General features: G+C 67.1%; 52 protein-coding genes (2 of these 52 only partly in view). 19 read left to right on the top strand and 33 right to left on the bottom strand.

Features of this window, described 5'->3' with window-relative positions; genetic code table 11:
- The 5 genes from ligA to AC3EO7_RS31155 form a co-directional block, all read right to left on the bottom strand.
- Nucleotides 1–2075, bottom strand: the 5' portion of a protein-coding gene (ligA, locus tag AC3EO7_RS31175; RefSeq protein ID WP_431972080.1) for an NAD-dependent DNA ligase LigA. 40 nt of this gene lie to the left of the window's left edge; the window shows 2075 of its 2115 coding nt (coding positions 1–2075); it begins with the start codon at nt 2073–2075; its stop codon lies off the left edge, out of view.
- 70 nt (nt 2076–2145) lie between these two features.
- Entirely contained in the window at nt 2146–3204 is a 1059-nt protein-coding gene (locus AC3EO7_RS31170; protein ID WP_431972107.1) for a methionine synthase, read from the bottom strand.
- A 254-nt stretch (nt 3205–3458) separates the two neighbouring features.
- Entirely contained in the window at nt 3459–4574 is a 1116-nt protein-coding gene (gene mnmA, locus AC3EO7_RS31165; RefSeq protein ID WP_431972081.1) for a tRNA 2-thiouridine(34) synthase MnmA, read from the bottom strand.
- Entirely contained in the window at nt 4574–5803 is a 1230-nt protein-coding gene (locus AC3EO7_RS31160; protein ID WP_435593167.1) for a cysteine desulfurase family protein, read from the bottom strand. Before AC3EO7_RS31160 ends, mnmA begins: the two co-directional genes overlap by 1 nt.
- Before the next feature lie 825 nt (nt 5804–6628).
- Nucleotides 6629–7624 (bottom strand): AraC family transcriptional regulator, encoded by a 996-nt coding sequence (locus AC3EO7_RS31155; RefSeq protein WP_435593166.1) that lies wholly within the window; start codon nt 7622–7624, stop codon nt 6629–6631.
- Nucleotides 7625–7768: 144 nt separating this feature from the next.
- On the opposite strand from AC3EO7_RS31155, the gene AC3EO7_RS31150 reads away from it, so the two are divergent.
- From AC3EO7_RS31150 to AC3EO7_RS31130, 5 genes are all read left to right on the top strand, one after another.
- A complete protein-coding gene (locus AC3EO7_RS31150) occupies nt 7769–8821 on the top strand; it encodes a saccharopine dehydrogenase family protein (protein WP_435593165.1) in 1053 nt (350 codons plus the stop codon).
- A gap of 459 nt (nt 8822–9280) precedes the next feature.
- Nucleotides 9281–9619: an ESX-1 secretion-associated protein gene (locus tag AC3EO7_RS31145; RefSeq protein WP_435593164.1), complete on the top strand. Its 339-nt coding sequence runs from the start codon at nt 9281–9283 to the stop codon at nt 9617–9619.
- Nucleotides 9616–9915, top strand: a complete 300-nt coding sequence (locus tag AC3EO7_RS31140) for a WXG100 family type VII secretion target (protein ID WP_435593163.1) — start codon at nt 9616–9618, stop codon at nt 9913–9915. The genes AC3EO7_RS31145 and AC3EO7_RS31140 overlap by 4 nt, the downstream gene beginning before the upstream one ends.
- Before the next feature lies 1 nt (nt 9916).
- Complete coding sequence (locus AC3EO7_RS31135; protein WP_435593162.1) at nt 9917–11203, top strand: hypothetical protein; 1287 nt, start codon at nt 9917–9919, stop codon at nt 11201–11203.
- 1 nt (nt 11204) lies between these two features.
- Entirely contained in the window at nt 11205–11660 is a 456-nt protein-coding gene (locus AC3EO7_RS31130) for a hypothetical protein (protein WP_431972086.1), read from the top strand.
- On the opposite strand, the gene AC3EO7_RS31125 is transcribed toward AC3EO7_RS31130, so the two are convergent.
- The 3 genes from AC3EO7_RS31125 to AC3EO7_RS31115 all read right to left on the bottom strand — a co-directional run bounded on the left by AC3EO7_RS31125 (nt 11652) and on the right by AC3EO7_RS31115 (nt 14408).
- A complete protein-coding gene (locus tag AC3EO7_RS31125; RefSeq protein ID WP_435593161.1) occupies nt 11652–11879 on the bottom strand; it encodes an HAD family hydrolase in 228 nt (75 codons plus the stop codon). The genes AC3EO7_RS31130 and AC3EO7_RS31125 overlap by 9 nt on opposite strands.
- Before the next feature lie 323 nt (nt 11880–12202).
- A complete protein-coding gene (locus tag AC3EO7_RS31120; RefSeq protein ID WP_435593160.1) occupies nt 12203–12685 on the bottom strand; it encodes an RHS repeat-associated core domain-containing protein in 483 nt (160 codons plus the stop codon).
- A 1183-nt stretch (nt 12686–13868) separates the two neighbouring features.
- A complete protein-coding gene (locus AC3EO7_RS31115; RefSeq protein WP_435593172.1) occupies nt 13869–14408 on the bottom strand; it encodes an ATP-grasp domain-containing protein in 540 nt (179 codons plus the stop codon).
- A 638-nt stretch (nt 14409–15046) separates the two neighbouring features.
- On the opposite strand from AC3EO7_RS31115, the gene AC3EO7_RS31110 reads away from it, so the two are divergent.
- Together AC3EO7_RS31110 and AC3EO7_RS31105 are read left to right on the top strand one after the other, a co-directional pair.
- Complete coding sequence (locus AC3EO7_RS31110) at nt 15047–16060, top strand: hypothetical protein (RefSeq protein ID WP_435593159.1); 1014 nt, start codon at nt 15047–15049, stop codon at nt 16058–16060.
- Nucleotides 16053–17513, top strand: coding sequence for a hypothetical protein (locus tag AC3EO7_RS31105; protein ID WP_435593158.1), 1461 nt, complete (start codon nt 16053–16055; stop codon nt 17511–17513). The genes AC3EO7_RS31110 and AC3EO7_RS31105 overlap by 8 nt, the downstream gene beginning before the upstream one ends.
- Before the next feature lie 1050 nt (nt 17514–18563).
- Here the strand turns inward: AC3EO7_RS31105 and AC3EO7_RS31100 are convergent.
- Both AC3EO7_RS31100 and AC3EO7_RS31095 read right to left on the bottom strand, forming a co-directional pair.
- Complete coding sequence (locus AC3EO7_RS31100; RefSeq protein ID WP_431972084.1) at nt 18564–18923, bottom strand: MmcQ/YjbR family DNA-binding protein; 360 nt, start codon at nt 18921–18923, stop codon at nt 18564–18566.
- A gap of 206 nt (nt 18924–19129) precedes the next feature.
- A complete protein-coding gene (locus AC3EO7_RS31095) occupies nt 19130–19969 on the bottom strand; it encodes an alpha/beta fold hydrolase (protein ID WP_435593171.1) in 840 nt (279 codons plus the stop codon).
- Nucleotides 19970–20634: 665 nt separating this feature from the next.
- Between AC3EO7_RS31095 and AC3EO7_RS31090 the strand changes: the two genes are divergently transcribed.
- Both AC3EO7_RS31090 and AC3EO7_RS31085 read left to right on the top strand, forming a co-directional pair.
- On the top strand, nt 20635–21651 hold the full coding sequence (locus AC3EO7_RS31090) for an alpha/beta fold hydrolase (protein ID WP_488186302.1): 1017 nt from the start codon (nt 20635–20637) through the stop codon (nt 21649–21651).
- A 150-nt stretch (nt 21652–21801) separates the two neighbouring features.
- Nucleotides 21802–23127 (top strand): family 1 glycosylhydrolase, encoded by a 1326-nt coding sequence (locus AC3EO7_RS31085; RefSeq protein WP_431972095.1) that lies wholly within the window; start codon nt 21802–21804, stop codon nt 23125–23127.
- 133 nt (nt 23128–23260) lie between these two features.
- On the opposite strand, the gene AC3EO7_RS31080 is transcribed toward AC3EO7_RS31085, so the two are convergent.
- A complete protein-coding gene (locus AC3EO7_RS31080) occupies nt 23261–24139 on the bottom strand; it encodes an NAD(P)-dependent oxidoreductase (RefSeq protein WP_435593156.1) in 879 nt (292 codons plus the stop codon).
- 85 nt (nt 24140–24224) lie between these two features.
- Here AC3EO7_RS31080 and AC3EO7_RS31075 point away from each other — a divergent pair, with 85 nt between their 5' ends.
- Nucleotides 24225–24542, top strand: a complete 318-nt coding sequence (locus tag AC3EO7_RS31075) for an ArsR/SmtB family transcription factor (protein WP_435593155.1) — start codon at nt 24225–24227, stop codon at nt 24540–24542.
- Nucleotides 24543–24904: 362 nt separating this feature from the next.
- On the opposite strand, the gene AC3EO7_RS31070 is transcribed toward AC3EO7_RS31075, so the two are convergent.
- The 4 genes from AC3EO7_RS31070 to AC3EO7_RS31055 form a co-directional block, all read right to left on the bottom strand.
- Nucleotides 24905–25387, bottom strand: a complete 483-nt coding sequence (locus tag AC3EO7_RS31070) for a hypothetical protein (RefSeq protein WP_435593154.1) — start codon at nt 25385–25387, stop codon at nt 24905–24907.
- Between the two features lie 9 nt (nt 25388–25396).
- Nucleotides 25397–26203 carry a hypothetical protein gene (locus AC3EO7_RS31065; protein WP_435593153.1) on the bottom strand — a complete coding sequence of 269 codons (807 nt, stop codon included), beginning with the start codon at nt 26201–26203 and terminating at the stop codon, nt 25397–25399.
- A 20-nt stretch (nt 26204–26223) separates the two neighbouring features.
- A complete protein-coding gene (locus AC3EO7_RS31060) occupies nt 26224–27345 on the bottom strand; it encodes a hypothetical protein (RefSeq protein ID WP_435593152.1) in 1122 nt (373 codons plus the stop codon).
- Nucleotides 27346–27814: 469 nt separating this feature from the next.
- Nucleotides 27815–28852 carry a helix-turn-helix domain-containing protein gene (locus tag AC3EO7_RS31055; protein ID WP_435593151.1) on the bottom strand — a complete coding sequence of 346 codons (1038 nt, stop codon included), beginning with the start codon at nt 28850–28852 and terminating at the stop codon, nt 27815–27817.
- A gap of 15 nt (nt 28853–28867) precedes the next feature.
- Between AC3EO7_RS31055 and AC3EO7_RS31050 the strand changes: the two genes are divergently transcribed.
- Nucleotides 28868–29614: an NADPH-dependent F420 reductase gene (locus tag AC3EO7_RS31050; RefSeq protein ID WP_435593150.1), complete on the top strand. Its 747-nt coding sequence runs from the start codon at nt 28868–28870 to the stop codon at nt 29612–29614.
- 153 nt (nt 29615–29767) lie between these two features.
- Here AC3EO7_RS31050 and AC3EO7_RS31045 read toward each other — a convergent pair whose 3' ends face one another.
- From AC3EO7_RS31045 to AC3EO7_RS31035, 3 genes are all read right to left on the bottom strand, one after another.
- Nucleotides 29768–30895 (bottom strand): lysophospholipid acyltransferase family protein, encoded by a 1128-nt coding sequence (locus AC3EO7_RS31045; RefSeq protein ID WP_435593149.1) that lies wholly within the window; start codon nt 30893–30895, stop codon nt 29768–29770.
- On the bottom strand, nt 30892–31719 hold the full coding sequence (locus tag AC3EO7_RS31040; RefSeq protein WP_431971827.1) for a GNAT family N-acetyltransferase: 828 nt from the start codon (nt 31717–31719) through the stop codon (nt 30892–30894). The genes AC3EO7_RS31045 and AC3EO7_RS31040 overlap by 4 nt, the downstream gene beginning before the upstream one ends.
- Before the next feature lie 229 nt (nt 31720–31948).
- Nucleotides 31949–33220 (bottom strand): NAD(P)/FAD-dependent oxidoreductase, encoded by a 1272-nt coding sequence (locus tag AC3EO7_RS31035; protein WP_435593148.1) that lies wholly within the window; start codon nt 33218–33220, stop codon nt 31949–31951.
- A gap of 113 nt (nt 33221–33333) precedes the next feature.
- Here AC3EO7_RS31035 and AC3EO7_RS31030 point away from each other — a divergent pair, with 113 nt between their 5' ends.
- Nucleotides 33334–34191 (top strand): LysR family transcriptional regulator, encoded by an 858-nt coding sequence (locus tag AC3EO7_RS31030; protein WP_431971829.1) that lies wholly within the window; start codon nt 33334–33336, stop codon nt 34189–34191.
- A 22-nt stretch (nt 34192–34213) separates the two neighbouring features.
- Here AC3EO7_RS31030 and AC3EO7_RS31025 read toward each other — a convergent pair whose 3' ends face one another.
- From AC3EO7_RS31025 to AC3EO7_RS31010, 4 genes are all read right to left on the bottom strand, one after another.
- Nucleotides 34214–35371, bottom strand: coding sequence for a hypothetical protein (locus AC3EO7_RS31025; protein ID WP_435593147.1), 1158 nt, complete (start codon nt 35369–35371; stop codon nt 34214–34216).
- A gap of 43 nt (nt 35372–35414) precedes the next feature.
- The gene (locus AC3EO7_RS31020) at nt 35415–35885 is read right to left on the bottom strand and encodes a DUF4365 domain-containing protein (protein ID WP_435593146.1); all 471 of its coding nucleotides are present in this window, start codon (nt 35883–35885) and stop codon (nt 35415–35417) included.
- A gap of 306 nt (nt 35886–36191) precedes the next feature.
- Entirely contained in the window at nt 36192–37148 is a 957-nt protein-coding gene (locus tag AC3EO7_RS31015) for an electron transfer flavoprotein subunit alpha/FixB family protein (protein WP_431971833.1), read from the bottom strand.
- A 39-nt stretch (nt 37149–37187) separates the two neighbouring features.
- Nucleotides 37188–37973, bottom strand: a complete 786-nt coding sequence (locus tag AC3EO7_RS31010) for an electron transfer flavoprotein subunit beta/FixA family protein (protein ID WP_431971834.1) — start codon at nt 37971–37973, stop codon at nt 37188–37190.
- 237 nt (nt 37974–38210) lie between these two features.
- Here AC3EO7_RS31010 and AC3EO7_RS31005 point away from each other — a divergent pair, with 237 nt between their 5' ends.
- The 3 genes from AC3EO7_RS31005 to AC3EO7_RS30995 are packed head-to-tail and all read left to right on the top strand — an operon-like array spanning nt 38211 to nt 41832.
- Nucleotides 38211–38975, top strand: a complete 765-nt coding sequence (locus tag AC3EO7_RS31005; protein WP_435593145.1) for a class I SAM-dependent methyltransferase — start codon at nt 38211–38213, stop codon at nt 38973–38975.
- A complete protein-coding gene (locus AC3EO7_RS31000; RefSeq protein WP_435593144.1) occupies nt 38972–40558 on the top strand; it encodes a 1,4-alpha-glucan branching protein domain-containing protein in 1587 nt (528 codons plus the stop codon). The genes AC3EO7_RS31005 and AC3EO7_RS31000 overlap by 4 nt, the downstream gene beginning before the upstream one ends.
- Nucleotides 40559–40569: 11 nt before the next feature.
- Nucleotides 40570–41832, top strand: a complete 1263-nt coding sequence (locus tag AC3EO7_RS30995; RefSeq protein ID WP_431971838.1) for a glycosyltransferase family 4 protein — start codon at nt 40570–40572, stop codon at nt 41830–41832.
- A gap of 63 nt (nt 41833–41895) precedes the next feature.
- Here the strand turns inward: AC3EO7_RS30995 and AC3EO7_RS30990 are convergent, their stop codons facing one another.
- The gene (locus AC3EO7_RS30990) at nt 41896–43227 is read right to left on the bottom strand and encodes an outer membrane protein assembly factor BamB family protein (protein ID WP_435593143.1); all 1332 of its coding nucleotides are present in this window, start codon (nt 43225–43227) and stop codon (nt 41896–41898) included.
- Nucleotides 43228–43591: 364 nt separating this feature from the next.
- On the opposite strand from AC3EO7_RS30990, the gene AC3EO7_RS30985 reads away from it, so the two are divergent.
- Nucleotides 43592–44341 carry an acyltransferase gene (locus tag AC3EO7_RS30985; RefSeq protein WP_431971840.1) on the top strand — a complete coding sequence of 250 codons (750 nt, stop codon included), beginning with the start codon at nt 43592–43594 and terminating at the stop codon, nt 44339–44341.
- A 52-nt stretch (nt 44342–44393) separates the two neighbouring features.
- Nucleotides 44394–44933: a DUF1697 domain-containing protein gene (locus AC3EO7_RS30980; protein WP_431971841.1), complete on the top strand. Its 540-nt coding sequence runs from the start codon at nt 44394–44396 to the stop codon at nt 44931–44933.
- Nucleotides 44934–45023: 90 nt separating this feature from the next.
- Here the strand turns inward: AC3EO7_RS30980 and AC3EO7_RS30975 are convergent, their stop codons facing one another.
- The 9 genes from AC3EO7_RS30975 to ctaD all read right to left on the bottom strand — a co-directional run bounded on the left by AC3EO7_RS30975 (nt 45024) and on the right by ctaD (nt 54958).
- On the bottom strand, nt 45024–46232 hold the full coding sequence (locus AC3EO7_RS30975) for a THUMP-like domain-containing protein (protein ID WP_435593142.1): 1209 nt from the start codon (nt 46230–46232) through the stop codon (nt 45024–45026).
- Nucleotides 46232–47209 carry a class I SAM-dependent methyltransferase gene (locus AC3EO7_RS30970; RefSeq protein WP_431971843.1) on the bottom strand — a complete coding sequence of 326 codons (978 nt, stop codon included), beginning with the start codon at nt 47207–47209 and terminating at the stop codon, nt 46232–46234. The genes AC3EO7_RS30975 and AC3EO7_RS30970 overlap by 1 nt, the downstream gene beginning before the upstream one ends.
- A 180-nt stretch (nt 47210–47389) precedes the next feature.
- On the bottom strand, nt 47390–48166 hold the full coding sequence (locus AC3EO7_RS30965) for an enoyl-CoA hydratase-related protein (RefSeq protein WP_431971844.1): 777 nt from the start codon (nt 48164–48166) through the stop codon (nt 47390–47392).
- A 130-nt stretch (nt 48167–48296) separates the two neighbouring features.
- Nucleotides 48297–49064, bottom strand: a complete 768-nt coding sequence (locus AC3EO7_RS30960) for an NUDIX hydrolase (protein ID WP_431971941.1) — start codon at nt 49062–49064, stop codon at nt 48297–48299.
- Between the two features lie 124 nt (nt 49065–49188).
- Nucleotides 49189–50022, bottom strand: a complete 834-nt coding sequence (locus AC3EO7_RS30955) for an ABC transporter ATP-binding protein (RefSeq protein WP_431971942.1) — start codon at nt 50020–50022, stop codon at nt 49189–49191.
- A gap of 350 nt (nt 50023–50372) precedes the next feature.
- Entirely contained in the window at nt 50373–51149 is a 777-nt protein-coding gene (locus AC3EO7_RS30950) for an aminoacyl-tRNA hydrolase (protein ID WP_435593141.1), read from the bottom strand.
- On the bottom strand, nt 51150–51620 hold the full coding sequence (locus AC3EO7_RS30945) for a protease inhibitor I42 family protein (RefSeq protein ID WP_431971846.1): 471 nt from the start codon (nt 51618–51620) through the stop codon (nt 51150–51152).
- 182 nt (nt 51621–51802) lie between these two features.
- Nucleotides 51803–53038 carry a phosphoserine phosphatase SerB gene (gene serB / locus AC3EO7_RS30940; RefSeq protein WP_435593140.1) on the bottom strand — a complete coding sequence of 412 codons (1236 nt, stop codon included), beginning with the start codon at nt 53036–53038 and terminating at the stop codon, nt 51803–51805.
- Between the two features lie 177 nt (nt 53039–53215).
- Nucleotides 53216–54958 carry an aa3-type cytochrome oxidase subunit I gene (ctaD, locus tag AC3EO7_RS30935; protein WP_431971848.1) on the bottom strand — a complete coding sequence of 581 codons (1743 nt, stop codon included), beginning with the start codon at nt 54956–54958 and terminating at the stop codon, nt 53216–53218.
- 273 nt (nt 54959–55231) lie between these two features.
- Between ctaD and AC3EO7_RS30930 the strand changes: the two genes are divergently transcribed.
- A complete protein-coding gene (locus AC3EO7_RS30930; RefSeq protein ID WP_431971849.1) occupies nt 55232–56029 on the top strand; it encodes a VOC family protein in 798 nt (265 codons plus the stop codon).
- A gap of 79 nt (nt 56030–56108) precedes the next feature.
- Nucleotides 56109–57176 carry an ABC transporter substrate-binding protein gene (locus tag AC3EO7_RS30925; protein ID WP_431971850.1) on the top strand — a complete coding sequence of 356 codons (1068 nt, stop codon included), beginning with the start codon at nt 56109–56111 and terminating at the stop codon, nt 57174–57176.
- Nucleotides 57177–57252: 76 nt separating this feature from the next.
- On the opposite strand, the gene AC3EO7_RS30920 is transcribed toward AC3EO7_RS30925, so the two are convergent.
- On the bottom strand, nt 57253–57513 hold the final stretch of the coding sequence (locus AC3EO7_RS30920; RefSeq protein WP_435593139.1) for a hypothetical protein. The gene runs 735 nt beyond the window's last position; the window shows 261 of its 996 coding nt (coding positions 736–996); its start codon lies beyond the right edge, outside the window — the gene reads right to left on this strand; its stop codon occupies nt 57253–57255.

Here is a 57513-nt window from a genome sequence, read left to right as displayed (position 1 = left end):
GCCACCGCCTCCGGCCCGCGCTCCAGCAGCAGCCGGAATCCGTCCTCGTCCAGGATCGGCACGCCGAGTTCCTCGGCCTTGGCCGCCTTCGACCCCGGCGCCTCGCCGATCACCACGAACGCCGTCTTCTTGGAGACCGAGCCCGCCGCCTTGCCGCCGCGGATCAGGATGGCCTCCTTCGCGCCGTCGCGGGAAAAACCTTGCAGCGAACCGGTGACGACGATCGACAGGCCCTCCAGCGTGCGTTCGATGGACTCGTCGCGCTCGTCCTCCATCCGCACGCCTGCCGCGCGCCACTTGTCCACGATCGCGCGGTGCCAGTCGACGGTGAACCACTCGGCCGCCGCGGCGGCGATGGTCGGGCCGACGCCGTCGGCGGCGCCCAGCTCCTCGGCGGTGGCCGACTCGATCCGCGCCATGCTGCCGAATTCGGCGGCCAGCGCCCTGGCTGCGGTGGGGCCGACATGCCGGATGGACAGGCCGACCAGCACCCGCCACAGCGGACGGTCCTTGGCGGAGTCGAGGTTGTCGAGCAGCCGTTTGCCGTTCGCGGAGAGGCTGCCGTTCTTGTTGGCGAACAGCGAGGTGGTGAGCAAGCGAGGCTCGTCGAGGTCGAACAGGTCGCCCTCGTCGGTGATCGCGCCGGACTTCAGCAGGTCGATGGCCGCTTCGTAGCCGAGCGCTTCGATGTCGAAGGCATTGCGGCTGGCCACGTGGTACACCCGCTCTCGCAGCTGCGCGGGGCAGGAACGCTGGTTCGGGCAGCGGATGTCGGCGTCGCCCTCCTTCTCCGGAGCCAGCTCGGTGCCGCACTCGGGACAGTGCGTCGGCATGACGAACTCGCGTTCCTCGCCGGTGCGCGCGTCCACCACCGGGCCGAGGACCTCGGGGATCACGTCGCCCGCCTTGCGGATGGTGACCGTGTCGCCGATCAGCACACCCTTGCGCTTGACCTCGGAGGCGTTGTGCAGCGTCGCCATGGCGACGGTCGACCCCGCGATGGACACCGGCTCCATCACCGCGAACGGGGTGACCCGCCCGGTGCGGCCCACGTTGACCTCGATGTTGCGCAGCTTGGTCGTGGCTTCCTCGGGCGGGTACTTGTAGGCGATCGCCCAGCGCGGCGCCCGCGAGGTCGAACCGAGGCGGCGTTGCAGCGACATCTCGTCGACCTTGATGACCTGACCGTCGATCTCGTGCTCGATGTCGTGGCGGTGTTCACCCCAGTAGGCCACCCGCTCGATCACCGCTTCCACGCCTTGCACCCGCCTGGTGTGCTCGGAGACCGGCAGCTTCCATGCCGCCAGCGCGCGGTACGCGTCGTGTTGCGAGGCCGGGGTGTAGCCCTCGATGCGGCCGAAGCCGTGACAGATCATCCGCAGCCGCCTGCGCGCGGTGACCGACGGGTCCTTCTGCCGCAGCGAGCCTGCCGCGGTGTTGCGCGGATTCGCGTACGGCGGCTTGCCCTCGGCGACGATGGACGCGTTGAGTGTCTCGAAATCCTCCAGCCGCATGTAGACCTCGCCGCGCACCTCGAGCAGGTCCGGTACGGGGAACTCGTCGGAGGCGGCGAGTTCGGTCGGGATATCGTCGATGGTGCGCGCGTTCAGGGTGACGTCCTCACCGGTGCGGCCGTCGCCGCGGGTCGCGGCGCGCACCAGCCTGCCCTTCTCGTAGACCAGGTTGAGCGCGACGCCGTCGATCTTCACCTCGCACAGGTAGTGCAGGTTCGGACCGGTCTCGGCCTCCACCCGCGCAGCCCAGGCGCGTAGCTCGTCGTAGCTGAAGACGTTGTCCAGCGAGAGCATCCGCTCCAGATGGTCGACCGCGGTGAAATCGGTCGCGAAGCCGCCGCCGACCAGCTGGGTCGGCGAATCGGGGGTCAGCAGATCAGGGTGTTCTTCTTCCATGGCCTGCAGCCGCCGCAGCAGCTCGTCGAACTCCCCGTCGGAGATGATCGGCGCGTCACGCACGTAGTAGCGGAACTGGTGCTCGCGCACCTCGTCCGCGAGCTGCTGCCACTGCACCCGCTGCTCTGCCGTCGCCGGAACCACCGCACTGTCGCTGTCACTCACGAGAGGCACAGTAGTCGAGCGCACCGACACATTCCCGCACGTCGACGCCCTGTCGCCCGGTCGGGACCGGTCAGGAGAAGGTCAGCGACTCCGGGTCCTCGGCGTAGGCGCGAGCCACCTCGTTCGCCAGGCTCAGCGCGCGCCGCGCCCAGGACAGCGGCGCGCCCGCCAGCCCGCACGCCGGAGCGACGAGCACGCTGTCCGCGAGCGCGGTGCGCGGAAAACCGAGGCGATCGATGAGCCGGACGCCGGGTTCCGCGATCTCCCGCCAGGTCACCGGTGTCGGTGCCGCTGTGCTCTTGGTCGCCTGCGCTGCGGTCCTGATCGCGGGGTCGGTGGTCGGCACAAGCCCGAGCACCAGCCGCTTCCCCGCATCGAGCGTCTCGCCGATGCTGTCGAGATCGCGGGTGCCGATCGTCGCGACGTCGAAGCCGACCGCGGCGGCCGCGCTGCGGCGCATGAAGCCCAGCGCGGGCGGTGCGGCGCAACTGTGCACCAGCACCGGGGCCGATTGCGCCTCGACGACGCCGTCGAACACCGCGAGCGCCTCGGGCTCCGGCATCGCGCGCACGGTGTCCAGCACGCTGACACCGCGCAGCGAACCGTTCAGCACGTCGGTCAGCGACGGCTCGTCGAGTTGCAGCACGACCCGCGCGCCGAGCCGTTTGCCCACCTCGGCTACGTGCTGGGCGAGACCCTCCGCGAGGGATTCCGAAAGATCCCGCAGCGCACCGGAATCGGTGAGCGCGCGGTGTCCGCCGGGCAGCTCGACCTCGGCGGCCAGCGTGAGCGGACCGGTGGCCTGAACCTTGACGACGCGTCCGGTGCCCGCCGAACCCGATGTCTCCCAAGCCTCTTCGAGCGCGTCCAGGTCGGCGCGCAGCAGATCGCGAGCGCGGCGGGAGACCGCGCCGGGGCGCGACGCCAGCCGATAGCCGCGGGTACTGGTGTCGAAGCGCATGTCCACCAGCAGGGCCGAAACGCGGCCGATCATGTCCGCGCCGAGACCACGGCCCGGGAGCTCGGGCAGGTGGGTCAGCTCGGCCAGCTCGCCGAGCACGGTGTTCGCGGCCTCGCGCGGATCGCCGCCCGGCCACGACCCCACGGCCGTCGCGATGCCGCCGGACAGCGGGTCGGCGTCGCTCCGATCGGCGGAAGCCGCAGCGTTAGTTCCGGTTTCGCTCACCACGTCCTACCCATGTCGATGTATGCTTGTCCGCCGCCGCGGTACACCGGTGGCTCGACGCCAGACGCCCGGATCCGTCGTGTCCCGCCCGGCCGCGGCATCGTGACACTAGCGCGTATCGAAGCCCGGGCGATCACGGCGTGCGGGTCGGGGTGGCGGCGTGTACGCCAGCACGGCAGCCCGTCGTCCGGTCGGCGTTACCGCGCCTCGACCGCCGCGTCGTCCACGGAGTGCTCCTCGCGCGAGGTGTCGCTGATGGTGCCGCTGCCGATGACCTCGTCGCCGAGCGCGTCCGGCCGGTACAGCACGACGGCCTGCCCACGGGCGACGCCGGTCAGTGGTTCGCGCAGCCGCACCTCGAGGCCGCCGTCCACCGCCTCGGCGATCGCGGGCGCGGTGCCGCCGTGCGCGCGCACCTGCGCGACGCACTCGATCGGGCCGTCCGGCGCCGAGCCCGAGGTCCAGATCGCGCGCTCGGCCCGCACCGTCCAGACCCGCAGGTCCTCGGCCGAGCCGACGCGCACGGTGCCGGACACGGGGTCGATGTCGGTGACGTAGCGCGGCTTGCCGTCGGCCCCCGGGCCCGCCAATCCGAGGCCTTTGCGCTGGCCGATGGTGAAGCCGTGCACACCCTCGTGCTCGGCGAGCACCGTGCCTTCGGCGTCCACTACGGCGCCGGGGCGGATGCCGATCTTGGCGCCGAGGAAGGCGCGCGTGTCACCGGAGGGGATGAAGCAGATGTCGTGGCTGTCCGGCTTGTTCGCCACCGCGAGTCCACGCTCGGCGGCCTCGGCCCTGATCTGCGGCTTCGGGGTGTCGCCGACCGGGAACATGGCGCGCGACAGCTGCTCGGCGGTGAGCACGGCAAGCACGTAGGACTGGTCCTTGTCCGCGTCCACCGCGCGGCGCAGCACGCCGTCCTCGAGCCGGGCGTAGTGACCGGTGACGACGGCGTCGAAGCCGAGCGCCACCGCGCGGTCGGCCAGCGCCGAGAACTTGATCTTCTCATTGCAGCGCAGGCACGGGTTGGGCGTCTCGCCCGCCGCGTAGGCCGCCACGAAGTCGTCGATCACGTCTTCCTTGAAGCGGTCCGCGAAATCCCAGACGTAGAAGGGGATTCCGAGCACGTCGGCGGCGCGGCGCGCGTCGCCCGCGTCCTCCTTCGAGCAGCAACCGCGCGAACCGGTGCGCAGCGTGCCCGGGGTAGCCGAGAGCGCCAGATGCACGCCGACCACCTCGTGCCCGGCGTCGACGGCGCGCGCCGCCGCGACGGCGGAGTCGACACCACCGCTCATCGCCGCGAGTACCCGCATCACACACCACCTTTCGCACCGGCAAGACCAGCGGCCCTGGCCCGCTCCACCACTTGGGGCAAGACATCGAGGAGGGCGTCCACGTCGGCGCGGGTCGACGTGTGTCCCAACGAGAATCGCAACGAACCCCGCGCCACCCATGGCTCGACGCCCATGGCGATCAGCACGTGACTCGGCGTGGCCACGCCCGCGTTGCAGGCGGAGCCGGTCGAGCATTCGATCCCAGCGGCGTCCAGCAGCATCAGCAGCGAATCACCCTCGCAGCCGGGGAACGTGAAGTGCGCGTTGCCGGGCAGACGCCGCGCGCCTGCCGGGCCGTTCAACACGGCCTCCGGCACGGCTCCGGTCACGCCCGCGATGAGCGCGTCCCGCAGCGCGGCCAATTCGGCAGTGCGCGTGGGCAGTTCGGTGACGGTGACGTCCAGCGCGGTGGCCAGGCCGACCGCGGCCGCGGTGTCCGAGGTGCCGGAGCGCAGGTCGCGCTCGTGGCCGCCGCCGTGCAGCAGCGGCACGCACGCCACCTGCCTGCCGAGCAGCAGCACGCCGACACCGTGCGGTCCACCGACCTTGTGCCCGGCGAAGCTGGCCGCGGACAGGCCGCTCGCGGCGAAGTCGATCGGCAGCTGGGCCGCGGCCTGGATCGCGTCGCTGTGCATGGGGACGCCGAATTCCTGTGCCACCGCGGCTAATTCGGCGATCGGCTGGATGGCGCCGACCTCGTTGTTGGCCCACATGACGGTGACGAGGGCGACCTCGTCGGGATGCTCGGCCAGCGCCGCTCGCAGCATGCGCGGCGACACCACGCCGTCGGCGTCCACCGGCAGCCACGTCGCGTGCGCGCCCTCGTGCTGCTCCAGCCACTCCACCGCGTCGATGACCGCGTGATGCTCGATCGAGCTTGCAATGATCCTGGTGCGGCGCGGCTCGGCGTCCCTGCGCGCCCAGTAGATGCCCTTGACCGCCAGATTGTCGCTCTCGGTGCCGCCGGAGGTGAAGATCACCTCGGACGGCCGGGCGCCCAGATTCGCGGCGATCGACTCACGCGCCTCCTCGAGCGACCGGCGCGCGGCGCGCCCCGATCCGTGCACCGACGAGGCGTTCCCCGGCCGTGCCATGGCAGCCGTCATCGCCTCGATCGCGGCAGGCAGCATCGGTGTGGTGGCCGCATGATCGAGGTAGACCGTCTGGGGCGCAGCACCGGTGACCGGACCCGAAAAAGCCGACTTCATGACCGATAAAGCCTATACCACCGTTGACCTGGGCATTTTCGGGGGTCTCCCCCTCCTTCTACGATTTTTCTACGATTTGCACGCGATTCACAACAGTGCAGGCACCACCGACATTCCCGGATCCACGCGCCCGGTAGGAGACTTGGCGCCAGGCATACTGTGGCCTGGACCGCCATCGTCCGGGGCTCGGGACAGATGGGCCTGCCTCGGGCCGGGAGCGGCCCGGCTGGAGCCAGCTGGCTGGGTTCGTCCTGTCCCTCCAGGGAGGAGGGGAACGGTGCCCGTCGCTCCTCTCGCCACGCAACGCGACATACCAGCGGGATCCACCCAAGGGGGCCGCGCATATGTGTCCAGTGCCCCACCGGGCACCCTGGGCCCCGTGCGATGCCGCCCTGGATTCGGGGCCGTCCGAATGGCCAGCATCACCATCAGAACGGTGAGAAGCGTTATCGCCTGTATCCGTCACCTCTCGAGGTGGTTCGAAGTCGCCAGCCCAGGACTCCGTGCCACCACCCCATCATTCGGGAGGCGCCAGCCGCTGCCCGCCGACCGGCGCTCAGCACGCGAGCTGGTGCTGTCATCCCCACGCTTGCTCGCTGACGTGTTGAACAAGGTCGCGGACAAACTCGACAGCGGCCACCTGCCCAACACCAGCGCCAACAGCCTCGTCCTCAACGCTGTGGTACGGATCAAGACTGGCCGCACCGCCACGCCTGACCGTCAGCGTGCCGGCTGTCCGGTCCGAGTGAACTTTCCGAACGGGCGGCTGCCGACGTGGTCTGCGAAAGGTTGGTGTGGCGTTTCCTGGGTGCCGGGTGTTCGGGTCTATTTTTCGGATTCGACGGCGCGTGTGACCGCGCGAGCCGCGAAGCCGGTCGATCGTCCTGCGTTCCGATCCGGTGGTTGAACTGGCGGGTTCTTCCTTCGGAATTGACCTGGTGGCTGGCCGAACTCGTTTTTGAACGCGTGGGCGAACGCGAATTCGGATGCATAACCGGAGTCTCGGGCGATGACCGTCAGCGGGGTATCGGTGTCGCGCAGTTGCCGAGCCGCGAGGGTCATGCGCCACCAAGTGAGGTAGGCGATGGGTGGCCGGCCGATGAGATCGGTGAATCGGCGGGCGAGGCCAGCTCGGGAAATCCCGGCGTGCGCGGCGAGTTCGGCGACGGTCCAGCCGTGCCCGGGCGAGCCGTGGATCGCCGAGAGCGCCGCGGCAATGGCTGGGTCGTGTAACGCGGCCGACCAACCGGTGTCGGTTTGTCGGTCGAGCCAGCCGCGCAGGATGTGTAGCAGTAGCGCGTCGAGCAGCGAACGGAGCATGGCATCGTGACCGGGCCGGTCGGCGGCGAGTTCGCTGTCGAGGAGATCGATGATCGCCCCGACCGGGGTATGGCGAGTTTCCGGGGCGGGCAGATGGATGACCTCGGGCAGATCAGCGAGCATCGGATGTGACCGGCTTCGATCGAGAAGGTAGGCACCACACAGCAGCACGGTCTCCGGTCGCGGTGCGGATGCGGGGTCCGGTCGGGACGGTCGCGGGTTCACCCGGCGCAGCGATGCAGCAGCAGGACGTAGTGGCGTGGCCGGATCGTCGGCCAGCCCGTGGGTGCATCCTCCCGGGAGCAGGACGATGTCGCCCGGCCGCAGCGCGATCGGATCGGCGGCGGGGGGCAGAAACCAGCAGGTGCCTGACAGGACCACATGGAATCCCGCGGCATCGAAGGCGGGAAACTGCCAGCCGAACGGCGCATGGTGGCTGACCCGGCCCGAATGAGGCTCGCCGATCCGCATCGCGGCCACCACGTCAGAAAGAGGATCCACCTCATCGAAACTATCAAATCAAGACTTGATCGAGACTAATTCGTATAGATCTTGGATTCTGACGCATTGAACGTCGCGGATGGTTGGCTTTAGGTTCGAATCGCTGCTGATCATGCAGCGAAATCGTAAGCCACAGGAGTTGACATGCTCATCACCGTCTACGGCGCCACCGGCTATCAGGGCAAGCTCACCCTTGCCGAGTTGTCCCGCCATGGCGTAGAGGTCCGGCTCGTCGGTCGAGATCACACACGGCTGGAATCCGCAGCCGCCCAGGCCGGAATTCCCGACGCCGATCGCCGGGTGGCCGGTCTCGACGACCGCGCCGCTCTCGTCGCCGCTTTAGCGGGTAGCGATGTCGTCATCAACTGCGCGGGACCATTCACCACCTCCGGCGCGGCGATGGTCGATGCGGCGATCGCCGCGGGCGCCCACTACGTCGACACCGCGGGCGAGCAACAGTATGTGAAGGACGTTTTCGATTCCTTCGGCGGCGACGCCGAGCGTGCGGGTGTCACCGTCGTGCCGGCAGTCAACGACGGCTGCCTGCCGGGCGACCTGCTCGCGCACCTGATCGCCGAGCAGACCGGGCCACTGGCGGAGATCACCGTCAGCCACTTCATCACCGGTGCTGCCGGTCTCTCACGCGGATCGCTGCGCTCGGCGGCGGCGACGATGGACGCGATGCGCTCAGGCGGGCTGACCTATGACGACGGTGCCTGGCGCAGCGGGATCCCGGCCCGGCGCGAGAGAATCACGTTGCCCGACGGCGAGTCCGTCGCGATGGCGGCGCTGCCGACGTGCGAGGTAGTCACCATCCCCCGACATGTGCAGGTCGAGCATGTCGAAAGCCTGCTGGAGGCAACCTTGAAGGCCAGCCTCGAAACACCCATCACGCCGGAACTGATCGCAGGGCTTCCCGCGGGCCCGACCGAGCACGACCGCGCCGGGCAGCAATTCACCTACCTGCTCGACGCCGTGGACCACCAGGGGCAGCAGACACGGGGAGTCATCCGAGGCCGAGACACCTACGGAACCACCGCCGTCGCCGTGGTCGAAGCAGCCCGGCGATTGGCGGCAGGCGACACTGCCGCCGGAGTCCGCACCCCGGCGCAAGCATTCGATCCCGCCGACTTCCTCGACACCCTCTCCCGCCACGACCTCAGCTGGACCATCGAGGCGACCCTGACAGTGAAATGACACAGATGTCATGTCCTCAGCCGAACTCGAGCTGTCGGCGGCGGCGTGGGCTGGGTGTGAAGTAGGGCCGTTCGCTGACCGACCACGGACGCGGTGTCGGCTGCTGGCGCAGTTCGGTCCGTTCCGGCCAGGGAGCTGGCTCAACAGCGTGCCGAGGTAATCCGTGGGTGCGGGATCCGAGCGGACGTAATCCTGGTGGAACTGCTCGAGTCGGCCGCTGAGATCGCTTGGTAGAGCGGGTTTCATTCTCTGGCCACCCGTGCGGAACGGGTTCGATTCCCGACAGCTCCGCTCGGAATTGCCCTCGTGACCGACGAAATCCGTTGGCCACGAATCTAACCTGGGAGTTATCCTGGGGCGGCCCACGACATCGACAGCAAACTGGGGCACCTCTGCCCCACCGCTGCCGCCGCCCTTGTTGGGGGATATCCCAAGCTTTGGTCGGTTAGGATTCGGGCTATGAGTGATGGGGGAGCATCAGCCTCAGGGCAGAACCTCTCAGTGGTTCCCGAAAAGGTGCGCGAGGTCGGCAAGTACGTTTACGAACTCGCCGAGGCGCTGCGCACGGCGTTGGATTCCGCTGCTAAGGAGGTCAGTTCGCTGACCGACGGCGGTTGGACCGGTACCTACGCCACAGAGTTCAGCAACGGCTGGACCGATGTCCACGACGGTGGCACCCAGATCATGTCCGCACTGACGGAGATGGCGGAGAAGCTCGGCGTCACCGCCGACAGCTATAAGGCACGTGACGAGAGCAACGCCGCACCGTTGAACACCTCGAGTTTGGATTTGCCATGAGCTCGCAGTTTTCGGTCGATCTGGACCACCTCGACGAAATCGTCACCAAGCTGTCCGCACTCGCAGGGTTCATCGGTGAACATCTCGATGAGATCGACGACCGAGTCGCCACCTTGACCGGCACCGGTTGGGAAAGCATTGCCGCGCAAGCATATGCGGAGGCGCACCGTGAATGGGTCACCGGTGCACGCGAGTTCGTCGAAGGCGTCCGCGACATGAGCGACGCTGCGCGCAAAGCTCACGGACGGTACAGCGGTGCCATCGATCTCGTACACAGAATGATGACAGGGGGATGACATGGGCGACGACTTGGCTACCGACTGGACAATCTATTACGAGGCCGCCAAGCAATGCCACGAACTCGCCGCCGATCTCCGTACCGCCGACAAGCCACTCCACGACGCCCTAAAAGGCGAGTGCGGGGGGATGGCCGGTAATGCACCTGGCTGCGAGGTATGGGGAAAAACTTACGACACCAAGGCACACGAAACTCTGCAGACCTGCACGAACCTCGCTGACGCACTCACAAACTTCGGGTACATGCTCTACGCAACCGGCTACGCGTATGGCAAAGCAAACAACGGGCGGCCACCCCGACCCACGGTCCAAGCGATGTCCGAGCACAAGGTTTCTTTCCCTACCTCGGTCGGAGCCAACGGCGACGGCATAAGTCAGGATGGCGGCAGTAAAGAGTTCTACGACGAGCTGCTCAAAGAAATACAGAAGGAATTCGGCAAGCTACCCAACGGGGACAAAGACAAACTCGGCATTGCATCCGAGAAGTGGAAGGCATTCTCTGAGCATACAGCTGTCACCGGGGCCGCCGGTCGAATCAATACCATCATCGGGTTGTTCGACAGTGTCAAAGACAAGAAGAATCTGGATCCCATCTTGGGACACCTGGGGACCCTCAGCAGCGGCGCCAACTACATAGCCACTGCATCAACAAACATGGCCCTGCCCGTTGCGGAGTACCACACAGGCACCGTGGATCTCAGAAACGGTATCAAATCGGCGATCTCGAACGCCGCGTGGGCAGCTGGAGCCATTGTCGTCACCGGGATCCTGCTCACCGCGTTCACCGCAGCCCTGAGCGACGTTGCCGCGGCCGGGGGCGTCATCGTAGTAGTTGGAAACACAGTACGCACCATCAAATCCGTCTACGACGGCATCAAAATCTGGCGTGTCCTAGCTGCTGCAGCAGCTGCGGCCGGCGGAGCGGCAGTTATCGCCAACTTCGACAAAGTGCCCTCTGCAACCGACATCGGCTTGGCTGCAATTATCTCGATGAAAGTGTTCATTGACGAAGCTCTCGACGACGAGATCGACGAGGACGACCCTGCCTACAATTTCGAAGGTACCGGATATTCCCTCGAGGAACTCGCAGAATTCGCACGCGGGCACGCCGGTGACGACAACCCAGCGATGGGTCGCCCAACCATCAGGGAAATAGAAGAAGCATTACGTAAGGGCACAACTTCGCCAGGTTCTGGAAACTCGGTGCGCTATGATTACAATGGAGTCAGAGTAATTATCAATCGTGATGTACCCCTCAAGTCTACTACCTACTACCCGAGCCGGTGATATGAACGAGAAGTTGATCGAAGGTATACGCTCAAACTTTTCTGAGGCAGAATTGAACGAGCTAGAAGAGTGTCGCCATAAGATAAATGACACACGATCGTTCGGCACATTGGATCTGCTGACCAGCTGGGCTCTGCACGTCGACAAGATCGACAAGGATCGAGCTCGAACAGCGAACGACCCGAGCGTTTGGGGAGGCTATGACCTGGTCGGCGCACTATCGATACGAGATTTCTTGTCCGGCTGCATCGACCGTCTTTCCGAACCCCTCCGTAAAAAGGTTGCTGCCGTCGCGGATGGATACGACGAACAGTTCCGGGCAGTTACGAAGTTCGATGAGAATCGGTCGATCGAACGATTCACCGACTCCGGCCTGGAAGCCGCGCCATGGTGGTGGCATCGAATTCCCAATTCAGGCCCGTTACTTGTGGAGCTGATTGGTTCGGAATCAGGGTAGCGCCGCCCCCGCCACGACCACCGGCACGACCGCGGTAGCGATATCGTTCGGCGCGTCGCCGATGATGATGGTTCGTGCAGGATCGATCGGGTGCCCGTACTTTGCTTGAAACCGGTCGGCGACGAACGCGGGCAGATCGAACCGGTCCCGCGCATCGGAGCCGAAAGCGCCGATATCCAGATCCAGATGTGAGTCCAGGCCCGCAACCGTAAGTGCCATCGCCTCTGGAGTCACCAGCGAAGCGGCTGAAGAGGGATTCAGCCGGTACGCCGACGTACTGATGGATGTCATGGCGTACGGTGCGGCGGAACTTGCCCGCGACCAGGCCGCGTATCCGGGTGCTGCTAACACAATCACCGCCTTGGCAGAACATGGATATGTTCAGACCGCACTCACGGGAAACTTGCGGGTTTCGGCTGAGTTCAAACAGTGGGGTTGGTGGCGGTCGGCGCACAGGACCTGGTGACCTATTCGAGTTCAGTCGTCCTGGCCACCGAGAAAGCGGCTTCAGCCGGTGAGGGTGCAGCGGCGAGAATCAGCGATCAGGCAGCGATCAGGCTACCCTTGCCCCCCTTGGGGCTTTCGCCGGTGAGGTCGAGGGTGTTGATGGGGTCGCCGTTGACGTAGTCGTAGTTGTTGGCCGATGCTCCGGAGATGGGGTCTACCTGCAGGAACCGACCGAGGATGGGTAGGTAGGTGCGGGCTCCCATTTCGAGAGCTTGTTGGCTGGCGACGTGTTCGATGGGGATGGTGTATTGGCCGAGCCATCCGAAGTCCATGCTGCCTTCGGCGGTGGCCGGTATCGGGATGTCACCAATGACGCCGGTAACGGGGTCGATGTTTTGACCATACGGGTCGTAGAGGTGAATGGTGCCCGTGCGGGTGGCGGCGCCGTCAGTGGTGAACAATGAAAAATCCCAAGCCACAGAGAACTTGGGATCGATGGAATCGTGGCCGCTACTCAGGAACAGAGGTAGGCCCGACCCGGCCAACACCGCAGTCGAACCATCGCCCGACAAAGCCACCGATCCTTGCTGGCATCAAGGGCTCAACAGAGAAAGAGGCAGGTGGCGAGCAGCGTCGAACACGTTGCAGCGTCGTGATTCCGAAGCTTTCCGAGACATGGGCGACGCAATAGCGCTGGAAAAGCGGTGCTGCTCCATGCCGCCGGAATTCCGCGCAGATTATGTCGAGCTGAATGTTCCTTTAGAAATCGACAGCCGAGCCGCAACCGTTGTTTCTCAATGTTTTCGAAACCGTGCCGGTGTCGCCGAGACGCGCCGCAGTCACGTGCGCGGACTCCTCGCCCGCTACGCGACCGGGGTCGGCGTGTGGTCCGCGTGTTCTACGGACGCTCTTCCACGAACAGATCGAGTGGGTCGCGGCCGAGAAGAAAGGAAGCCATGATCAAGTCGCAGAGGGTGGGATGGTCGCAGGCTATGCGCTCGGCGACCTCTCGGACCTAGACGTTCGATCACGATATCGAGCGACTCGACATCGAACCTATCAGCGAACGATATGGTCTCACTGCTTTGTTCCACGATCACACCTCCCCTTCTGCTTTTCCCCGAGACACGCGATCGAGATACGAAGTGTTCGGCGCCCGGCACCTCACCCTTGACCACGTCGATCGCACCAGCCGCTTGCCGCAACCGGATACTCAAGGACTGTATCAACCGGTTCCGAAAGGCTTTGCGGCGATGCAACTCTCAGGCATCATAGCGTCGAGTACAGGCCAATCAACGGCACGATTAAGGGCAGGACCAGTGGAGCGACCTGATAAGCCGACTCCAAGAGATCCAGGACGATGTGAGCTTCGATTCGCCTCCTGTCGTTCCATCGATGGCCCCGCCCACGGTTCGCGTGAACCGGGAGCGGGCACAACGCCTCGATTCACGCTGCGCCTGTGCCCGCGCTGGGATCCGTGGGAGACAACGGAGAATCCAGGGGGGTTGCGGCAAGCTCTGTCCCGGGTGTCAGTGGACATCGAGCGGGTTTCCGGGCGTGCCGCATGCTCGAGACAAAACGACCAGTTCGGGCGCCAGGCGCGAAACAATCGTGACCTCGAATACCCCGGGACGTATTCGAGGTCACGATGTGGCTGGTGCGAGTGCTTCGAGAGGGAGCGAATTTCGGATCTTTCGTAGCTCCGGGCGCAGCTCTAGCGCTGCACAGATTCTCACCTATCGACGAACCGCTTGTCAACGCCTACTCCGAAAAACGTTTGAATATGCTGTTCAAGAGAGCTATTCGGAGCACTGCGGCGTCCCTCGTCACGCGTCCGCGCGGGCGAGGGCCTCGGCCTCCCATCGCGGCGATGAAGTCGGCGACGTTCGAACCATAGATCCCGCAGCTGTTCACGCCGCCGAGCTCGACGAGGCGGAGTACGCCGTCGGGACCGACGCCGACATCGACGGTGACCATGGTGGAGCCGTGAGTCAGCAGGCGCGCCGCCGCGGTCTCCGCGAAGCCACGTACATGGTCGGGGACGGGAAGGTACGGCTCGAGCGGATAGGAGCTGCCGCAGAAGAAGCGGCCGTTGCGGCAGAAGCAGCGGTACTCGCGCTCGAAGGTCACGACCTCGGACACGACGACGAGCTCGTTCCGATACTCGTCGTAGGACTGGAGCCAGCGATCCAGCTCCGCGATCGCATGAACGCCCGCGGGGAACAGCTTGTAGTTCGTGTCGCTCCGGACGAAGACCTGGAAGCGTCCGACACCCGGACCCCTAGGCTGCCATACCGGCAGACTTCGACTTGGCGCGCCGAGGCCGCATCAGCCACCCTGTCGGTAGTTCAACCAGCCCCAGGACGCCATCGACCGGCGCTTACTTCCGCGCGAAAACGTTGGGTAAGAGTTGGGTTGAGCCAAGAACGCTCGAGACGGCCTCCCGGGAGCGCGCAGTCCAGCTTCTCGCTAGACGCGAGCGTCGGCACTGCTTCCGACAGTTCAGGCTGGACAGCGAGGACGCCGGTGCCGGTGCCACCGAACTCGACAGCGTCAACACCCTCGCCTCCGCGATCCTCAGCCCTGTCTCCGGAGCACAGAGGCTGCCCGACGGTTGATGTGGCTCGGTTCGCTGATGAAAGTATCGACAGCTCAGGGGTTCGGGCTTGGTGGTGGTGGGGTCGCTCGGATCGGGGCGGGAGTGTAGTCGGGGTTCTATTGTTGCGGCGGTGGGTATCTCGATTCGTTCGTAGGGGCATGCCCGGCGGGGGTCGGCCCTGCGAGGGCGAGCCGTGGAGCGGACCGGCAAAGGCACTCGGTGAGTCAACCCCGGGGGGGGTGCCGCCCTGGGTGGATCGGAGTGTGCATTCCGTCCAATCTGTCACATGTGGTCGATATTCTCCGTACGTAGTTGAGCCGCAATGGTCTTGGAGGGTGCGATGGTAGAACAGCTCGACGTAGGCAACGCCAAGCTCAACGTAGGCAACGCCAAGGAGGGCATCGGCAGGACCGTCGAGGGTATCGGCAAGGCGGCGCGAACCGCTTCATCGCAGTTCGCCGGGCAGGCCGGCAACGTCAAGGACGCTGCCAGAGGCAGGGTCGAGAAGCTGACTGCGAAAGGGCCGGACCCCTACGAAGTGGCCGTAGCGGAATACAACGGCGTCTTCACGGCGATGGCCGACAGGGGCCTGTCTCTGTTGCGTCAGCGCGAACGTTCGACGGACCTGATCGAGCTGGTCGAGCAGTTGGTGAACAGCATCGCCAACACCCCGAAGTCATTCGATACCGACTTCGACGAGATCGAGGTACATCGGAAACGGTTCCTGAACGCGGAGGATTTCGCTCAGAAAGAGCTGGAAGCGGCGCGGTTGTCGGCTGCCGGCGCCAGCGCCGGGTTCGCGGCGGGCACCGCGGTAGCGGGCCTGGCACCGTCGGCGGCGATGTGGGTCGCCACCACCTTCGGGACAGCGTCGACCGGCACCGCGATCTCGACCCTTTCCGGGGCGGCAGCCAGCCAGGCAGCACTGGCGTGGCTCGGTGGCGGCGCGCTGGCCGCCGGTGGCGGCGGCACTGCGGCAGGCACCACACTGCTCGCGCTTGCCGGCCCGATCGGCTGGACAATCGCGGGCGCAACCCTACTCGCGTCGATCGCCCTGTTCGCGAAGAAGAAGTTCGAGAATCGAGAGGCGAAGCACCAAGCGCTGACTGCGATAAAGCACAACACCGCCCTCGTCGAAGGCCTGGATGCTCAGATCGACGACCTCCTCCAGCGGACGACCTTGCTCCGCGAAGGGCTGGTAAAGAGTTACGGCGAAGCCTTGGTGCACTTCCGCGCCGATTTCCACGCGCTCGCCCCTGCCGAGCGGTCGACACTCGCTACGTTGGTGAACAACACGAAGTCGTGCGCGACCATGCTGAGCATGCGCATCGAACAGGATGCCGATAGTGAGTGACGCTGCCGAGTTCGTCACGGGCACCCAGGAGCAGGCAGTTGCTTCCTGGGTGAGCTATCTCAACCAGCTCCGCATAGACAACCTTCTGAGCGCGCTCAGCCAGCAGGACGCGCACCTTCGGGACGCGCTCACCAGCGTCGATGAAGCCGTCAGGAAGATCAACCTCGAGGTGGTCGCCGCCAACCGCGGCGGACAGCATGGCATGCACGGCTTCATCGCCGAGATCGCCGAGGTCGGGATCGGCAACGCCCGAAAGCAGATCCTCGGCCACGAGGCCGTCTACCAGTTGGTCAACGACAACGGACCCGTCGACCTGATGCGCGGAAGTATCGAGATCCAGCAGAAATTCGTCGCAGCGGGTGGCCGCTTCTCACTGGGCGCGATCGCCGAGCACCTCCACAAGTATCCCGAATACGTGCGCAACGGTGGGAAATACCAGATCCCCCGTGATCACTTCGAGGTGATCCAGCGGCTACATGCCTTGTCGCCTGAGGAAGCGAGCAAGCTACTGTCACGCAGCAGCGACGGACCTTCCCTCAGAGACTGGCAGCGGGTCCAGGCGTTCTTCCAAGACGGATCGGTCGGCTTCGAATCGCTTGAACCCTCGACGCTCGAGTACAACGAAGTGCAGCGCGATGTCTACACCTCGACCATGGCGGCCGAAAAGGGCTCGCTCCACGCCACGGACCGGTCCCTGCGCGACTATGCCTACCAGCGCAGCCTTCCGACGCTGCGAGAAGGAGGCACGGCCGCACTCACGGCCGCCGCGACTGCGGGCGGGACCGCGTTCGTACTGGCCGTGCTCGCCAAGCGTCGGGAAGGCAAGCGGCTCAGCGATTTCAGCGAGCGCGACTGGATCGACCTCGCAGGCGAGACCGGCTCAGGTTTCGGCAAGGGCGGCGTCCGAGGACTGAGCATCTACGCGCTCACAAATTTCACCGCGACCTCCGCAGCCGTCGCCAGCTCGATCGTCACCACATCCTTCAGCATCGCAGAACAAGCGAACAAGCTCCGCCGGAACCAGATCGACGAACTCGAGTTCATCGAGAAGTCCGAACTCATCGCCTTGCAGGCCGCAGTACGCGCGCTGGCCTCTTGCGTCGGCCAGGCGACCATCCCTATCCCGGTCCTCGGCGCCGTCATCGGCACCACGGTCGGCACTGTGATGTACAGGGCCGTCGCATCGTCGTTGACGAAGCGAGAGGCAGCGCTGATCCAGCGTTACCTCGACGAGCAGCGCACGCTCGACGAGCAACTCGCCGCGGAGTACCAGGCCATACTGGAAAAGCTGGACCAGAGCATGTCGGACTATCTCGGGCTGCTCGAACGAGCCTTCTCGCCTGACGTGCAGGTCGCGCTCGTCGGATCGGTCGAGCTGGCGGCGGAACTCGGCGTAGCTTCGGACGAGATCCTGGATTCCGATGAGAAGGTCGACGCCTACTTCCTCGATTAGCGAGAGGGAGGCCACAGCCGACGCGGCAACCTATCCCTCAACTTGCGTCTGCCATTTTGCTATGGAATCCATGGCAGCCCAACTGGGCCGCGGCCGATCGGGTCTGACTGGATGCGAGATCGGTGACGCCTACGATCAAGCATTCCCGCATGAGCACACGGCGCGATACTACCGCGACCCGACAGCGGCTGGAAGGAAGTCGCCGACACCTGCCTCGACTTTGTCCGCAGTGCTGAACGCTCCAGCGGGACCCTGACGGACACTGAAGGTTCCCCGCTTTCTTGGAGGGGGCCCTCCAGCAATGCGGGGCGGGAGAACCTCAGGTGAGGCTGTTCCGTCAGTTGCATCGGCGGGACCCGCGTCGGCACGAGCGGAGGTTCGGCCGCGGGAATCTACAGCCTCGGGTGTCCACCATGGTTTGTCATAACTGACTGGACGTTGCTCACCCCGTCGGCGGTCCCCATCTTCGACCCGGCGACAGAAGCGTCTCGACGAACTGCCCGCCTGTTCAGAGCCGCAGTCCCACCCGGTTCGTCGGTTGCCCGACGGCACGTTTCTACGATTTTTCTACGATTTTCAGGCGGGACAGCACGGGCAGCTGTGGGAACGAGAGGAGATCATCGGGTGCCAGAAACAGTCATCTAACTGCATGAACAGGGAAGGCATGGGAAACGTTGGGCGACGTCGGGGACCTGCGGAAACGCTGTGCCGACTTCATGACCGATAAAGCCTATACCACCGCTGACCTGGGCATTTTTCGGGTACACCCCTGCTTTCTACGATTTACCCAGGATCCTCAACGCATGTATCACCAACCGGTATTCCTGGATCGGCGGTTCAGAGGCCAGGAATCCGCTCGAAACGACCGGCGCCGAGGGGTTCGCGCCTTCCGCGCTTGCGCGGCGGGCAAGGACTCCAGGGTTCGTCGTCGAAGCTCACCGACGTCGTCCAGCCATACCGCCATCGGCGGTAGGACCGGATCGCGGTCAGAGCACCCGCGTGGCGTTCATGTACTGCGACGTCGACGACCGGATTTGCGGAGTCCGAGCCTCAGACCCACCCGTGGGGATCAGCGAGATCGTAAGCGCGGGAAAGTTTCTTGGGAACGACCATGCGCCATGCATCGACGACGAGTTCACGGGCCTCGGTCGGGTCCAGGGCCGCGAGGTCGGACTCGATCCAGTTGAAGCGCATGTCCGATGCCGATGGCATCTGAAACTTGTGCGGCTCGCTCGCGATGAGCGCCGCTCGCTCCTCCCTGGGGAACGCGAAGCCCATCACGGTCTCGTCGAGGGAGAACGCCACGTAGACGATTTGCTTGACGCGGAACTTCAGCCTGCCACGTACATAGACCTGGTACGAGCGTTCCAGCTCGGCCCCCAGTGGGCTGACGTCTTCGATCACCGCCATGGTCGGACTCCTTCGGTTCCGCGTGAATGCGCCCTCAGGTACTGGTGCCCGCCATCGCCGCTGCGGCGCACGCGATTTCGCCACGTCGGCAGGTCAGTCATGTCTGGACTCCTGTCTTTCGGTCTATCCAGAAGTTTCGACGAGGGAGCCACCCGAAATTCATCATCGTGCGTTCCGCCGGCTCAGGATGCCTACCAGCCGGGCGGTTACAGGGTGAGCATGGCGGCAGCGACCTGGTCGGCCGCGGCGTGGCGCAGAGCGGTACCCATGTCGTCGAGGACGAGCAGTCGCGTCCCGGGGATTTCGGCGGCGAGGACCTCACCGTTGCCGACCGGGAAGAACGGGTCGGCGCGACCGTGCACCACGAGCGTGGGCACGTCGAGCTCACCGAGCCGGCCCCGCCAGCGCGGGGCGCAATCGAGCCGGGAGAACCCCATCCCGAGCTGGTTCGCCTGGTGCACTGCGGGATCGCTCGACGGCGTCCGGTCCCAGATTCGGACCGCCGTCGCCCGCGCCTGCTGCGGATCGTTGCCCATCGGCTCGGCGCCCTCGGCGGCGAACGCCGCGACAGCGTCCCGGTCGGTCCAGTCCGGCCGTTGGCGCGAGAACATCGCGCCCATGACCGCGCGGTCATGGTCGGGCAGGTCCTCGTCGACCGGGCCCGGCGCCACCGGCCGAGTGCCGACGAGGGTCAGTGCGGAGAACACGTCCGGGTGGTCCAGCGCAGCGACCTGAGCGACCATCCCACCGACGCCGATTCCACCGAGATGGGCGGTCCTGGCACCGAGCACCCCGACCAGCGCGGCCGCGTCGGAGACGAGATCCCGCAGGTTGTAGGCCGGATTCTCCGGGTCGAGGGTCGTCGACGCGCCGGAGTCACGCAGGTCGTAGCGGACCACGCGCCGCCCGCCGGACGCGAGCCGCTCGCACAGCGCGTCGGGCCACGACAACATCGTTGTGCCGCCGACCAGCAGGACCAGCGGATCGTCCTCGCGGCCGAAGCTCTGGATGCCCAGATCCACACCGTTCGCCCGTACTGAGGTCATGCCCAATCGAAACGGTCTCGTCATGCCTGGACTCCTGCCTGTCGGTATACCCAACGGTATCGACGACAGATTCACCCGAAAATCATCGGTGCAGCCGAGATCGTGTCCGCACTCCCCCAATCACCCGGAATCGGCATTACCGCGCGTTCAACGCGGTGGACCAGCGAGGCCAGGACGCCGAGCGGTCCAGACCTTCCTTGCTTGCGCGGCGGGCAAGGATTTCCAGGGTTCACTCGACCGAACCTGTTAGGAGCTCTAGGCGTCGGTTCAGCCAGGCGGACCTCGACCTGGCACGCAGCCCGGTGGCGGCCAGGCTCTCGGTGACTCCCGCCAGAGCCCACCTCGAGCAGTCACACGCATGCCAGTGGCCATGGCACGTGCAGCAGGGAGAGTTGCTGCTGCACGAGGCCCGTGCCGCCCTGTCCGCTCCCCAGCTCACAGTGTTCGACGAGGTGTATCGCCCCAGGTGAATGGCCGCGTATGAGTGACGTCGGGATCACCTGGCTCGCGGTGGACGCGTTCCCGACGACTCGGACCGGCGAAGATCTCCACCGTCAACAGTTGTGTGGGCTAGGCGAGCCGTCTGCACCGTCCCGGCCAGAAACGGGGGTCGCGGCGACGATCCCCCGCGAACTGCATGCCTCACGGACCGGGAGCTCACTGGGGTGAACGCCACGCCAGGTTTCCCGGCCGGTTTCTACGATTCAAGCATTTGCTGTCAATTTGCCCTGCATCGCGTTCGTTGTCGTCCAGACTTGGTTGACCATGAAGTTCCGGCGATCGGAGGTAGTAGCGTGAGCGAGGAAGCCAGCACTCCCATCCGCCCGACCTGGGTGCCGGAAAACCTGTACCCGTATTCCAGTCATTTCGCCGAGATCGACGGCTCGCGTGTGCACTACCTCGACGAAGGCAGCGGGCCACCGCTGGTTCTGCTGCACGGCAATCCGACCTGGTCATTCCTCTACCGCGATATCATCGCCGGTCTGCGTGACCGGTTCCGCTGCATCGCGGTGGACTATCCCGGCTTCGGGCTGTCCCGGGCGGCGCCCGGCTACGGCTTCACACCCGTCGAGCATGCCCGGGTCGTGTCGGAACTGGTGTCCCGGCTCGACCTGCGCGAGGCGACGCTGATGGTGCAGGACTGGGGTGGACCGATCGGATTCGCCGCGGCAGGCAGGCACCCGGATCGCTTCGTGGCCTTCATCATCGGAAATACTTGGGCCTGGCCGAAATCCGACCCGAGCACGCAGGCCTTCTCGCGATTTCTGGGCGGCCCGGTCGGCGGTTGGCTGATCCGGCAGCGCAACTTCTTCGTCGAACGGATCATCCCCGCAGGTGTGCGCCGCAAGAAACTGGACAAGACGGTAATGGACGCCTACCGAGGCCCCTTCCCGACACCGGAATCGCGCGAGCCGGTCCATGTGTTCCCACGCGAAATCCTGGCGAGCCGACCGTTTCTCGCCGATGTCGAGCGTGACCTCGATGCGGTGCGGGACCGGCCGGCACTGATCGTGTGGGGCACCAAGGATATCGCCTTCCGCGCCCCCGAACGCCGTCACTGGGAGGAACTGTTCGCCGATCATCGGACGGTCCTTCTCGACGGCGCCGGCCACTACATCCAGGAAGACGCCGCCGACGAAATAGTCGCCGCGGTCCGGCAGTGGCGACCGGCCGACAACTGACTCAGGACCGGGTATCGAGCGCCGGTCGATTGTGGCTCGAAAGATTCAGCAATCCCACAGTTACGTTTGGCGATCATCGTGTGGACCCGGCGGCGATCCAGCTCCGGGCGGTGCGCACGATCGAGCAGCGCCGGACGGGACGGGAGCTCGATGCGTACACGAAAGCGCTGGCACACCCAGGTCGCACTCGTTACGATCGCGGCGGCACTGCTCTTGCCCGGGGTCGTGGTCCCCTCGGCGAACGCGACCGTCGTGCCGTTCGGCAACGAGTTCCTCTGGGGTGTCGCGTCGTCCGGGTTCCAGTCCGAGGGGTACGCACCCGAGAGCAACTGGACCCGCTACATCGATTCGGGTGCGGCCGGGGACGAGTATCCGAATTCGGTCGACTTCGTCAACCACTATGCCTCCGATATCAATCTGGCCGCGCGGCTCGGGGTTCGGGTGTACCGGATCGGGATCGAATGGGCTCGATTGCAGCCGGAACCGGGAACCTGGGACGCGTCGGCATTCCGGTTCTACGACGACGTGATCGCCCGTATCGTCGCGGCCGGGATGCGGCCGATGCTCACTCTGGACCACTGGGTGTACCCGGGCTGGGCGAGTGATCGCGGCGGCTGGCGCAATCCGGACATGGTCGAGGATTGGCTGGCCAATATGCGAAAGGTGGTGAACCGCTATGCCTCTCGCAACCCGCTGTGGGTCACTTTCAACGAGCCCGCCGCATATGTCGGAACCGAGCTGCGTATCGGCGCCATCACCGTCGACGAGGCTCCCGCGATGCTGGACCGAATGGCTCAGGCCCACAACACGATTTACGACACCATCCACCGCGCCGCGCCCAACGCACAGGTCACCAGCAACCTCGGCTACGTAGCGGGCGCCGAGACCGAGGTCAACCAGCCAATGGTCGACCGGATCGCCGACAAGCTCGACTTCATCGGCGTCGACTACTATTTCGCGGTGCTGCCGGAATCCGGTCAGTCGGTACAGGGCGGTTCGAACCAGGGCCCGGCGATTTGGGAACTGCCGATTCGCACCGAGGGCATCTACTACGCGCTGCGGCACTATTCGCGCCTGTTCCCGGACCGCCCGCTGTACGTCGTCGAGAACGGCATGCCCACCGAGAACGGCCTCCCGCGGGCGGACGGGTACACCCGCTCCGAACACCTCCGCGACACCGTCTACTGGCTGCAGCGCGCCAAGGCCGATGGCATCGACGTGGTCGGCTACAACTACTGGAGCCTGACCGACAACTACGAATGGGGCAGTTACACACCCCGTTTCGGCCTCTACACCGTCGACGTCCGCACCGACCCCACCCTGGTCCGCCAACCGACGGACGCCGTCGAGACCTACCGCACGATCATCCGATCCGGCGGGGTCCCCGCGAACTACCGACCGACTCGCCCGCCCGCCGAATGCGGACTGGTAGACCCGCCCGAAAGCTGCGATCAAACGATCGGCCTCCCTGATTAGATCGCGAGCACTCCGACTGCCCGGTGTCGAGGGAGTAGCTGTGTGCTGTCTGGGCGAACTGCCGACCGATGCGGGCGCGTGGACCCGTGCCGAACGCACCGAGTAGACGCACTGCGCGTCGTCACCGCATCGATCAGGCGGCGGGCAGGGCAGCGACGACGCCGACCAAGCGAGCCAGACCGTCGGCCCCGAAACCGGAATCGACGGCGCGCTGCACGAGGTCCTGCGACGCCTGGAAGATCGCGGTGTCGAAGCCGAGGGTTCGAGCGCTCTCGGTGAGATGAGCGAGGCCTGCCGACGCGGAGGCGATGGTCGATATGCCGCCCGGGAAGTCGTCCGCCTCGACCTGGCCGGCGAACCGATCCAGCATCTCCGGCAGTAGCCCGGTGATGTTCGCGGCGAAAGGCGCGAGGTCGGCCCCGGAGATTCCTTCCGCGCGCGCCATCGCGAGGCCATGGACGACGCCGAGCACCGACAACCAGAACAGCGACAGCACCGCGGCGTCGTACCCCGCGGCGCGGCCGACGTCCTCGCCTACGTGCACCGCCCTGCCGCCCAATGTCGCGAGCACCGCCTGATGCGTTTGGTACACCCGCTCGGCGCCGGAGTACAGAATCAACGCCCCCGGCCCGCCGATGGTCGGCGTCGGAGTGAGGATGGCTCCGTCGAGATAGTCGATCCCGTGCCGCGCCGCCCATTCCCCTCGCGATCGCGACTGGTGCGGCGCGGTGGACGTGAGATTCACCAGCGTGCGGCCGCGCAACACATCTGCGGCGGGCTCGAGCACGGCGGCGACCGCCTCGTCGTCCACCAGGCAGACAACCACCAGATCGGACGAGCGCACCACGTCGGCCACGGTCTCCGCGCGCACGGCGCCCCGGCCCACGAGCGCGTCGACACGGGCCGACGTGCGATTCCAGACCGTTGTTCGAACACCGCCGTCGATGAACGCACCGGCAAGAGCCTGCCCCATCGGACCGAGACCGACGACGGCAACAGTGGGCACTGACACCAGGAAACCTCCCAAGACTGTTTGAAGTATGTCCAACAATTATTGTTGGATGACCGCAAAACAATCAAACCGAGGGAGATCGACCATGCCGCGTGTGCCCTTCCAGCCTGCGACAGCCGACATCACCCTCGTCGGCGTGATGCACGCGCTCTCCGACCCGGCGCGACTCGAGATCGCCTCCCGCCTCGCGGACAGCGACGGCGAGAACTGCTCGGGCATCGGCGAGGACATCGACCTGCACAAATCGACCCTGTCGCACCACTACCGCGTGCTGCGCGAGGCCGGGGTCACCGCGACCACGATCGAGGGCCGCACGCGCGTCGTGCGGCTACGGCGAGACGACCTCGAAGCCCGCTTCCCCGGGCTGCTCAACGCCGTGCTCAACGCGTACAGCGATCGCTGAGAAACGCCACCGACTCCCGACCGTGTCAGCAGCCAGGGTCGTTTCGGCCGCACGCTGGGCCACGCGATCGAGAACAGGGAAAGCTGGAGCTGCCTTCACGACACCGTAGTTCGCCCACACCGGCTGCGGCGTGACGACCTGGAGGCCGCTTTAGGGCTGCTCGACGCCTCACTCGACCCGTCCAGCGATCGCTGGGAATCGCTGCTGTCCAGGCCGTTTCACTCGCGCGGTGGATACTCGGCTACCGGACTCACTTGCCCGCTAGCTGCCGCAGAGCACCACCCGGACGGCGAGCCCGACTCGGCGGCGAACAGGTCCAGCCCGAAACACCCCATACGCTCGGTGCAGCCCGGCATGACGTTTCAGATGCCTTGGAACTCGATGTGGACTATTCGAGTTTCGGCAGTGCGTTCATCGACTGCCACCCTGCGAAACATCACCTTTCCCTTCGGGGAAGTGAATGTGTCCTGGGCTTTTTGGACATTCGGCGACGAGGCGAGATCAGGCCCGGCAATAGTTGTCACAAGGGAAGTTTCGAACAGCTTCCTGAAATCGGCTACGAATCCAGACTTGTCCAGCATCCAGACCAAATCGGCGGGAGACATCTCCACAGCGAGTTTGTATTCGGTATCGCGAACTACTTCCCTCCTGGCCAGGAGAACCTTTCCGTTCGACGGAAGCGTCCATCCACCGTACTCAGTCGCTTCTTTCACGAACTCCGGACTGGTCGAGGTCTCGACATCCGGCCCGGTGTCGACTTCGACAAGTCGGCCACATCCCGTCCCCGCAACCGACACCGCCGCCATGACCGTGCTGGCAGCCAGTGCCCACCATAGACGCTTCATCCGAGAATCCTAGAATGTCCGGGTCGGGTCGACACGAGTGTCCCTGACGCTTTCGGGCCCGGTTGAGTCGACTGAGCCATTGGCTATTACCCCCTCATAGTGTTTGACTACCGATGAACCAAGCATATTGAATTCCTTGGCCAATCCAGCCGTATGCAACGCGCCCATCCGACGGTCGTCGATTGCTATCGGACCGATAGTAACCCCCTTGCCCTCCGAATCCGCGGTTTCGCTGTCCCAGTTGTAGCGGTCGAACAGGTGGATTTGAAAGTCGACCGTGACACGAGGTTGCGCGCCTTCGGTATCGGGGGTATGAATTGTCGCTGCACCACTGGCGGTAACATGCACTGAGCCTATGGCGTAATACCAGTCCGCCTGACTACTTTTGCTGAATGAATGATCGGCCTCCCATGGCACCTGGAACGGAATCGTCTTGCCGTAGTTGGCCGGGTCGCTGGCGAGGTACCTTACGTAATCGTTTACGACTTTGTCGGCCTTCTGCTTCAGTGTGGGATCTTCATTCATGATCTGATCCGGGTCGAGCGTGAGGTCTTTGCCAGTGTTTTCGAGATAGTGCCTCAAGTGAGCAGCCGCATGGGTCCACCCCAGTCCGTCCGCTACGCCTATCGCAACGGTTACCGTCTCCGCGAACGCGTAGTCATCAGTTCGGCTGTACCAGGGCTGCGACCCATGCTCACCCTGCCCCGGGTCTGTTGGCGGCAACGGCATCGGCATGCCCGGGATTTGCGGTGACATCAGAACCCTCCCCTTGCATCGAACTTGTTCGCGATCGTGGATCCGGTCGAAATGATCCATTTACGAATGGAATTGGCTGACTAGGAGGAGACAATGCTGTCCTCCCACCACACGTTGTCGCCGAATCCATACTTGGTAGCACCCAGGTCGACGACAAGCTTGTCCGCAAGCTCGAATTCGCTTGCGTTGTAGGACGGTGCTGTGCGCCCGGGCGAATAGTCCAATGCCGTCGAGATCTTGTCGATCATCGTCGTGATCGCGGTCTGTCGCGTCTGTGCCGCCTGTTTCAGCGAATCGAAGGCTGCAGTGAGCTCCGACCTGATCGATGCGTCGGCCGGGCTATTGATCAGCTGTGCCCACACTCCAAGCGGGAACGTGGCACCAAGATAGGACTTCGGTTCCAGGATTCCGCCGCTCAAACCCATTGCTTGGTTGTAGACCAAGCGCTCCAGGCAGGCTCCACCGTTCTCGACGATCTTTGCCACCGTATCCAGGTCCGTGCTTCGCTCGGCGACTGATTGCCCGAGCGCGTTGGCACTTGCTGCGAATGAACGCGATGCATCCCCGGACCAGCTTCCCTGCAACCATCTGGTGCCGCTGATGAGGTTTTCCGATGTGACGTAGTCGTTGATACCGAGCAGTCCGATCCGCTTACCGACGGCTTGCAACGCCTCCCAGTCCGCGACCAAAGGAGTCAGGTAGTCCGCCGCGGGCTTGAACCCGACAGTTGCGCTCAACCGTTCGTCGTAGACGGAGATCTTGTCGATAGCAGACGTGACCACCTGGCGGACTGTGTACTGGCTCTCCTGAACTTCCGACAGGCTGGGCAGTTGTAAACCGCTGAAACGCTTCGCATCTCCGGAGTCCGCCGTCTGGTTTGATCCCGCCGTGCCGCCGCCAGGCGTGATCGCCGCGATCACATTAGCGGAGGTTCCATCGGTGGCCCGATATCTACTTCCTGCTGTACCAAGATCCGTTGCCAGTGCTTCGATTGCGGCCAGATCGGTCTGATGTGCGGAGGGTATCGCGTTTTGAAACTTCTCGAACGCCGGCGCCAACGTTGCTATGACTCCGGCCGACCCTGCGGGCAGCGCCACGCCAGGAAGCAGACGTGACGTGTTCGTGGTGAAGTTGGTCCCGAGATCCTGCAGATCCAGCTTGAACCCAACCAGACTCGCAACGTCAACCGTGAAATCGGTCATGCTGCACCCCAAGTAGATCCACCAGGAGCTGGAACTACCGATTTCCAGCGTGGTGTGCGCATTGGCCCCCTCCTCTGCGATCTTGCCTCAGCAGCGTACCCGATCAACGTTGGGCTCAGAATGAACGTGCGGATTGCCTTTCCTTGCAACGAATCCCGCGTAGAACGTCGACCCGCCGGTCGAGAGAGCGTCTGTACCGCCGATCCCCGACGGCGCGACCACCTGGTACTAGAGCCACGCTGTGTTCGTCCGGATTCAGTTGGTGCCACAGATCAACGGGTGGTGCGTGCGGGACCAGCCGCCGCGTACTCGGCCAAGTTTCTTCACGCGTGTAGTTCGGCTGTGGCGTGACGACCTGGAGGCCGCTTTCCCCGGCTGCTCGACGTCGCACTCGACCCGTACAGCGATCGCTGAGAATCGCTGCTGTCCAGACCGTTTCACTCACGCGGTGGATACTCGGCTATCGGACTCACTTGCTCGCGAGCTGCCGTAGGGCACGCTCGGACGGCGAGCCCGGCTCCGCGGCGAACAAATCCAGCCCGAAGCACGATGGCGCGGCGGGCAGGGCGACGAGCTCGCCGTGCAAGGTCAGCTCGCCGACGATCGGGTGGTGCAGCACGTATGTCCGGTTCCGGACCTGCGCGACAGGATGTTCCGCCCAGAGGCACGCGAAATCCGTGCTCAGTTCCCGCAATTGGTCGATGTGCGCCGCGAGGGCCGGATCCCCGCGGAACCGGCCGAGCAGCACGCGCAGATGCGCCACGTGCTCGCGCGCCACTCGCTCCCACTCGGCGCCGTGCAGCTCGCGCAGGCGGGGGTCGGCGAACAGCAGGTGCGAGAGCGTGCGGCGATGGTCTGGAAGCAGAGGGAAGTCGCCGAACACCGCCACGGCGAGCCGATTCCAGCCGACGATCTGGGTGTGCCGACCGACCACCAGCGCCGGGGTCATCACGAACGACTCGAGCAGATACCGCAGTCCCGCAGGCACATCCGAAGCGTCCGCCGCACAGGGCGTGGGGCGCCGCGCGATACGGCGCAGGTAGGCCAGTTCGTCCGGTTCCAAGCGCAGCGTGGCACCGATGGCTGCCAAGACTTCGTCCGAGACGCTGTCGCCGTTGCCCTGTTCCAGGCGCGTGTAGTGGGCGATGCTCACCCCGGCCACCCGGGCCAACTCCTCCCGCCGCAGGCCCGCGACTCGGCGCACTCCGCCGTGGTCGCGTAATCCGACATCTTGCGGGCTCAGGCGAGCTCGGCGCGATTTGAGGAACCCGCTCAGCTCGGTCCGACGTCCACTCGACAACCCAACGCGGGGTGCGCGGCGTCCATTCCGCTGGCGTGGTTCGAAAACGGCCGCGAGATCACGTTCGGCCTCGAGCAGGACTTCGCCAGACGCGGCCCTGTTCAGCGCCGCACCCAGCCTTGGGTGATCACGCCGTGCGTACGCAGAGCACGGGGCTGGTCGTGCGGTCGACGCCGTTCGAGGCTGTCGAGCGAACAACCCACTCACGAACGGAGACGAACCGTGCCACAAACGCTCGGACTCATCGGCAGCGGAATGATCGGATCCGCTGCGGCCCGCCTGGCCGTCGAGGCGGGCCTCGACGTGGTCATCGGCAACTCGCGGGGCCCGGAGTCGCTCGCCGATCTCGTCGCCGAACTCGGCGCGACGGCACGAGCCGCCACACCCGAGGAAGCGGCACGCGTCGGAGATCTGGTCGTCGCGGCCATTCCGCTGGCGGCCTACCGTCAGCTGCCCGCCGATGCGCTGGTTGGCAAGACGGTGCTGGACACGGCGAACTACTACCCCGAACGCGACGGCCACCTGCCCGAACTCGACGCGGGCGAACTGACCTCGACCGCGCTGATCCAGCGCCATCTCCCGGGGTCGCGAATGGTCAAGGCCTTCAACACAATCACTCCGCACCAGCTGTATTCGCTCGCCCGGCCCGCGGATGCGCCGGACCGCAGCGCCCTGCCCATCGCCGGTGACGACGCGGAAGCCAAAGCGGCGGCCACCGGGCTGCTGGATGCCCTCGGTTACGACGCCGTCGATATCGGCACACTCGCCGACAGCTGGCGCAGCGAACCGAACACACCGGCCTATATCGCGCCCTATCTCGGCGAAGTACCCGCCATGAACGTCGAGGACTTCCTCCGCTGGACACTCGACACACCCGGCATCACGGTCCCCTCGGCGCGGGTCGCCGAGCTCGTCGAGACCGCGGTCCGCGCCCGTGCGGGCGAGGCCAGGCTCCCGAGCGCGGAGTGACCTCGCTCGCCTACGAAGCCGCGAGGTCCAGGGCACCGGGGCCCGACACGAGCGCTCGGACCGCGGCTCGGGCTGCCGGACGCAGCCGTGGTCGCGCTGACCTCGCCAGGGACGGTGCGGTCCGGCCTGACGCAGCAGCCGATCCGGTCGGATTCAGGCGCGCGTGCCGTCGGCGCTCTGCCGTGGGTGCGCCGACCGATCCCGGCCGCGGAAGAGCGCGACCGCTCTGCCGCGCAGACCGCGGGGGCCGACGCCGTGGTGCTCGCCCGTCCCGCCGGATCGCGCCGAATCCTGCTGCGCCGGGGCCGGGTCCTGCACGCGGGTCGCGGTGGCCTCGATCCATTGGGTGTCGGTCGACGAGTGGCGCGGGAGTTCCGCGCCGCGCACGGCGAGTTCGCAGCGGCGAGCCAGATCCTTGCGGTCGAGGCCCGGATACTCCGGCGTTTCCAGGGTGATCTCGGCGATCATGCCGCGGGAACGCAGCACGCGCAGGGCCGAGGCGCCGAAGGAATCCTCGCCGACGAAGCTGGGCACGGTGCAGCGGTCGCCGTGTCCGTCCAGATAGCGCAGCCGCACGGGCTGCACGAAGGTGCCGGTGTCGATCGCGGCCTGGAACAGGGCGGGCCGCATGGTGCCGTAGGCGCGTCCGCACCAGGTGGTGCCCTCGGGGAAGAACGCGACTCGCTCACCCGCGGTGAGGCGAGCGCCGATCTGCGCGATGATCTCGGGCAGCTCACGCAGCCGCTCGCGTTCGATCGGGATGACGCCCATGAGCTTGGCGAGCCCGCCGATCAGCGGCCAGTCGATCAGGTCCGCCCGCGCGACGAACCCGAGCGGCTGCACCGCGGCCAGCGCGACCACATCGGTCCAGCCGATGTGCCCGGTCACCACGAGCACGCCGGTGCCGGGATCGGCATAGCGGACATCGGCGGCGGCAGCAGCTGCGGCGGCACGTTCGGCGCCCACGCGCGAGGCGATGGCGCGCTCGGCGGGCACCGGATCGGTGGGAATCCGGTTGTCCACCACCCGAAGCCGCATGCCGAGACAGCGCAGCAGCACGCGCGCGTATCCGCGCTGCACGTCCGCCCGCCGTCCCGCGGGGATCGCGAGGTGGCACACCGGATAGGTCAGCAGCAGCCCGGCGATACCGAGCGCGCGGGCGACCACCCGCGCCGTGCCGATCTCACCGATCGGCTCCATGCAGCCGGGCCCGCAGGGGCTCGACGGCATCCACGCGTGCACGGCCTGTGCGGGCGGCGCCTCGAAGACCACGGTCCTCACCGCCCCCCGTCGAGGGCTGCGGCCGCGCCCTGTAGTCGGTCCAGGTATCGCGTGTTGATGGTGTCCAGGCCGAGCAGCGCGACGAAGTCGGCGACAGCGAAGTCGGGATCGTGTGCGGGTTCGCCGCAGATCTCCGCGCCGAGCCGCAGGTAGCCGCGCATCAGCGGGGGCAGCTTGGGACGCGAGGGCGGGGTCAGCTCGTCGAGCGTCTTGCCGTCGACGACCACCGGACGGTGCGGGTGCACCCGCCGCTCGGGGTCGGAGGCGTGCCGCCCGAGCAGCATGTCCCGCACGCCGCGCACGTTCACACCCGCCGGATCCTCCGGGGTGTCCTGCATCGGAACCGACACGCACCCCATCACCCACTCGTATCCGGTGAGCTGGATGTAGTGCAGGATGCCCGCCCACATCAGGGTGAGCACGGATCCGTTGCGGTGATCGGGAACCACGCACGCCCGGCCCATTTCGACGATCCGCATGCCTTCGGGATCCAGCTGGGCCAGGTCGAATTCGGTGGCCGTGTAGTACCCGCCCGCCGCGGCGACCTTGTCCGGCGGCAGCATCCGGTAGCAGCCGACGAACTGCTCGGTGACGTCGTCGCGGACCAGCAGGTGATCGCAGTGCTCGTCGAAGCGATCGGCGTCGCGTCCGGTGCCGTTGTCGGGGATGTGGAAGCCGGGCTCGTTGGCGAACACGCCGTAGCGCAGCCGTTGCGCCGCCTCCCGATGCTCGGCGTCGGACGAGACGACCAGCGAATAGCGCGACCGTTCCACCCCCGAGTCCGTCGGTCGAGCCGGGGCTGTCAGCACGGACGAAATAGTCATATCCGTGATGAAGCCAGTCCGACACTGCGCCGGGGCAACCTCGAAGTTGCGGGCCGATGCAGGCTAGGTTAACGAGACGCCGGTCACACCCAAGGTTCACCGACCCGACGCGCACCGTTAGCATCGACGCGTCGTGGAGTCGCCTTTTCCCTGCTTGGGCAAGAATTCAGCGTCCGGAGACGGCAATCGCACCGATGCGAGAACATCGGTGCGATTCGTTCGGGCGAGCTCAGGCGGCGACGCGTTCGGGTACCCGCGCTTCCGTCGGCGTCGGTTCCACCTCGTCGAAGCCGGGACGCCCCGACCCGATGAAGGCGATCAGCCACGAGGCCACCGCCGCGAAGCGGTTGCGGAAGCCGACCAGGTACAGCAGGTGCACCGCGAGCCACATGAACCAGGCGATCACGCCGCGGAAGGTGACGTGGTCGTTGAGCTTCACCACCGCGCTGAACCGGCTGATCACCGCCATGCTGCCCTTGTCCCAGTACTTGAACGGGGTGCCGGGCAGCTTCTTGCGACGGATGATGTCGGCGGCGTGCCTGCCCTCCTGCATGGCCACCGGCGACTGACCGGGGTAGCCGTTGAGCGAGGTCATGTCGCCGATGGCGTAGATGTCGGCATAACCGGCGACGGTGAGGTCCGGGTTGATCAGCAGTCGTCCGGCACGGTCGGTCTCGACGCCGGTGGCCTCGGCCAGGATCGCGGCGAACCCGCCCGCCTGCACGCCCGCCGACCAGACCACGGTCTCGGCGGCGATCTTGCGCTCCACGCCTGCCTTGTCCTTGATCGTCACCTTGCCGGGCTCGATGTCGGTGACGAAGGTATCGACGAGCACCTCGACGCCGCTGCCGGTGAGCGACTTCTTCGCGTATTCCGAGAGCCCACCGCCGAAGGGCGGCAACACCTCTCCCGCGCCCTCCACCAGACTGACCGAAACCTCCTGGTGGTAGTACCTTTTCGCGAGCTCTTTGAGCTGACCGGCGACTTCCACGCCGGTCGCGCCCGCGCCGACCACCACGAAGCTGAGCAGCCTGCGCTTGGTCTCGGCGTCCGCGGTCGCGGCCTCGGCGAAGACCCGTTCGATCTGCGCGCGAAGCAGTTTCGCGTCATCGATGGTCTTGAGCGCGAAGGTCTTCTCGGCGAAATCGTCACGGCCGAAGTAGGACTGCGAGGCGCCGGTGGCCGCGATCAGCGAGCCGTACCGAATCTCCTGGCGCACACCGTCGGTGACGTAGGTCACGATCGCGCGATCCGGATCGATGGCGACGACCTTGCCGAGACGCACGTCGGCTTCCTTGTGCCTGCGCAGCACCGACTTGATGGGCGGGGCGATTTCGTGCGACGCCAGCACACCCGTCGCGACCTGATAGAGCAACGGCTGGAACAGGTGCTCCGGCGTGCTGGAGATGAGTACGTAGTTGATTCCCGACTTTGCCAGTTGCTTGGCGGCGGCCAGCCCCCCGAATCCCGATCCGACGACGACCACATCTGCGTGTTCCATGACAGCCTCCTTCTCTCATTAGCAACCGTCATCGGGAACGCAGATATTTCACGCGTTGAGGCGCATAATGAAGATGACTCTTATCTGGATCGCTCATGAATAGGAGATTTGTCGTGGAGCTCCGCCAGCTGGCATACTTCGTCGCGGTCTGCGAAGAACTCAGCTTCAGCAGGGCCGCCTCGCGATGCTTCATCTCGCAATCGGCGATCAGTCACCAGATCGCCCGGCTCGAACGCGACCTCGGCGTGCCGCTGTTCGAGCGCTCGACCAGGGCTGTCGTGCCCACCGACGCGACCACACGGCTACTTCCGCTGGCGAAACAAATGCTCAGCCTGGAATCCGCCATCCGCGCGGCGGTGCGCGCCTCCGGCCCGCGAATCCGGTTGGCCGCCAATATGTCCTTCGCGAGCCGCTCGCTGTCCGCCATCGCGGCCGCGCGCGCCGCACACCCGGACGCGGAGATCGAATTCGTGATCAAGCCCTTCCGCCAACGCATCACGGCCGTCGCGGACGGCGACTGTGATCTCGCACTCATCCGCGGCCGCGTCGACCAGCCCGGCCTGATGGTGGAACAGCTCTGGGTCGAGGACCTCGTAATCGCCACCAGCAGCGGTCATCCGCTGGCCACCCGCGACACCGTCACCCTCAACGACCTCAGCTCGTACCCGCTGCTGCTGCCGCCCGAACAAGAACAGGTGCTGCTGCACAACATCATTCGCAGCGCCTTCGCGGATCTGCCCGTCGGCCCCACCTTCGGCCCGCCGATCCCGCCCGACCACACCGCGACCCTGGAGCTGATCAACCGCCCCGAGGCATGGACCGTCCTCTACGCCCAGAGCCCCACCGAAGGACTCGTCGTCCTGCAACTCGCCGAGCACCGCCTGCGCATCCCGGTCTCCGCCGTCCTGCGCGACGACGCCCGCCGCTCCCCCATCCTCACCACCCTGCTCGCCACACTCCAGCGCAGCTGAGGCACCACGGACCACCGTCGGTCTAGGTCGAACGATCCGAAAGTCTCCGGTCCACGGTGATTTCGCCGGTCAATCGCCAGGCCCCACGTTCGAACGACAAGTCCCCGGCAACGACGATCGGCCTCTTGGACTGGTGTGCCGCGATCGCAAATTCGTAGTCGGTACCGGCCAGCGGAACGTGAACCTTCCGCTGGCGGCCGTCCACGTGGGTGGACAGGACGATGCTGGTGGCCTCCTCGTCTCCGTCGCCGAGATCGTCACGGTTGAGCGTCCGGACGATACCGAGCAATATTTCGTGCCGCGGCGGCTCCTCGTTGCGAACCAGGCGCTCACGTACCCGCGACAACCCCGCCATCGCATCGCGATCGATGACGATCCGTGAGCTTTCGAGCACCGGTGAAGGCTCGGCTGCTGCCCAATCGAACGACAGGTCCAATGCGCGCAGATCCTCCGGCTGAGTCAGCTCCAAGACCGACTCCACCAAATTGGCGCTCAATCCCAGCTCGCCGGTGCGCTCGAGAGCGCTATCGTCCCAGTGCAACGCCAGCTTTCGAGTCGAGTCCAAACCCTTGGCGAGCGTGGCCATCGCCGTTCGCGGAAACGGCACCTGAGGAATTCCGACGGTGTGGCCGGGCATCACATCGCCGAGCCGAGAGACGACGGTGAAAACGAAACTACCCCGCCTGGTATGTCCGAGACGGATATTCTCCTCGAGAAATTCCGTCACGATGGCCGATCTACGACCGCGGTGCGAGTGAGTCGGATCGTCCGCGGTCGTCGCGGCGGCCTTCATCATCCGGAACAGGGCTTCCAGAGTCGTTCCCGCCTGCCGGAACGGGATGGTGCCGTCGATCATCTCCTGGTCGAGTCGCACGAAGAACAGGTCGGCACGAGTGGCGATTATTCGTTCGACCAGTTGCGCCGGATCCCAGTCGTAGATGGTTGCGAGAGCTCGAATCGTTTCCTGAAAGCGCCGGGGAAAGTCCACGTAATCAGTGGCCAGCGGCAACATTATTCGTCCCAGCAGACCATTCTCACCCGGAAGTTGCCAGATCTCCCTGACGTCTTCGTCTCGAACCTCGAGTTCCCAGTCGTGTGTGGCGAGGTATTGAGATACAGCTGGTGGCGACAAGGCAAGCGCAACGTCGCGAAGGTCGCCGACAGGGATACTCTTCACCACTGGCCTCCTTCGCCGATTCTCTGCATGATGTTCTGGAGCCCAACTACATCGAACAGGTACTTCTGGGTAGGTGCACTGTCGTGCTGGACTTGCCGTCCTCGATCTCCCCCAGCTTCGCCGCATACTCCCAGCACATGCGGCTCGGGCTGGTCAAGCCATCCTCCGACAGGTCGAGCAGCTGATCAGGGTCCTCCGGTATGAGCAGGACACCGAGCAGGGCCGGAACGAACCGCTTCGGACTCACCAGCTTCAGGAACCGATCTCTTTCCAGGGGCCATGCCAAATGATCCGCCTTGAGCCGACTGTGTCGGGTCGTGCACTTGAGCTGTAGTTCGAGCTCGGGGCAATAGAATCTCGCATACTCGCGCGAGGCCACGATCGTGATATCGACTCCGTCGTAGTCGGTTTCGTGGCTCTTGATGGAACACCCCGCAGCGGCGGCGACCATGCGCACGAATGCGAGACTGAACTGTTCCTGTCGAGCGGTGATCGGAAGTCCACCGTCGCCGGGCATTTCAGTCGTCCGCGCTATCGGCAGACCACCATTGTCGTCGATTTCTATGCACCCCCCGCACCTCGAACCGGACCGGCACACGGTAGCGCATCGCTGAACCCGAGCACCAGCACCCCGCAACGCAGTTGAGGCACCAACGAAAAAACCCCGCCAAACCTGCTGCTACGCAACGCAACAACAGATCTGGCGAGGTCCGGGGTAACTCACCGGGTACGGGCTGGGCCCGCTACCGCTCAACGCGGGACGGCAGCGGAACCCAGCCCCGCACCCAAAGCAGCCGCCTTAGGCACGGAGAGCCGGAACAGCCTAGCCCTTGTGGGTCTTGACGGCCTCAGTCAGCTGCGGGGCGACGTTGAACAGGTCGCCCACGATGCCGTAGTCGGCGATCTCGAAGATCGGGGCCTCTTCGTCCTTGTTGACCGCGACGATGGTCTTCGAGGTCTGCATGCCGGCGCGGTGCTGGATGGCGCCGGAGATGCCGAGGGCGATGTACAGCTGCGGGGAGACCGTCTTACCGGTCTGACCGACCTGGAACTGGCCCGGGTAGTAGCCCGAGTCGACGGCGGCACGCGAGGCGCCGACGGCCGCGCCGAGCGAGTCGGCCAGCGCCTCGACGACCGCGAAGTTGTCGGCCGAGCCGACGCCGCGACCACCGGAGACGACGATGTTCGCCTCGGTGAGCTCCGGACGGTCACCGGCGACGACCGGCTCGCGCGAGGTCACCTTGACGACGCCCTCTTCCTGCGCGGGGACCTCGACGGTCACCTTCTCGCCGGCACCCGCCTGCGCGACGGCCTCGACCGCACCCGGGCGGACCGAGATGACCGGCACGTCGCCGGTCGCCTTGGCGTCGACGGTGAAGGCGCCACCGAAGATGGAGTGCACGACGGAGCCGTCGGCGTTCACGCCGATGACGTCCACCAGCAGGCCGGAGCCGATGCGGGCGGCGAGGCGGCCCGACACCTCCTTGCCCTCGGCGGAAGCGGACACGATCACGGCGGCCGGGGAGACCGACTCGACCAGACCGGCCAGCACGTCGACCTTCGGGGTCACCAGGTAGTTCTCCACATCGTCGGACTCGGCGATGTAGATCTTCTCGGCGCCCGCGGCGGCCAGCGCGTCGGCCAGCTTCTCGCCGGTACCCGCGGTGCCGAGCACGACGGCGGCCGGGGTGCCCAGGGTGCGGGCGGCGGTGAGCAGTTCGGTGCTGACCTTCTTGATCGCACCGTCGGCGTGCTCGACGAGCACGAGTACTTCAGCCATTTGTGTTCTCTCCTAGGAAGTCTCGTCAGCCGGGGCGGATCAGATGATCTTCTGACCGATGAGGTACTGGGCGATCTTGGTGCCGCCGTCGCCCTCGTCGGCGATCTTCTCGCCCGCGGTGCGCGGAGGCTTCGGGGTGGACGCGGTGACGGTGGTGCCCGCGTTGGCGACACCCACGGTCGACGGGTCGACGCCCAGATCGGCCAGCGTGAAGACCTGAACTTCCTTCTTCTTGGCCGCCATGATGCCCTTGAAGGACGGGAAGCGCGGCTCGTTGATCTTCTCGGTGACCGAGACGATGGCCGGGAGGGTGGCCTCCAGCTTGAAGACGCCTTCGTCGGTCTCGCGCTCGCCGGTGATCTTCTCGCCGTCGACGGTCAGCTTGCGCAGGTGGGTCAGCTGCGGCAGACCCAGGTATTCCGCGATGATCGCGGGCACGGCGCCCGCGCGGCCGTCGGTCGCCTCGTTACCGGCGATGACGAGCTCGACACCCTCGACCTGGCCCAGCGCGCTGGCCAGCACCCACGCGGTCTGCACGGCATCGGAGCCGTGGATCGCCGGGTCGTTGATGTGGATGGCCTTGTCGGCGCCCATGGACAGCGCCTTGCGGATGGCCTCGGTGGCGCGGTCCGGACCGGCGGCCAGCACGGTGACCTCGCCGCCCTGGGCCTCCTTGATCAGCAGCGCCTCTTCGACGGCGCGCTCGTTGATCTCGTCGAGGACGGCGTCGGCGGCCTCGCGGTCCAGGGTGTAGTCACCATCGGACAGCTTGCGCTCGGACCAGGTGTCGGGAACCTGCTTGATGAGTACGACGATGTTCGGCATCGGTCTTCGTCGACCTCCTGTTCTGGGGGCGTGTATCTGGTGGTCGCACGATCGGGCCGTACGTCCTGTTGAGGTAGCTCAGGGCGTGACACTACCCTACGCTAAGTTACTCATGGGTAACTTAGTGGCTTCTCTCTCACTACACCGGTCCGGGCGATATCGTGCGCGACCCTTACCAGTAACGTCGGTGTGATGAGCGAGGCTGTGATCCCTGCCGCAGTGGGCGACCCGAGGGTCATGACTACGGAAAACGCCGGTGCCGTCGAACCTTTGCCGCTGACCGGCGAGCGCACCGTACCCGGCATCGCCGAGGAGAACTACTGGTTCCGCAGGCACGAGATCGTCTACGCCCGGCTGCTCGACCGGTGCGCGGGAAAGACCGTGCTGGAGGCCGGTTCCGGCGAAGGCTACGGCGCCGACATGATCGCCGGTGTGGCCACCAAGGTGATCGGCCTCGACTACGACGCGAGCGCGGTCGCGCACGTGCGGGCGCGCTACCCGCGCGTCGAGATGATCCAGGGCAACCTCGCCGCCCTGCCGCTCGACGACGCCTCGGTCGACGTCGTGGTGAATTTCCAGGTCATCGAGCACCTTTGGGATCAGAGCCAGTTCCTCCGGGAATGCCTGCGGGTCCTGCGGCCCGGCGGCGAGCTGCTGATCAGCACGCCCAACCGGATCACCTTCTCGCCGGGTCGCGACACCCCGCTCAATCCGTTCCACACCCGTGAGCTGAACGCGGACGAACTCACCGAGCTGCTGGTCGACGCCGGTTTCGAGGTCGCGCTGATGACCGGCGTGCATCACGGGGCGACGCTGAAAGCGCTGGACGCCAAGCACGGCGGCTCGTTCATCGATGCGCAGATCGAGCGCGCGCTCGCGGGCGAGCCGTGGCCCGCCGAGCTGACCGCCGACGTCGCCGCGGTGTCCGTCGACGACTTCGACCTGATCACCGAGGACATCGACGCCAGCCTCGACCTCGTGGCCATCGCGGTGAAACGTTGACCGACAACGCGGTACCCGGCCAGTTCACCCTGGTCCTGCACTCCCATCTGCCCTGGCTGGCCCACCACGGCCGCTGGCCCGTCGGCGAGGAGTGGCTCTACCAGTCCTGGGCAGCCTCCTACCTGCCCGTCGTCGAGGTGCTGAGAACCCTTGCGGCGGAAGGGCGCTCGCACTTGCTCAGCCTCGGCATCACGCCGGTGCTCGCGGCCCAGCTCGACGACCCGCACTGCCTGGCGGGCATGCACCACTGGCTGGGCAACTGGCAGCTGCGCGCCGACGAGGCCGCCATGGCGGGCAACGTCGCGCTCGGCAGGCACGAACACCGGCTCGCCGCCGCGGCGCTCACCGAGTTCGAGCAGCGCTGGCGGCACGGCGCGGCGCCGGTCTGGCGCGAACTCGTCGACGCGCAGACGATCGAATTGCTCGGCGGTCCGCTGGCGCACCCGTTCCAGCCGCTGCTCGACCCGCGACTGCGCGACTTCCAGCTGCGCGAGGGCCTGGCCGACGCCCGCAGGCGCTGGGGTCACACCCCCACCGGCATCTGGGCTCCCGAGTGCGGATACACCCCGGGCATGGAGCTCGGCTACGCGGCCGCCGGTGTGACGCATTTCATGGTCGACGGACCCGCCCTGCGCGGCGACAGCAGCCTCGGACGACCGGTGCGCGACTCCGACGTGGTGGCGTTCGGGCGCGATCTCGCGGTCAGCTACCGGGTCTGGTCGCCCAAGTCCGGCTATCCCGGCCAGGCCGCGTACCGTGACTTTCATCACTACGACCACGCGACAGGCCTCAAACCGTCCCGCGTCACCGGCAAGACGGTCGCCGGGCCCGACAAGGCGCCCTACGACCCGGAGCTGGCGGCCGGGGCGGTGGTGCGCGACGTCGAGGACTTCGTGACGACGGTGCGCGAGCGGCTGATCGCCGAATCCGAACGCATCGGCCGCCCGGCCCTCGTCGTGGCCGCGTTCGACACCGAACTGTTCGGGCACTGGTGGCACGAGGGCCCGCAGTGGCTGGCCCAGGTCCTGCGCGCGCTGCCGGAGGCGGGCGTCACCGTCGGCACCCTGGCCGACGCGCGGGAACGCGGCTACGTCGGTGCGCCCGTGCAACTCACCGATTCGTCCTGGGGCTCCGGCAAGGACTGGCGGGTGTGGGCCGGTGATCAGGTGCGCGATCTCGTCGAACTCAACGACGAGGTGGTGCGGCTCGCGCTGGACACCCTGGACAAGATGCGCGCGGGAAACACATTCGCGCTGCGCGATCCGGTCGCGGATCAGTTGCTGCGCGAGGCGATCCTGACGGTGTCCAGCGACTGGGCGTTCATGGTCAGCAAGGACTCCGCCGCGGGCTACGCGCGGGAGCGGGCCCACCAGCACGCGCACGCCGTGCGGGAGATCGCGGCCGCCGTCGGCGCGGGTCAAGTCGCCAAAGCGCGGCAGTTGGCGGCAGGATGGTACGCGGCCGACGGATTCTTTCCCGGATTGGATGCGCGACGGGTCCCCAGTACCGACCCCACGGGGAACCTGGGCCCGGCCCCGGAAGGCCAAACCGCAGAAGGCCCTGACCGACAAGGCCCTGCCTGAGAAGGACTTGCATGAAGATCTTGATGGTGTCGTGGGAATACCCGCCGGTTGTGGTCGGTGGGCTGGGTCGCCACGTACATCACCTGGCCACCGAGCTCGCCGCGGCGGGCCACGAGGTGGTCGTCCTGTCCCGCCGCCCCTCCGGCACCGACTCGTCGAGCCACCCCACGCACTCGTTCATCGAGGACGGCGTGCTGGTTGTCGCGGTCGCCGAGGATCCGCCGTGCTTCGACTTCGGCGAGGACATGCTGGCGTGGACCCTGGCCATGGGGCACGCCATGGTGCGCGCGGGCGTCGCGCTCGGCAAGCCCGGCATCGGTGACGGCTGGACGCCCGATGTCGTGCACGCGCACGACTGGCTGGTCGCCCATCCCGGCATCGCCCTGGCGGAGTACTACGACGTGCCGCTGGTCTCGACCATCCACGCCACCGAGGCGGGCCGCCACAGCGGCTGGGTCGCGGGCAAGGTCAACAAGCAGGTGCACTCCGTCGAGTGGTGGCTCACCAACGAGTCCGACGCGCTGATCACCTGCTCGACCTCGATGCAGGACGAAGTGCAGCGCCTGTACGGTCCCGAGCGCATCCCGATGACGGTCATCCGCAACGGCATCGACGTGGGCGCATGGACCTTCCGCCCGCGCGCCCCGCGCTCCGGGCCGCCCCGGCTGCTCTACGTCGGCAGGCTCGAATACGAGAAGGGCGTGCAGGACGCCATCGCCGCGCTGCCCCGCATCCGCCGCGCTCACCCCGGCACCACGCTGACCGTGGCGGGCGTCGGTACTCAGTTCGAATGGCTGCGGGAACGGGCCAGGGTGCATCGCGTCGCGCGCGCGGTCACCTTCGCGGGCCAGCTCGGTCACCAGGAACTGCTCGGCTGGCTGCACGGCGCCGACGCCATCGTGCTGCCGAGCCGCTACGAGCCGTTCGGCATCGTGGCGCTGGAGGCGGCCGCCGCGGGCACCCCGCTGATCACCTCGACGGCGGGCGGACTCGGCGAAGCGGTCATCGACGGCGTCACGGGCGCTTCCTTCGAACCCGCCGACGTGGACGGCTTGGTGGAGGCGGTGCGCGCCACGCTGGACGACCCCGTCGCCACGCAGGACCGCGCCTACGCCGCGCGGGAACGACTGACGGCGGACTTCGCCTGGGACGTCGTCGCCGCCGAGACCGCGCAGGTGTACTCGGCTGCCAAACGCCGCGTGCGCAATCCGCTCGGCAGGCCGGTCATCGTGGAACGTCCTCTGCCGGAACGGGATCCGAACAACCCGCTCTGAGCGGCGCTGCCGGACAGTCCGTCCGAAGACCGCGCATGGCCGGAGCGAAGGCGGAGGTACGCCCTACTCCGGCTGGAAGACGAAGACCTCGCCGATGCGCGTGGCCACCACCACCTCACCCTTGGGCCCGACCGAGGTGCCGGTGGTGGTGCCCTTCGCGCCGGGCAGCACATCGGAATCGATGGTGGCTCCGGTGCCGGTGTCGAAGGTGATCAGGTTCAGGCCGTCGCCGATCGCGGCGGCGGTGTAGCCGGTGTCGCCCGCGGTCTGCACCGGGGCGCCGCGCAGCGCGAGATCCTTGCGTTCCCAGGCGATCTCGGCGCTGTCACCGGTGTCGCGCAGGGCGAGCAGGTAGCCCTCGTCGCCCGCGGGGATGATCAGGCCGTCGCCGGAGACCGAAATCCCGCCACTCGGCGTGAATCCCAGCGGCCGCACCCACTTGGTGCGCCCGTCGGCGGCGTCGACGGCGATCAGTCGCTCGCTGTTGTCGCCGACGTAGACGGTGCCGCCGTCGGCGGACAGGGCGGGGCCGGTGGCGCTGCCCTCGGTCAGGATCTCCGCGCGCCACTCCTGCTGAATCCTGTTGTCGGCGTAGCGCAAGGCGATCAGCGCGGCGCTCGGAGCGCCGGGCTGCCACACGGTGACGTAGAAGCGGCCGGTGGATCCGTCGATCGCCGAGATGTTCGCGATCGGACACTGCGGGCCGCCGGTGCCGCAGTCGTCGAGCCCCTGGCCCGAGGCGGGGCGGGTGAGGTCGGGGTTGCCCAGGAAGTCGGGTTCGCCGAGCAATTGAACGGTCGGCACCGTCCGCAGGCCCGTCTGCCGGTCCAGCACGTCCACCTGGCCGGACTGGGTGATGGTGAGCAGTCGGCTGTCACCGGTGAACTGCACCGAAACCGGAACCCCCGCAACGGGTGTGCGCCAGCGCGGCTGGCCGAGGTAGTTGAAGGAGTTCACCGCGCCGTCGTCGCCTGCGTAGACGTTGCTGACACCGTCGACCGCCGTCGGCGACGAGATCGCGTTGGGGCCGAGCACATCACAGAATCGCTTGCGGCCGGTCGGCATCTGGAACGACAGGATGGCGCACCCGTTCGCGGTGCGGGTGGTCAGGAACAGCTGCCCCTCGGCGCCGATGGTGACCGGCCGCTCGATGGGGCCTGCCGCGGGTCTGGACCAGCTCAACGTCAGTGAGCGCGCGCCGGTCACGGGGCTGACGCCGCTGTTGCGACCGTCGTGATGCGCGGCGGGCCATCCCTTGCCGGGGCCGACGGCGATGTCGTCGACATCGGTGCCGCAGGAGGTCAGGGCCAGCGCGCCGAGAGCGGCCAGCGCGGCTGCCGCACGCACCCGGGATCGCGGCTGTGTCGCGACAGCCCGCACGCTACCGGTTCGCACTGCTGTTCTCCCCTCGGGTCGATGGCCGCTCGCAAGACTAGCCGGTGTTGAATTTGCCGCGCCTCCGGCACGGCGTGTTCGCGGCCCCCTGGTGTCTCGCGCTCGAGCGGCCACTGCCGGGCGACGGTGTCGCATGCGCAGCGGCCGCTCGAGCGCGAGACGGGCCGCGAACGGCGCTCGTAAGACTCGCACCGGAGGGTGGTCGGCCTGCGTGGCGCAGGTTGCTACTCGGTGGACGCAGGGGGGAACGTCTCGTCCGGCGAAGGTGAGGGTAGAACCAGAGGTGATGCGGCACGAAAGTACGCTGTGTAGCCAATGACGACCCTCGGGTGGCCGCCCGGGGAACACGACGGGAGAACGGTTCGTGACGAGCATGTGGGGCGCACCGTTGCGCTCGCGGTGGCGGGGTTCGCGCCGCCGGGATCCGCAGCAGGCGCGATTTCTGACCATGGCGTCGCTGCGCTGGGTGCTCGCCAACCGCGCCTACACGCCCTGGTATCTGGTCCGCTACTACCGGCTGTTCAAGTTCAAGCTGGCCAACCCGCACATCGTGCTGCGCGGCATGGTGTTCCTCGGCCGCCGGGTCGAGATCCACGCGACCCCCGAGCTGAGCCGGATGGAGATCGGGCGCTGGGTGCACATCGGCGACGGCAACGCCATCCGTTGCCACGAAGGCTCGCTGCGGATCGGCGACAAGGTGGTGTTCGGCAAGGACAACGTCGTCAACACCTACCTCGACATCGAGATCGGCGAATCGACCCTGGTCGCCGACTGGTGCTACATCTGCGACTTCGACCACAAGATGGACGACATCACGATGCCCATCAAGGATCAGGGCATCGTGAAGAGCCCGGTCCGGATCGGCCCCGACACGTGGATCGCCGCCAAGGTGACCGTGCTGCGCGATACTCGCGTCGGCCGCGGCTGCGTGCTCGGCGCGCACGCGGTGGTCAAGGGCGAGATCCCGGACTACGGCATCGCCGTCGGCGCGCCCGCGAAGGTGGTCAAGAACCGCAAGGCCACCTGGGAGGCGGGCGCCGAGGAGCGGGCGAAGTACATCGCCGCGCTGGAGGACATCGAACGCAAGAAGAACGGCGCCACCCAGCAGGCATAGTTCGCCCGCGTTGGACGCCGAGTAGTCGGTGCGCTCGAGTACGGTCGTCGGCATGAACAGGTACGCGGCGCTGCTGCGCGGGATCATGCCGACCAACCCGAACATGCGCAACGAGAAGTTGCGCGCGGTGTTCGAGGGGCTCGGGTTCGAGAAGGTGGCGACCATCCTGTCCAGCGGCAACGTGGTGTTTCGCTGCACCGACACCGATGCGGCTGCCTTGGAGGACCGGATCCAGGAGGCGCTGAACCGGGAGCTGGGGATTCCGGGCGGCACCATCGTGCGCAGCTACGAGGAGCTGCGCGAGCTGCTGGATCGCGATCCGTTCGAGGGGCTCACCCACGAGCGCGGCTCCTACCTCACGGTGACCTTCTTCAAAGACCAGAGCCCGGAGGTCGAGCACCCGGACACCGGCGACGAGTTGACCCGGATCATCGGCTACGACCCGGAGGCCCGCGCCTTCCTCACCGTCATCGACAACAGCACGCCGAAGACGCCGGACTTCATGGCCTGGCTGGACAAGACCTACGGCAAGGACATCACCACCCGCACCTGGCTGACGGTGCAGCGGGTCGTGAAGAAACTGGAGTCCTAGGCCCGGACCGCGCTCACGCCTGCACCTCGCTAGCGCTCGGCTCCGGCATGCGCGACGCGCGCTGCCACACGGTTCACTCACTTCGTTCGCTCACGACGCGGCGTGCGCGGTACACAGGAACACCGTCGCGGTGCGGCCGATGCGGGTGATCACCAGGGTGTAGGGCACGCTGCCTTTGAGCTTCAGTCGTTTGCGCAGCGCGTCCGGGTCGACGTCCACGCCGCGCACCAGAATCTCCAGCGCTCCGCACTCGCGGCGCGCCAGCTCCTGGCGCAGTGTCTTCTCACGCAGCTCGAGCCGGTCCTCGATACGGAAGCCGCGCAGGCCCTCGGGCACCGCGTCGCCCGTGAGGTAGGCGATGTGCGGATCCAGTTGCCACAGGGCGTGTCTCGCGGCGTAGTGCCGGACCAGTCCGGCCCGCACGATCGCGCCGTCGGGATCGATGATCCACTCGCCGGGCGGCCGCTCGGGCAGTTCGTCCGGCTCGGCGTCGGTGAGCACCTCCGGATCGCGGCGCGAACTCAGCACCGTGGCGCGGCGGGCGACACCGGCTTCGGTCAGGCCCGCCGACCACAGGCACGCCTCGCGCACCGCGCCGTCGAGCGAGACGACCTCGATCTCGCCTCGCCAGTCCAGCCGGTCGAAATCCAGTCCGGGCGCGCACTTCACGGCGATGTCGCGGCCCGCGTACACGTCGAGCAGATCGGGCAGCGGAGGTTGCAGCTTGGCCGGATCGTGGGTACGGCGGCCGTCCGCGCGGCGGGCCGGATCGGCGATGATCACCGTGCCGGTGCTGCTGGGCACGACGGCATCGGCCTTGGCCAGCAGCACATTTCGCTGCCCGGCCCGATCGGCGCCGGACAGCGGCGCCCAGCGGGAGCCGAGATTGTGCGCGGCGATCGCCAACCGCACCTCGTCGAGGTCGCTGCCGACGACGGCGGGACACACCTCGGCCAGTTCGACGAGTTCGGCGCCGATGGAACAGGTGACATCGTGCACGGCACGGCCGGCCAGCCGGGCCGCCCGGTGGCGGGCGACCGGCGTCGGCGTCGCCTGCTGGAGCGCGTCGTCGGTGAAGAGCCAGTCCCCCGCGCCGTGCAGTTTGGCGGCGGCCTTGCGCCGCAGCCGCACGGTTTCCACGAGCGCGGCGGCGTGCTCGCCGTGATCGCGACGCACCCGCTCGAGATCGCGCAGGTGCGTCGCGGGGGTCAGCTCCAGCCGCTCCACCTCGGCCAGCGCGGCATGCCCTGCCGCGCCGGCGAGGAAGGCGATGTCCGCGCGGCCGAAGCGGTAGCCCACTACTTGGCGGACGCGTCCGGCTTCACGCCGGTGATCATGGCGTTGTAGAAGAACTGGCGCGGCACCACGCGGCGCATGATGTTCTCGTCCACCCAGCTCAGTCCGAGCCACGCCCGGTACATCGCCATCCGGTAGCCCATGCTGAGCTTCTCGGCGGGCACGGCCGCCTCGAAGGTGCGCACCGGCCAGCCCCACAGCGCGGCGGCGAATTCCTCGGTGCTCGCCTTGACCTCGACGGCGCCCGCGGACCGCGCCATCGCCTCGAGATCGCGCGGATCGAAGGTGTGCAGGTCGACGACCGCCTCCAGCGCCGCGGCGCGCGAGGACTCGTCGAGCTCCTCCTGCGGACGACGCCAGCCCGCCAGCACGGGCAGCTTCGTGACGGTGGTGGTGGCCTTCCAGGTGATGCGGCCGAGCCAGCGGGCGTAGAAGTTGCCCGCGGTGGTCGGCTCGCCCGCGAAGACGAAGCGACCGCCCGGCTTGAGCACGCGCAGGCACTCCTTGAGCGCCAGCTCCACATCCGGGATGTGGTGCAGCACCGCGTGACCGACGACGAGATCGAAGGTGTCGTCGTCGTAGGGGATGGTCTCCGCGTCGGCGACGCGGCCGTCCACGTCCAGACCCAGGTTCTCGGCGTTGCGCAGCGCGACCTTCACCATGCCCGGCGAGAGGTCGGTGACCGAACCGGACTTGGCGACGCCGCCCTGCATCAGGTTCAGCAGGAAGAAGCCGGTACCGCAACCGAGCTCGAGCGCCTTCTCGTAGGGCAGCGGCGCGGGGCCGACCGCGGCGTCGAAGCGGCCGCGGGCGTAGTCGATGCAACGCTCGTCATAGGAGATGGACCATTTGTCGTCGTAGGTCTCGGCCTCCCAGTCGTGGTAGAGCACCTGGGCGAGCTTCGTATCCTTGAGCGCTGCTTCGACCTCGGCCTCGGTGGCGTGCGGGTTCGGCGCGGGGTCGTCGGGACGTACCGTCATGGTCGCCTAGCCTACATAAATCCCCAGATGAAGCCCGCTGTCGGCCCGGGCATTCCGCGACCCTCTGGACGGATGGCCAGATGAGAACATGTTCCCATCAGGGCAATCTCCTGGCACACCCCGAGCAGACCGGACGGTCTGCGTGCGGGCGACCGCCCGCACAGCCTTGTCCGGAGGAATTCAGCGCCCGACGAAAGCCGCGGATCCCGGCCCGTCCGCGACGTAGGATTCCGTCCCGATCCGGCGATCCTCGGTGCCGAACAGCCCGGCCCACTCGCCGCGCGCGCGATCCAGGCCGTGCGGGCCCGCCTCGAACACCGCCTTGGCGGCGGCCAGCGCGCGTCCCGGTCCGTCGGTGAAGCGTCCGGCCCAGCGCAGCGCGGCGGCGAAGACGTCGTCCGGCGCGACGACCTCGTCGACCAGACCGAGCGCCAGCGCCTCGTCCGGCTCCACGAAACGCCCCGTGTACACGAGGTCCTTGGCCGGGCCGGGACCGACCAGCAGCGACAGCCGCCGGATGCCCGCGAGCGGGATCAGTCCCGCGTGAATCTGCGGCAGCCCGAGCTTGACGTTGTCGCCGATGACGCGGCGATCGGCGCCGAGCGCCAGTTCCAGCCCCGCGCCGAGGCAGTACCCGCTGATCGCGGCGACGGTCGGCTGCGGAACCCTGGCCAGGCACCCCAGCGCGGCTTGCACGTCGGCGGCCATGGCCGCGGCCTGGTCGGCGTTCAGCGTGGCCAGCTCGGCCACGTCGTCACCCGCCGAGAACACCCGCTCGTCCCCGTAGACCACCAGGGCCGCGACGCCGGAATGCGTCGCGACCGCCGCCGCGGCCTCGGCCACTTCCCGCACCACCTGAACGTTGATCAGGTTCATCGGCGGACGAGCGATCCGCAGGACGGCGACGCCCCGCGCGCCATCCCCTTCCGGCAGCTCCAGGGTCACGAATTCGGCCATGCCACGCACGCTACCTCCCGCCCCCGCCACGTCCCGCATCACCGATGCTGCAACAGGCCCTGACGCGCTCGCAGACCTTGTGCACGCCTCGCAGTACCTAGGGCCCCTACGAGGCGTGCGGTAGCCCTTGTCAGCGGGCCGAGCCCCGGAGCTTGGCGGTTTCGGGGAGATCGGCGAAGTAGCGGTCGTTGCCGGGGAAGCTGAGCGCCTTGGCGCCGCCTGCCTCGGTCAGCTCCGGCATGATCGGGTCGATCACCGGTTCGGCCGCGAAGATGTCCGCGGTCGAGGCGAAGCCGCTGAGGGCGTCGAGCTGAGACCAGGTCGGAGGGAGCAGGATGTCGGCGCCCGCACGCCAGCGGTCGAGTGCCTCGGCCGGGGTACTCCACTGCACTTCGGCGGCCTCGGAGGTCGCGCCGTCGGCCAGCTGGCCCTGCGGCAGGACCGCGACGAAGAAGTGGGTGTCGTAGCGGCGCGGCTCGACTACCGGAGTGATCCAATTCGCCCAGGGGCGAAGCAGGTCGGCGCGCAGCACCAGCTTCTCCTCGGCCAGGAAGGCGGCCAGGGACAGTTCGCGGCGCTCCAGCCTGCTGCGGGCTTCGCGGTACGGGGTGGTGTCGTCGACGACGGTGTCGGCCGTCGGACCCGCCAGCAGCACGCCGCATTCCTCGAATGTCTCCCGCACCGCCGCGCACACCAGCGCCTTGGCGCGCGATTCGGTGGCCGCGAAACGCTCGGCCCACCAGGCGGGATCCGGGCCCGCCCAGTCGATCTCGATGGTGCTGTCGGCGGGATCGACGCCGCCGCCGGGGAACACCGTCATGCCCGCGGCGAAGGCCATCGCCCCGACCCGTCGTTGCAGGAACACCTCGGGACCGTTCACCCCGTCGCGCACCAGCATCACCGTGGACGCGTCCTTGATGGGCGGGGGATCCTGCGGCCGATCACCGGGCGACGTCGTTGTCTCACTCACACCTGCACCATAACCGGCGCCGCCGGAGCCCGCCGCAGGCCGCGGCCACTCGCTACCGGGACCGGTGCTGGCCCGCTCGCCGCGCACGTCGCGCGAAGTAGCGGCCGTCGACGCGGTCCAGCGCGATGGACTGGCGGAAGGCGTCGCTCAGGTGCTCCGAGGTGAGCACATCGGTCAGCAGACCCTGGGCGACCACCTCGCCCTCGTTGAGCAGCAGGCCGTGGGTGAAACCGGGCGGGATCTCCTCCACGTGGTGGGTCACCAGCACCATCGCCGGTGCCTCGGGATCGGCCGCCAGATCGCCGAGTCGCTCGACCAGTTCCTCGCGACCGCCGAGGTCCAGGCCCGCCGCCGGTTCGTCGAGCAGCAGCAGCTCCGGATCGGTCATCAGGGCGCGGGCGATCAGCACCCGCTTGCGCTCGCCCTCGGACAGGGTGCCGTAGGTGCGGTCGGAAAGGTGTTCGGCGCCAAGGCTTTCCAGCATGTCGATGGCCCGGTCGGTGTCGACGTCGTCGTAGCGTTCGCGCCAGCGGCCGAGCACGGCGTATCCCGCGGACACCACGAGATCGCTGACCTTCTCGTCCAGCGGCACACGACTGGCCAGCGCCGCGGACGAGAGGCCGATGCGTGGCCGCAGCTCGTTCATGTCGACCTTGCCGATCACCTCGCCGAGCAGGTGGGCGATTCCGGAGGTCGGGTGCATTTCGGCGGCGGCCATGCGCAGCAGGGAGGTCTTGCCCGCGCCGTTCGGGCCGAGCACGACCCAGCGTTCGTCGAGCTCGACCTGCCAGGTGACCGGACCGACTAGGGTGTGCCCCGAGCGTCGGACGGTCACGTCGGTGAAATCAATGAGCAGATCGGGATCCGGTTGCGGCACGCGCTCCATCTTGGCCCACACGCGCCGGGTTTGCCCGACCGGCCCACATCGGTCGCGCCGAACGGGCCATCCGCCCGGCCAGCCGGCCGACGACGGTTCGCCGCCTGGCCCGTGCGGGACGCGGTCGAGCCGACGGCGGGCCATCGATCGGGCGGAACATTCTGGCGACGATCAGCGCCAGCGGCAGCGAAAGAAGCACCCATCCGGCGAGAATCAGCAGCAGCGTCGTCATGACATCCTCCGGAGACGGCGGGGCCGAAGCCCCGTTCCGTCACTGATACCCAAATACCCCTCGGCCACACCTGGGTGCGGTGCAGCCCGTCGGCCGTGCGCCGGTTCCGGCCTTTCCCGGACGCGGCTCACCAGGACTCGGGCGGCACGGCGATCACCGTCAGCGAACCTGGAGCAATCTCGGTGAAACCGGCATCGCGCACCGCCACCGCGTTGCCCGCCGCCACCCGATCGGTGTACGCCCGCCACTGCGCCGGGTCGGCTTCGCGTACCGCGCAATGAAATTCGCGGCGCGACCAGCGGTAGGCGTCCTCGGGACGCAGCGCGGCCGCGAGCAGCATGCTGGCGTGGCCGACCTGCGCCGCGCTCTTGCCGAGCGTCATACCGAGCGCCGAATTCACCCACAGAACAGGCAGATTCGGGTCCGGCGGACCGGGATCGTCGTGCTCGAGATCGGTGCCGCCGATCTGGAGCTTCTTGATTCGCGGGTCCACCTCGCCGACCGCGCTCGGCACGAACGCACGCGCCTGCGCGCCGCCGATCTCCACGGTGACGCCGTCGACCTCGCCCGCCGCCAGCCACTGGGCGCCGCGAGCGCGCCGCGCCACCTTGCGAATCCGGGAGCGCTTCCACGCGAGATACCGTTGCGCCCAGGGCCCTTCCGGGCCGACCCGCTCGTCCAGGCACAGCGCGACCGCCGAAGCCGCCGCGGCGGCGAGCAACGCGCTGCGCGGCGGCGGATCCGCCTTCGGCAGGTGCAGCACCATCTGCATGGCCTGGACCTGGCCGGGGTCGTCGGGATCGCCCGCGCCACCGTAACCGAGCGCGAGTTCCGCGTGCCGGATGCGGAATCCCTCCTCCCCCGTGGACAATTCGTCCACGGTACCGCTGTCCGGACTGCTCATTCACTTCACCTCGACCCTCAATGTGAACTTCTGCGCGGGCTCGACGCCGTGCTCCCACGGGCGCGCGTACTCCAGTGCAAGCTCGGTGACGCCCGGGGCATTCCCGACGAACGTCCACACCGCGGTGCCGCCGGAGCCGGGCGCGATCGGACGGTCGGCATCCGGCCGGTAATCCGGCTCGCCCGCCTGCCGGAGCACATTCTGGTCCAGTGCGGCGAGCCGCCAGCCGTACCCGGTCGACGGGTTGGCGGCCAGCGTCACGATCAATTGCCTGCCGACGCGGAGCGAGCGCTGCTGTCCGCTGTCGGCCTCGGTCACGTCCATGGCATCTCCCGAAGGCTCGACGTTTCCGGACGGTTCGGCGCGGGTGGACACGGTGGATGTCGCCGGTGCGTGCCCGTCGTGGCCGTCATCGGTTCCGCACGCGGTGAGCGCGACGCCGAGCAGCAGCACAACCAGGGACTTCCGCACCGCATCCTCCGATCACCGAATGATCAATCCGCGACCAGCCTAATGAACACGGCCGCACCCGGTCCGTCGATCGCCCGCGCACAGCCGGAGCGAAGGCAGATGAACGCCGCCGGACGCGTTCGCGCACGACCGAGGCGACACCGCCTCGGTCCCGGCAGGCGAAATACGTTGCGCCGCGCGAACTACTGGATCAGCGGCACCCGGCGCATCAACCCGTCGCGCGCGTCGGCGGCCTCCACCTCATGGCGGGTGACGCCGAGGATGAACAGCACCGCGTCCAGGTAGGGGTGCGACAGCGCCGCGTCGGCAACCTCGCGCAGCGCGGGCTTGGCGTTGAAGGCGACGCCGAGCCCGGCGGCGTTGAGCATGTCGATGTCGTTGGCGCCGTCGCCGACCGCGACGGTCTGTTCCATCGGCACCCCGGCCTCGGCGGCGAACTTGCGCAGCGCGGTCGCCTTGGCGGCGCGGTCGACGATGTCGCCGACCACGCGGCCGGTCAGCTTGCCGTCCTTGATCTCCAGCGTGTTCGCCTGCACGAAGTCGAGTTCGAGCTCGTGCGCGAGCGGCTCGATGACCTGGCGGAACCCACCGGACACCACACCGCAGCGGAAGCCGATGCGGCGCAGCGTGCGGATTGTGGTGCGCGCGCCAGGGGTCAGCTCGATCCGGTCGGCGACCTCCTCGATGACCGATTCGTCCAGCCCCTCCAGGGTCGCGACGCGCTGGCTCAGCGATTCGGCGAAGTCGATCTCGCCGCGCATGGCCGCCTCGGTGACCTGGCGGACCTGCTCCTCGACGCCCGCGTGCGCGGCGAGCATCTCGATGACCTCGCCCTGGATCAGGGTCGAGTCGACGTCGAACACGATGAGCCGCTTGGCCCGCCGCGCCAGCCCGGCCCGCTCCACCGCCACGTCGACCTCTTCGGCGACCGCCACCTCGGCCAGCGCCGTGCGCAGCCTGGAGTCGGTGTCCGCGCCCGTGTCGGTCGCGGAGACCAGCAGCTCCATGCCGGTGACCGGGTAGTCGGCGATGCCGCGGATGGTGTCGATGTTCGCGCCGAGCGCGGCGAGCTGACGCGAGACCGCGCTGAACGCCCGCGCGGTCACCGGCGCGCCGAGGATGACCACCGCGTGCGTGGACATCGGTGCCCGCCCGATCGCGGCGCCCACCTCCACGTCGACGTTCATGCCGACGGTGTTCATCGCCTCCTCGAGCTCCTCTTGCAGCTCTTCGGGATCGTTCGGGCAGGTGACCAGGACACCGAGGGTGAGCCGGCCGCGGATGACGACCTGCTCCACATCCAGCAGGCTCACCTGGTGCCGCGACATCGCCGCGAGCAGCACGGACGTCACACCGGGCCGGTCGGGTCCGGTGACAGTGACAAGAACGGTGGTGTCGGCCAAGTCGATGCGCTCCATGTCTGTGTTCGATTGGCGGCGTCGCCCCTGGGCTCTACCGTATCGCCGCTGAAGCACAGCTACGGCAAACAGCAACGTACACAATGGGGCCACGATGTGGGGCCGTCGACGCCGCACTACCCAGGGCAAACGCGCGTGCACCCGCTGATTGTCAGCGGGTGCACACTCGTCGAGTTTCTAGTGCTTGACCAGCTCGCCCTCGTGGACGGCGGTGGCGTGCTTGCCGGAACCCCAGCCCACGTGCGCCTCGGCGCGCATGCGATCGATCATGTGCGGGTAGTGCAGCTCGAACGCGGGGCGCTCGGACCGGATGCGCGGCAGCTCGTAGAAGTTGTGCCGCGGCGGCGGGCAGGTGGTGGCCCACTCCAGCGAGTTGCCGTAGCCCCACGGGTCGTCCACCGTCACGACCTCGCCGTAGCGGTAGCTCTTGAAGACGTTCCAGAGGAACGGCAGCATCGAGGCGCCGAGGACGAACGCGCCGATGGTCGAGATGGTGTTCAGCGCGGTGAAACCGTCCGTGGGCAGGTAGTCGGCGTAGCGGCGGGGCATGCCCTCGTTGCCGAGCCAGTGCTGCACAAGGAAGGTGGTGTGGAAGCCGACGAAGGTCGCCCAGAAGTGCCACTTGGCCAGGCGCTCGTCCACCATGCGGCCGGTGATCTTCGGGAACCAGAAGTAGATGCCCGCGAAGGTGGCGAACACGATGGTGCCGAAGAGCACGTAGTGGAAGTGGGCCACCACGAAGTAGGTGTCGGACACGTGGAAGTCCATCGGCGGCGAGGCCAGGATGACACCGGACAGACCACCGAAGAGGAAGGTCACGAGGAAGCCGATCGACCACAGCATCGGCGACTCGAAGGTCAGCTGACCGCGCCACATCGTGCCGATCCAGTTGAAGAACTTCACGCCGGTCGGCACCGCGATGAGGAAGGTCATGAACGAGAAGTACGGCAGCAGCACGGCGCCGGTCGCGTACATGTGGTGCGCCCACACCGCGATGGAGAGCGCGGCGATGCCGAGGGTCGCGTACACCAGCGTGGTGTAACCGAAGATCGGCTTGCGGCTGAACACCGGGAAGATCTCCGAGACGATGCCGAAGAACGGCAGCGCGATGATGTAGACCTCGGGGTGCCCGAAGAACCAGAACAGGTGCTGGTAGAGCAGGATGCCGCCGGTGGCCGGGTCGTAGATGTGGCCGCCCAGGTGGCGGTCGTAGGCCAGGCCGAACAGCGCAGCGGTGAGCAGCGGGAAGGCGAGCAGGACCAGGACGCTGGTGACGGCGATGTTCCAGGTGAAGATCGGCATCCGGAACATGGTCATACCGGGCGCGCGCAGGCAGACGACGGTGGTCAGCATGTTCACGCCACCGAGGATGGTGCCCAGACCCGAGACCGCGAGGCCGAGGATCCACAGGTCGGTGCCGACGCCGGGCGAGTGCAGGATGTCGGTCAGCGGGACGTACGCGGTCCAGCCGAAGTCGGCCGCGCCACCCGGGGTGATGAAGCCCGCGGTCGCCATCGAGCCGCCGAACAGGTACAGCCAGTAGCTGAAGGCGTTCAGGCGCGGGAAGGCGACGTCAGGGGCGCCGATCTGCAGCGGCAGGACGATGTTGGCGAAGCCGAACACGATCGCGGTCGCGTAGAACAGCAGCATGATCGTGCCGTGCATGGTGAACAGCTGGTTGAACTGTTCCGGGGAGAGGAACTGCAGGCCGGGGCGCGCCAGCTCGGCACGCATGAGCAGCGCCATCAGACCGCCGACCATGAAGAAGCTGATCGCCGTCACCAGGTACATGGTGCCGAGCACCTTGGGGTCCGTGGTGGTGACCATCTTGTAGAGGAAAGAACCCTTGGGTCCGGTCCGGGCCGGATACGGTCGAGTCGCTTCCAATTGAGGGACTGGTCTGGGCTCTACCGCAGTCACTGATCCTCCTGAAGATGCCTTTAGGTCGCTCCGCGAGCTCCGCTGCTCGCCTTCGATCCCGTTCCCGAGACAGCGGACAGTTCGCTTGCGCTCCTGAGATCGTAAACGGTGCCGTCACGGCCGACAGCACGGGTCCTACTCTGCGTCGTATTTCGTTGGTCACCGGTCATCCGCAGTACACCGCGGGACCCCCGTGGCGTGCGCCGATGAGTTCTCGGCGCGACCGCCGTCTCTATCGATGACAACCGTTCGTCACCTGCGAGGAGACCGCTCATGACCACCCCGAAGCCGGGCGACCCCGTCTGGGTCGACCTCTACACCGCCGATCCCGAGCGCAGCATCGCCTTCTACGGCGACCTGTTCGGCTGGACCGCCGACCGCGCGGGCGCGGAATTCGGCGGCTACCTCACCTTCCGCAAGGACGGCAAGGCCGTCGCGGGCGGGATGGGCAGGATGGACGACGGCGACACCGGGCCGGATCGGTGGACCGTCTACCTGTCCGCACCGGACGCCCGGGCCACCGCCGCGGCCGCGACCGCGCACGGCGGGTCCGTGATCGTGGAGCCGATGGACGTGGGCGACCTCGGCACGATGGCGGTGCTCGGCGATCCGGACGGCGCCGGCGTCGGCGTCTGGCAGACCGGCACCTTCGGCGGCGTCGAGACCGAGGCCATCGTCGAGGGCGGCCGGTGGCGCAATCACGCGGGCGCGCCGTCCTGGTTCGAGCTGCACACCAGGGCGTACCAGGCGTCCCTGACGTTCTACCGCGAGGTGTTCGGCTGGTCCGACACCTTCGAGATGCCCGGCGCACCCGATTTCCGCTACACCACCATCCACTCGACCAGCCCGATGCTCGGCGGCGTGATGGACGCCTCGGACTTCCTGCCGCCGGGCGCACCCGCAGGCTGGACGGTGTATTTCGGCGCCGACGACGTGGACAAGACGGTCGCCCAGGTGGTCGCGCTCGGCGGCAAGGTCGTCTCGCCCGCCCAGGACACCCCGTACGGACGGATGGCCACCGTCGCCGATCCGACCGGCGCGGTCTTCCATCTCGGCGGCGACGCCGCCTGAGGTAGCGGCTTCGTGCGCCGAGGCGCGGGCCGCCACCCGCGCCTCGGCCGCGTCTCCGGACGCCTGTACCCTCTCCGGCATGCCGGTGAGCGCCCTCGTTCGCACCCGAAACCGCACTGTCGCCACCCGTTACGGCACGGCCGCCGTCGCGGCCCTCTGCGCCGCCGCGCTGGTCGGCTGCGGTAACCAGACCGACGACGCGAGTTCGATCATCCGCACCACCACCAATATCGCGGGCGCCGGCGTGGTCGGCTTGGAGCGCGACACGACGAAGGCCTGCGCGCTGCCCAGCGCACCCGATCAGCCCTCGGGCACCCGCAGCGTCACCCACGCCGCCGGAGTCTCCGAGGTGCCCGCCGATCCGCAACGCATCGTCGTGCTGACGACCTCCGCGCTCGACGCCACCTGCGCGCTCGGTCTGTGGGAGCGCGTCGTCGGCGCGGTGACCGTGGCGGGCGAGCGCCCGCAACCCGAGTTCCTCGGCACCGGCGTGCTGAAGGTCCCGAGCATCGGCACCGCCGCGGCGCCCGATCTCGCCAAGATCGCGGAACTGCGTCCCGACGTCATCATCGGCGAACAGCCTTCGGGCGCGGCCACTTTCGACGCACTGCGGGCCATCGCGCCGACGGTGCTGGTCGGCGCTCCGACCAGCTGGCAGGCCGAGTTCGGCGCCTTCGCCGAGGGTCTGGACCGGCGCGGCGCGGCGACCACCGCGCTGGACAACTACCGCACCGAGGCCGCCGACATCGGCACCGCGATCGCCGCCAACCAGAGTCAGGCGTCGGTCGTCCGCTTCACCGGTGATGCCGTGCAGGTTCAGGGCGCCGACAGCTTCGCGGGCCAGGTCCTGGCCGACCTGGGCGTGCGGCGGCCGACGGCCCAGCGCGTCGCGTCTTTCGACGTCGCCCCCGGCGAACTCGGCACCAAGGTCGAAGGCGACATCGTCTACGTCGTCCTGGCCGGTGAATCGGGCAAGGCGCAGGCCGAGAAGGTGATGCGCGGCGACGAGTGGAAGGAACTCGGCGCCGCCGGCGACCGCCGCGTCTTCGCGGTCGACGACAGCGTCTGGCACGGCGACGGACTCACCGCGGCCCGCGCGCTCATGACCGATCTCCAGAAGACGCTCAACGGGTACGTCACCGACTGACGGCTCGTCCGTTCCCTGAATCACTGCCGATTTCGCTTGGCGCGGTGCATCTTCAGGCAGCCCGGCACGAGGCCCCTCAATCGAACAGCGACAAGACCGCCTCGCCGACCGCGGCGATGACCTCCTGATCCGAACCTTCGATCGTGACGGTCGGCGTCCACGTCTCGTCCGGAAATTGCGGATCGGCGAGCGACGGCAAATCCACGGGCGCGCCGAGCGGCAGATAGTAGGTGTGCTGACCGCCGCTCTCCGACCGATATCCCGTACGGTTCGCGACGGTGACCAGCGGATAGTTCGATCGATAGCCATTCCCGCTCGGATCGGGAACCGGCGGGAC

Source organism: Nocardia sp. bgisy118 (genome assembly GCF_057708605.1).
Note: the sequence above shows the minus strand (reverse complement) of the source record. Positions and strands in the feature narration are given on the sequence as shown.

Bases quoted from the DNA above. Each gene is read 5' to 3' on its own strand.
- mnmA (WP_431972081.1), bottom strand. From the start codon at position 4,574: ATGCGGGTACTCGCGGCGATGAGCGGTGGTGTCGACTCCGCCGTCGCG.
- AC3EO7_RS31160 (WP_435593167.1), bottom strand. From the start codon at position 5,803: ATGAAGTCGGCTTTTTCGGGTCCGGTCACCGGTGCTGCGCCCCAGACG.
- AC3EO7_RS31150 (WP_435593165.1), top strand. From the start codon at position 7,769: ATGCTCATCACCGTCTACGGCGCCACCGGCTATCAGGGCAAGCTCACC.
- AC3EO7_RS31145 (WP_435593164.1), top strand. From the start codon at position 9,281: ATGAGTGATGGGGGAGCATCAGCCTCAGGGCAGAACCTCTCAGTGGTT.
- AC3EO7_RS31140 (WP_435593163.1), top strand. From the start codon at position 9,616: ATGAGCTCGCAGTTTTCGGTCGATCTGGACCACCTCGACGAAATCGTC.
- AC3EO7_RS31135 (WP_435593162.1), top strand. From the start codon at position 9,917: ATGGGCGACGACTTGGCTACCGACTGGACAATCTATTACGAGGCCGCC.
- AC3EO7_RS31130 (WP_431972086.1), top strand. From the start codon at position 11,205: ATGAACGAGAAGTTGATCGAAGGTATACGCTCAAACTTTTCTGAGGCA.
- AC3EO7_RS31125 (WP_435593161.1), bottom strand. From the start codon at position 11,879: ATGGCACTTACGGTTGCGGGCCTGGACTCACATCTGGATCTGGATATC.
- AC3EO7_RS31110 (WP_435593159.1), top strand. From the start codon at position 15,047: ATGGTAGAACAGCTCGACGTAGGCAACGCCAAGCTCAACGTAGGCAAC.
- AC3EO7_RS31100 (WP_431972084.1), bottom strand. From the start codon at position 18,923: ATGGCGGTGATCGAAGACGTCAGCCCACTGGGGGCCGAGCTGGAACGC.
- AC3EO7_RS31095 (WP_435593171.1), bottom strand. From the start codon at position 19,969: ATGACCTCAGTACGGGCGAACGGTGTGGATCTGGGCATCCAGAGCTTC.
- AC3EO7_RS31085 (WP_431972095.1), top strand. From the start codon at position 21,802: ATGCGTACACGAAAGCGCTGGCACACCCAGGTCGCACTCGTTACGATC.
- AC3EO7_RS31075 (WP_435593155.1), top strand. From the start codon at position 24,225: ATGCCGCGTGTGCCCTTCCAGCCTGCGACAGCCGACATCACCCTCGTC.
- AC3EO7_RS31070 (WP_435593154.1), bottom strand. From the start codon at position 25,387: ATGAAGCGTCTATGGTGGGCACTGGCTGCCAGCACGGTCATGGCGGCG.
- AC3EO7_RS31065 (WP_435593153.1), bottom strand. From the start codon at position 26,203: ATGGATCATTTCGACCGGATCCACGATCGCGAACAAGTTCGATGCAAG.
- AC3EO7_RS31060 (WP_435593152.1), bottom strand. From the start codon at position 27,345: ATGACCGATTTCACGGTTGACGTTGCGAGTCTGGTTGGGTTCAAGCTG.
- AC3EO7_RS31040 (WP_431971827.1), bottom strand. From the start codon at position 31,719: ATGACTATTTCGTCCGTGCTGACAGCCCCGGCTCGACCGACGGACTCG.
- AC3EO7_RS31035 (WP_435593148.1), bottom strand. From the start codon at position 33,220: ATGGAACACGCAGATGTGGTCGTCGTCGGATCGGGATTCGGGGGGCTG.
- AC3EO7_RS31020 (WP_435593146.1), bottom strand. From the start codon at position 35,885: ATGCCCGGCGACGGTGGACTTCCGATCACCGCTCGACAGGAACAGTTC.
- AC3EO7_RS31015 (WP_431971833.1), bottom strand. From the start codon at position 37,148: ATGGCTGAAGTACTCGTGCTCGTCGAGCACGCCGACGGTGCGATCAAG.
- AC3EO7_RS31010 (WP_431971834.1), bottom strand. From the start codon at position 37,973: ATGCCGAACATCGTCGTACTCATCAAGCAGGTTCCCGACACCTGGTCC.
- AC3EO7_RS31005 (WP_435593145.1), top strand. From the start codon at position 38,211: ATGACTACGGAAAACGCCGGTGCCGTCGAACCTTTGCCGCTGACCGGC.
- AC3EO7_RS30995 (WP_431971838.1), top strand. From the start codon at position 40,570: ATGAAGATCTTGATGGTGTCGTGGGAATACCCGCCGGTTGTGGTCGGT.
- AC3EO7_RS30980 (WP_431971841.1), top strand. From the start codon at position 44,394: ATGAACAGGTACGCGGCGCTGCTGCGCGGGATCATGCCGACCAACCCG.
- AC3EO7_RS30970 (WP_431971843.1), bottom strand. From the start codon at position 47,209: ATGACGGTACGTCCCGACGACCCCGCGCCGAACCCGCACGCCACCGAG.
- AC3EO7_RS30965 (WP_431971844.1), bottom strand. From the start codon at position 48,166: ATGGCCGAATTCGTGACCCTGGAGCTGCCGGAAGGGGATGGCGCGCGG.
- AC3EO7_RS30960 (WP_431971941.1), bottom strand. From the start codon at position 49,064: ATGCTGGTGCGCGACGGGGTGAACGGTCCCGAGGTGTTCCTGCAACGA.
- AC3EO7_RS30955 (WP_431971942.1), bottom strand. From the start codon at position 50,022: ATGGAGCGCGTGCCGCAACCGGATCCCGATCTGCTCATTGATTTCACC.
- AC3EO7_RS30950 (WP_435593141.1), bottom strand. From the start codon at position 51,149: ATGAGCAGTCCGGACAGCGGTACCGTGGACGAATTGTCCACGGGGGAG.
- serB (WP_435593140.1), bottom strand. From the start codon at position 53,038: ATGGAGCGCATCGACTTGGCCGACACCACCGTTCTTGTCACTGTCACC.
- AC3EO7_RS30930 (WP_431971849.1), top strand. From the start codon at position 55,232: ATGACCACCCCGAAGCCGGGCGACCCCGTCTGGGTCGACCTCTACACC.
- AC3EO7_RS30925 (WP_431971850.1), top strand. From the start codon at position 56,109: ATGCCGGTGAGCGCCCTCGTTCGCACCCGAAACCGCACTGTCGCCACC.